Source organism: Hydrogenophaga sp. Root209, from assembly GCF_001428625.1.
GTDB lineage: Bacteria > Pseudomonadota > Gammaproteobacteria > Burkholderiales > Burkholderiaceae_C > Hydrogenophaga.
Map to the genome: position 1 here is coordinate 233,743 of NZ_LMIE01000012.1, position 56,374 is coordinate 290,116.

The following is a 56,374-nucleotide window of genomic DNA, read 5'->3' on the forward strand; positions in this document are numbered from 1 at the left end:
ACCCCAGTTGGCGCTGTGTTCCGCGGTTTGGCGTTGCAGCAAGGTCAGCGCTTCGAAGAGGCGCTGGGATTCCGGGGTTTGATCTTCGGATGCGCCACGCACTGCATTGCCGAGCAGTCCGCCAAGCAGGTTGGCCACGGGGGTGGCTTCACTGGTCGCGGCGACGTCGTCATCGTCTTCCTCGTAGTCTGGCGGCTTGTTGTAGTCGTATTCGACGTTGAATTTGCCGTCGGGGTACAGGGTGAAGGTCAGGCCCCAGATGCGTCGGCCTGTGGTTTGGAGGATGTAGTCTCGGAGGGAAAGTATGGCGCGCGAGGCGAAACTTGCGGTTTCCAGCGATGGAAATCTATCGTTCTCAACAGAACCAGTTTTCGACTGACGCAAGTAACTCGTCGTGGTCATTCGGTTGTAGATTGAAGTGCGAGAGCAAGCAGACACCCAAGCGTCCTCAGACACAAACTCTAGTAGCTCATCTGCAATTGACCGGAATGCTTCTTCGACTGTCTGCATGCCCATCTCCTATTGGTTAAAAATCTTCGGTGCTTGAGCTCGTCCGTTGATGACAGAAATCACTCGAAATACGCTGGGGCGCTCACCACCACCCGCTGGATATCCCACCTCGATCTTCATACTCACCGTCTTCCCTTCTTTGAGCGCCTGAGCAAACTCGCGCTCCATCGCTCTCCAGTCACCCCGGTTCAGCGTGGAAGCCTGAGGCACGATATTGATCCTATCGCCCGCACCGCCCAATGCCGCCGCGATCAGGTGCCCGCCCTCGTCACCCGCTTCCCCGCACTTGCCCACGCAGCCCTGTTGATAGCCGTTGCGGTCCATCTTGGCCCCGTTGCGCTCCGCCCCCACCTCCTTCACCCGTCCGTTGGTATCGGTCAGGTAGGTGTGACCGTTGTCCAGCAGGTACGCGGTCTTGGGCTCCAGTTGTCCGTTGGCGGTCTTGTCCCAGTTGTTCTTGCTGCCCACGGGCAAGGAGACGACTTTGTCCACGTCGGCGCGCTTGGCCACCTCATCGGCCTTCTTCGCCAGCGTGATCTCGTCGAGCACCTTGAGCGCGCTCTGTGCTTTTCTGGTGGGGTCTGGCGTGAAGTTGGCCGCGAGTGAGCCCAGCAATGCGCCCACCGCAGCCTCGTCTCCCGAGGCAATGGCGGCTGCCAGATCGTCCCGCAGCCGCTGTTCGGCCTTCGCAACGATCTCGTCGTACTTCTCCGGGTTCTGCGCCGCCCACTCCACGGCTTCCTTGATTTGCTGGGCCTCTTGCTGGAGCTGCGCTGCTGCACCCGCTGGATCCTTGGCCGCATCCACCAGGGTGTCGAGCAGATCCCCATACCCCTGCGCAATGGAGACCACGGTACCTTTGCCGGTCTCGATCAACAACCGGCCTCTGTCCAAGGTGTCCACGGCCTGGCCCAGCGTGTGTTTACCGTCGACGCTCAAGATCACGTCCACCGCGCCCACTTTTACCAGCTCAGCCGCGAAGTCACGTACCTCCTGCTGCTTGCTTTGGCAGGCGTTGGAGCTGGGCACCTGACAGACCGCTGCCAATTCCCGGTCGCGCCTCTGGTCGAGCTCGTCCAGTGCCTTGATGGCTCAAGCCGAAGCCCGAGCTTTGCTGATCGCTGGTGAAGGTGCTGGTGTCCTGGCGGCTCTCGATGTTCAAACTGCCACCCACCTCGGCCTGCACCGTCTTGCCCGTGACGCTGGCCCCGGCCAGCGTGGTGTCGGCGCCCGATTCGATGCGCGCGGTGTTGCCGGCCACGATGTGCGTGTTGCGCTGGATGGCGTCCTGCCCGTCGGCGTTGCCCCGGGCCTTGTTGGCCGAGGCGTTGAAGGTGATGCCGTTGGAAGCACCAAAGCTCACCCCCACGCCGATGCTCGCGCCACTGCTGTTGTTCGTGCTGTGCAGGGTGGTGCGGTCCTGGCTGGATTCGAGTCGCACATCGCCGTCGGCCTTGAGCGTGGCGTCCTGGCCCGCGCTCACGTCGCTGCCGCGGATGAGGATGTCGCTGTCGGTGCCCGCGCCCTTGGCCACGATGCGCACGTCGCCTGCGGCGGCCACCGTGCTGCCGCGCCCGCTGTTCACCGTCTCGGTGCTTTCGCTGCGGCTCTTGTTGCTGCCCAGATTGAAGTCGATGGTGATGCTGGCGATCTTCTCTGGGGCAGCCACCAGCTCGGCCACCTGGTTGGCCGTGTTGTAGGCGCTGAGCGCCGTGGCGGCGGCTCCCAGGGCCTGCACCCGGCTGTTGCCGGTCTGCGCCGTGGCCTGGGCCGTGTCGAGCGTGGTCTTGGCACCCTTGATGGCGTCGACCAGCGCGTTGCGTGGCGTGGCGCCGAGCACGGTGCTTTTGCTGCTCTGCTGGCTGGTGCTGCTGCGGGTTTCTCTGGCCTCGGTGATGTCGACTTCTCGGGCCTGGATGTCGATGTCACCGGTCAGTGCCAGCACGTCGCTGCCGGTCAGGTTCCACGCCTGGACGTAGTCCAGGCCCGAGTCCATCAGGGCCTGGAACTGGGATTCACCGCTTGCCAAGCAGTCGGGACCAGAGGCCGGGGCGGGGCGCAGGCGCGATCGGTGATTTGCTTTGCGCAGCTTGAGGTTGGGTTTCCGTGTCGCGCAAAAGGTGCGTGCTCGGTCCGCTGGGCCTCAGCAGGTCGCCGGGATAGTGTTCGTGCCCAAGGCACACGCTGTCATCCAACCCGAAGGCTTTGACCACCGCCACGGCTTCGATACACCAGCGGCCAAAGTAGCCGCTGTCATGTAGGCCCTTGTTGCCATAGGTGTACCAGTAGGGTCGGTCGTACATGGCCGTCATCTCGGATAGACCGGGTTTGGGCGGACGGTTGAGTTCTTCGTACCAATGCCGTACAAAGTCAGCCAACAACCTGGGCTGTTGATCTGGAGCGGCATTGATGGTATCGAGCAGTCGCTGATACGGCTTAGGGTGGCAGAGTTTGATGCCGATACGTCGTCCCGGGCAGCGGCTGGCAATGATCCGATCGAGCAGTTCGTCTTCCCCCTCGTTGCCGATGAGTGCCAGCAGGCGTTGCCAATACTCATCCGAAATCTCCAGCGCTAGCGCCAAGCCTATCCTTGTCGATACTCGGCTTTGAGCACGTCGCAGCTGTTCGTGCTTTGGCAGTTCAGCAACTCGATGTCATTGGCAAGGCTCGTGCGGTAGGCCTCGTCGAACGCTTGATCGCGACAGGCTGTGTTGTCACCACATGCCTTGAGTTTTTCTTCAAGCTTCTGGACATCAGTGTGCTTCAAGTAGTTGTTGACGGTGGCGGTATGCGCGATGTGTGCCGCATCGAATGCCGCGCCAAGCAGCGCCGAACCCGCTTCCATCAAAGCCTTGAACTCCGCCTTGGTCTTGGGGTCGGTCGCCGTGATGCCCTGGCTATTGAGGTATTCCTCCAGCACCGGCAACATCTGCTCGTTGAGCATGGCCGCAACCATGGCCTTGGCCGGGTCCACGTTGCCTCCGGCTTCAATGCCGAGCTTGGCGCCGTTGGTGTTGCCCACCCGCATGGTCCCCACGCCGGCCAACTCCGTGCGGCTCTGGTTGACGTACTGCCCGCTGAAGCTGGTGGTGTGGGTGGGGCTGCTGATGGTGACGTTGCGCCCGGCTGACGCCAGCAGTTCGCTGCGCGCCTGCATCAGCCCGCCGATGTTGCTGAGGTCGCGCCCGGCCTGGGCCACGACCACGCCGCCTTCGATGCGCCCACCGGCGTTGACCAGGTCTTCGGCGATCTGCAACGAGACGCTGTTGCCCGCCAGCAGCGCGCCACTGGCCTCAAAGTCGCCCTGGGGCACCTGGCGCACATACACCTGCGGCACCAGGGCTTTGGTCTTGCTGCCATCGGGCAGCACCACTTCTCGCTCCACCAGCCAGACCAGGTCGGTGGTGAGCAGGGCCATCTGCTCGGCGGAGAGCGCCACGCCAGGCACGAGTTGGTGCGCCTGGGCGTAGGCAATGCCGGCGTCCATGAGGGCCTGGAACTGCGCCTCGTCGCTGGCATGGCCTTCAAGAAAGCGCCGACCGGTGAGCTGGCCCACCTGCTCGCGGACGAGCTTTTGCTCGTAGAAGCCGTCGCCCAGGCGTTTCTGGAGCGCGTTGGGGTCGCTGCCCAGAGCGGCGAACATGTAGTCGCTGCCCAGCCATTGGCGGTAGTCGGTGAAGCGGGGGTCGCTCTCGATCAGGTAGTTGCTGCCCGGGCTGGCCGGCTGGAACAGCGCGTTGTTGGGCACGGTGAACGGCGCGGTGGCGCTGGGCAACGAGACGCCCAGGAAACCCAGGCCAGAGGTGGGCAGCCCGGTGCTGCGCGCCAGATCGGTGTTGCTCAGGCTCTGGGCGGTGATGCTGAGTTGCTGCGCGCCCGAGAGCGTGCCCCCCACCTGGCCGATGACTTCGTTGATGTCCGGGTTGGTCCAGTCGTACGAGCCCAGCTGCCAGGTGTGCGTGGTGTTCAGAAAGCGGTGGGTGCGCTTGAGGGTCTGGCCCACGTTGACCACAGCAGCGCCAGCGGCCTGCATGTCCAGCACGGCGCCCGCCTGGATGTCGGCGTACCGGTTGGTCAGTGCGCTGGTGATTTCCAGCCGCATGTTGGCGCCGGAGCGGATCGACGCGGGGGCGCCTGCGCCTGGGTTGAGCCGGTCTTCAAAGACGCTCTGGCGGGCGGTGCGGGTGAGCTCGATGCCTTCGTGAGTTCCGTTCAGATTGCGGTGCGTTGCGCGCACGATGGTGCTCTGGGGATCGTTGTAGCCGGGCTCCACGACCAGCATCGTGCAGTTGGTGGTGCAGCGGCCGTAGGCGCCGGAGTAGCTCAGCGTGTCGCGCTGCCAGGAGGTGACACTGGTTGTGTAGCCGGCAAAGGGGTCGACCGTGCCGGCGACCTGGTCGGGGTTGGCCACGCCGTCCTGCCGCACCCGGGCGTACAGCACCACGGTGGTGGGGCTGCCCACGGTGACGCGCTCGCGCACACCGTAGTTCGCGGCATAGCCACCTGCTGCTGCGTGGTAGATCGAATCCGTGGGATCCAGCGTGACTTCGATTCGGCGCACAACGGTGCCGTCCGGCGTCACCAGTTGCGTGTCGCTCAGGATGCTGGCGGGATTGACCAGGTAGAACTGATGGGGGGTGTAGTTGGAAGTGGTCTCGATCGGCGTGTCGAAGAATCGGTTGTGGCCATTCACCCACCACGAGGGCATGCCCAGTTCGGCGGTTTGCTCGGACACCTTGACCTGGCTCACGGACACGTTGCGCCGTTCGTTGGTGAGTGTCTGGGTGGCGATGCGCAGGTCGTCCACGGCTTCGATGTCTGCGCTCAGGTTGTTGATCGTCTGGGCTTGGCCCGCGGCCGCGAGCGCGGCGTCCAGGCTGCCTGCGATGGCCATGTCGCCGCCGCTGTAAATGAGCGCACCGTCTTCGTTGTTCAGGGTCTGCACGCCGAGGTCGATCTGTTGGCGGGCGGCAATGACCGGGGCGGTGGTGCCGCCTGCCTCGGGTCGGTTGTTCAGGGTGGTGGCGGCCATCGCGATCTTGTCGCCGAAGATGGCACCGGCCCCTGTGTTGTTGAGCGTGGTCGCCTGGATGTGGACGAGGCTGGGGGCGGCGGGACCAGATGTTTCGTTGGCATTCACAAGGCCCCGGTTGTTGAAGGTGTGGGCGCCGATGGCGATGCTGTCTGAGGCGGTGATGCTGGCGCCTGCGGCGTTGGTGAAGCTGTCGGTGGCCTCCAGCGTCTGGTGGGTCGCCTCCAGGGTGCCGGTGTTGCCGATGTCCCTGGCGGTGAGGGTCAGGCTCTGGTTGGCGATGAGTTGGCCGGCGTTGCTGAGCAAGGCGGTGGTGGTGATCCGCAGATCACCGCTGGCCTCCATGCTGGCGCCGATCGCGTTGGTGATGTCAGCGGTGGTGTCCAGGCTGATGTTGCTGCCAGAGAGCACACCCGCGTTGGTGAAGCTGGTGGCCGAGATGTTCGCGCTTTGCGCGGACCAGATGTTGGACTGGGTGGCACCGTCGGCCCCATTGGTGGTGGCGCCTGCATGGATGGTGAGGTCGCCGTTGCTGCCGATCAGACCCGCCCGGGCGGCCTGCGCATCGTTGACGAGCTCGCCCGTGTTCAGCGTGAGGTTGGCCTGCGAGGCGATGCGCCCGGCCGTGTTGTCCAGCCTGGCGCCCTGGGTGTCGATGGTGCTGCTGCCCACGGCTTGCAGGCGGCCGCGCACATTGGCCAGCGTGCCCTGGGTGGTCAGATCCAGTGTGCCCGCGCTGAGGATTTCGCCATCGGTGTTGTTGGTCTGGCCCACGGTGGCCAGCAGTGCCCCAACGGAGCCGATGGAGCCGGCGGTGTTGTGCAGGTCGCCCGTGGTGAGCGTGAGCGCACCGCCGGCATGGATCAATCCCCTGTCGTTGTTCAGCGCGGCGCTGGTGACCGTGGCACTCTGGCTGGCGGCCAGCGTGCCTGTTGTGTTGTCCAGCGCGCCGCCTGCGCTCACGGTGAGCGTGCCGCTGGCGGCGATTTCGGCTTGAGCGGTGTTGGAGACGGTGGTGCCGGCGGCGATGCTGGCATGGCCCTGGCTGCTGATGAGGGCACTTGCAGGAGAACCATCGCCCGTGTTGCTGATGGCGCCCAGGGTCTGGATGGACAGGTCGCCTTTGGCCTGGACCTTGCCGGTGTTCACGAGCGATCCATCGGTCTTGAGCACCCAGGTGCCTTCGTGGGCGATCAGCGATCCCCGGTTGTTCACGCCCAGGCCCGCCTCGGTGCCGACCAGGTGAATCTTGCCGGCGTACATGCCGCCCAGCGCGCCCACGTCGAGCATGAAGATGGGCGCCGCACCTGTTCCTGCGATGGCGGCGGCCTGTGCGTCAGCGCCAGTGGCCAGCGCGGTGACTTGGTTGTGGCCCGTGACAACCGTGAGGTCCTTGGCCCACACACCGGCATTGACCTGCATGGCCCGCGTGAGAATCGTGGTGTAGTCGGCGGTGCTGGCGTCCAGACCCAGGCCTTCGATGTGGACCGTGCCGCCCTGCACGCGGAAGGCGTCGAGGTGGCCGCTGTTCATCACGGCAGTGCCTGTGGTCAGCGTCACGCCCGAGGCGTTGATGAACCCGCCGCCGTTGACCTGGATGCCCGCCGGGTTGGCGACCAAGACACCCATTCCAGGGTGGCCAGCTCCACCGATTCCTTGGTCTTCCAAGGCGATGTGACCACCGAGCTGCGTGCTCGCGTTGGTGCGGCTGTTGTTGAGGATGGCCCCGAAGGACTGAACGTCGAAGCGGCTGTAGGTGTTTCGTGAAACGCCTGCGGCGGAGGGTGTCTGGATGTTGACCTGCGGCAAGCCGTTGGCGGTCTGCAGGATGGTGGGGCGCTGGTTGCTCGGGGCGCTCGGGTCGGCGACGATCTGTGGGTACGCGGGGGAGCACAGCAACAGAACCGCCAAAGCCGTCAGCGAACGCGCGATGGCGGCATCTGCAAACGGCGACCTGGTGGAGCCGGACGCGGCCTCGCCCGCAGCAGCCCCGCCGTGGGCACCGGCCGTTTCCGCCGCCACCATGCGATGGCCCCGTGCGGCGTTGAAGATGATGCGGTGACGGTTCTTGTTCATGGGAATCCCTGGCGTCAGAAAGAAGCAGAAAGACTGAAGCCCGCCGTGACAGTGGCGGCGCGGAAAGAGATGGGCTGGCTGATGGGCTTGCCGATGAAGACGTCGTAGCTCATGCGCTGGAGATGGCCGCGCACACCCAGCACCGCGCCGGCCAGGCTGCGCCCCACCAGAAACTGGGCTGAGGGGCCACTCACCGAGCCGCAGTCCACACCCAGGTAGGCTTCCAGGCCCCATTCGCCCACGTCCCCACCCAAGGTCCAGCCCAGGTCGTTGCGCAGCGTCCAACCCCGCTCGGCTGACAGGCTGGACTCACCATCAAAGCCCCGCACCGTGTAGCGCCCGCCGATGGCGAAGCGGTCTTGTGGTGTGAGCGGCGTGCCGTTGCGCTGAACCCTCAACGTGCCGCCATAACGCAGCTTCTGGCTGGCCAGCGCGAACGGCGCGCTGAAGCTCACATCGAGCGTGGTGATGCGCATGCGCGAGGTGCCTTCGTCAAAGGCCTCCTCGGGTGCTGTGATCGCACCGAATGCGCCGGTGCCGCGCTTGTGCGTCAGGTTCACATCCAGCGTGGCCCTGCCGATGAATTCCCTGTGGCCCAGGCCCAGCTCCCAGCCACCGGTGGCACGGCGCTGGGTGTGCACCTCGGTGTCGTCAATGAAGTTCTTCGAGTGGCGCAACCAGCCCTTGAGGCTGGCGGTGGTCTTGCGACTGGCATCGCGGTAGACGAGCCGGGAGAGCTTCAGGTCAGCGCTGTCGTTCTGGCCGCTGTACACATAGTCCTGGCTCAGCCCGGCCACGCTCTGGTGGTAGCGGCTGGCGGATTGGGTGAAGCCCAGCAGCCAGTAGTCCCACGGAAGGGAATAGTGGACCGTGTGTCCTTGTGTACCGCGATCGCCTGCGTTGCCGCCTCCCAGGTCCCGGTTCACGGTGACGTAGAACAGGTCGTTGAGCGTCCACCAGTGGTCGTAGCTGAGGGTGGCGCTGCCCTGGTACCTGCCGGTGGCCTTGGAGCCACCGTCGTCGAGCGTGACATTCAGGCGCAAGGGCAGCGACTGGCGCCAGGAGATGACCAGGTCGCTGTGGTCGGGCACGTCGGCGGGTTCGATCTGGATATCGGCCTCGGCCGTGGGCACGCGCTTGAAGTTCTCCAGTGCTTGTTCCACATCACGCAGGTTCAGGATGTCGCCAGGGCCGGCAGGCACCGCGTTCAACGCATGGGCGCGGGCATCGGGTTGCTTGAAGCGGATGGCCCGGATGCGTCCTGGCACCAGGGTCAGGGTCAGGCGCCCACTGGAGAGGTTCTGCGCCTCGAGCACGATGCGCGAGGTCACAAACCCGCGTGTTATCAAGGCTTGCTGCGCGCGTTCAGCGGCGACATTGACGCCGCCCACCCCCAGGCAGCGGCCGATGGCTGGATCGGGGCCCGTCATCAGCGGCTCCAAGACCCATTGAAAGGATTCACTCGAATCACCAGCCAGCCCGACTTCACGGATCGGCAGGCACGGCGATTCAAGCTCGGGCCAGGGCTTGAGTTGCTCGGGTGTGCGTGGGGTCGGCGCTGGGGGTGCAGGCTGGAGAAGGCCGCGTTGGGCGTCTTCGCGCTCTCGCTGCAAACGCTCCTGTTGTTCGCCTTGCTGGCGGACGTCGGGTGGCGGGGTCGTTGGCGCCTGCGCGTGCACCTTGCCCGCCGCCACAAAACAGGGCAGCGCGAACAAGCACCAACGGTACGCCACGGCGCACCTGGCCACAGCCACAAAAATGCCACGCGCGGCGCTCAACGCCACCCGGTGGTGGTTGCGGTTCATACGAGAACTCCCTGTTCTTTTCTTTTGGTTTTGTCTATAGCCAGTCGCTCAGGCACTGGCGAACGTGATCACATCAAGAGAGGGGTGGGATTGCAATAACCCGCCGGTACTAAACGCGCAGGGCGAGTGCCAACTCCGTCACGAAAATTACGGACACCATGAGCAGGTGCGGGCGCCGGCGGCCCTGTCGGCGCGCGGTGTACGCGCCGGTGACCGCGTCGCCCTGCTCGCCCCCAACCACGACCTGCTGGTGCGCGCGATCTTTGCCTGCTGGTGGATCGGTGCCACGGCCTGCCCGCTCAGCGAGCGCCGCGGACAGTCACTGCAAGGGCACGGAAGTCGATTCGAACGATCCTCCACCATGGACAACCTCGCATCACCTTTCATCCACACCGGAAGAGAGGGTGATCCAGTGAGCCCCAGCCACAGCGCCATCAACACCATGGACAGCGATGGTGGACGGTGACCGCTCATCGCGGCGCGTCTGCGCGCCTGTCGAAACCGCGTGGGCCCGTTCGTCGTCAGTGGGTCAGTCTCTCTTTCATCCCTTTCAGGAGATCCCATGTCGATTCAACTCTGTGCCTACATGTCCTACGACGGCGACTGCGCCGACGCCATGAAGTTCTACGCCCAGGTGCTGGGCGCCAAACTTGAAGCGCTGATCACCTACGGCGACATGCCCGGCGAAATGCCGGTGCCGGCCGAGCATGCCAACCGCGTCATGCACGCCTACCTGGTCCACTCCGATTTCGCGCTCATGGCTGGCGACGCGCCGCCCGGCGTGCCCTTCGCCGGCATCCAGGGCTGCATGCTGGCCATCACCTACCCCGCGGTCGCTGAAGCCACGCGCGTCTTCAACGCCCTGGCCGACGGCGGCAAGGTGACCATGCCGCTGGCCGAGACGTTCTGGGCCGACACCTTCGGCATGGTGACCGACCGCTTCGGCACGCCCTGGGGCGTCAACGGCGGACCCCGGGAGATGGCTCAGAAGTAGCCCACGCTACCGCGTCACCGGTGCGTGATGCGCGCCAGAAAAACACCCACGACCACGCCCGCCAACACGGCGGTCAACGGATTGGCCCGTGTGTGCGCGCGCACGCTGTCGGCCGCATGCCGACCTGCATCACGCAACTGCCGCGCCCGCCTCTGTCGGCTGGAATGGGCATCGGACCCGCCATGCCTGGCCAACGGGTCTGCCTCGTCGGTCATGCGCTCGACCCGGTCGTTGGCTTCTTGCAGCAGGTGTTTGGTGATCTCGGTGCCGTGCTCGGCCATGCCCGTGTGGCCCGGCTCGCGCACGACTTCGGTGCTGGGGATGCCGGTGTAAGGGAAAGCGTTGTCGGTGTCGGTGTTGCTGGACATGTGCGTCTCCAACAGGCCCGCCAAGTGAGGCCCGTAACGCAACGGTAGGGACGGCCGGGGGTGGGGTCTGTTCGGTGCCGCACGGCGCCGAACACTTCGGCCAGGGTGCCGCCCTGCCTTCGCTCAGAGCTGCCCTTCGGTCAGCGTGTCGAGCTGGAAACGCCCGCTGCGGTCCCACAGCCACGTGTCGACATACTGGACCCGCCCGAAGCCGGGTGGCGACGGGAATGGCGCGGCCTGGCGCACGAGGCGCTCGATCTCGGCCATGACCTCCGGCGCATGGCTCGGCCCCCGCAGCCAGCGCGTGGAGCCCACCCGCCCGCCCTGGCTCACCTCGACCTCAAGCACGCCAATGGCGTAGAGCATGGCGGGCAGTTGCCCTCGGTAGATGCGGTCCGGGTACTTGCGGTAGAGGTGGGTCGCGGCCTCGCGGCGGTAGGCTGCGCTTGCGGGCGCCTGGCCGGGCAGCGGCGAGCGGGTACCGCAGCCAGCCACCAAGGCGGCAACGCCGCTGGCAGCGGCCAGCGCCATGAACTGGCGCCTTTCTTCCTGGGGGGTTTTGAGCATGAGTGCCGTGAGTGGATTGAAAAATTCATTAGAGCAGCGCACCCCCACCGGCACAACAGGCCGCAACACCCGCTTACCGCTGTCGCAGCGTCCGGCTCAGCAGGATCACCGGCACCAGCCCCACCAGCACCAACGTCAAGGCGGGCAACGCCGCCTCACCCAGGCGCTCGTCGCGCGCCAGCTGGTAGGTCACCACCGCCAGGGTGTCGCTGTTGAACGGCCGCAGCACCAGGGTGGCGGGCAGCTCCTTCATCACGTCCACGAACACCAGCAGCGCGGCGGCGGCGGTGGAGCGTTTGAGCAGCGGCCAGTGCACGCGCGCGGCCAGGCCCAGGCCGGTGGTGCCGAGCATGCGGGCCGAATCGTCCAGGCTGCCGGGGATGCGGGCATAACCGCTTTGCACCGACTGCAGGGCCACGGCGGTGAAGCGCACCATGTAGGCCCACACGATGCCCAGCGCCGTGGCGGTGACGAAGTAGCCCACGCTGGTGTCGGGCTTGACCGCCTGCAGCCAGCCCACCGGCAGCAGCAGGCCCACCACGATCACGGCGCCGGGCACGGCGTAGCCCAGGCTGGCCAGTTGCACCACGCCGCGCGTGACCTTGCCGGGCCGGGCCCGCAGGGCGAACGCGAGCGCCAGCGCGATGGCCGTGGCCAGGGAGGCCGACAGTCCGGCGAGCCACACGCTGTTGCGCGACCACTGCACAAACGACGTCCAGGGCAACTCGTCCCAGCCACCGATGAGCGGGCGCAGCATGAACAGCACCGGCAGCACGAAGCCGAAGGCGATGGGCAGGGCACACAGCGCGATGGCGAGGCCGGCGCGGGCACCGCGGAGTTGGCTGGGCTGGGCTTCGTTGCTGCCGGCGCGCTGGCCGCGCAGGGTGGAAAAGCGCATGCGGTGCTGCGCGCGGTGCTCCAGCCACAGCAGCAGCGCCACCACGGCCAGCAGCATGGTGGCGAGCTGCGCGGCGGCCAGGCGGTTGTCCATGGCCAGCCAGGCCTTGTAGATGCCGGCGGTGAAGGTCTGCACGCCGAAGTAGCTCACCACGCCGAAATCGGCCAGCGTTTCCATGAGCGCCAGCGCCACGCCCGCGGCCACGGCCGGGCGCGCCAGCGGCAGCGCCACCTCGCGGATTCGCCGGCCCAGCGGCGCGCCCAGCAGGCGCGCGGCTTCCATCAGCTGCGAGGCGCGCTCGGCCAGCGCGGTGCGGGCCAGCAGGTACACATAGGGATAGAGCGAAAACGTGAACACCCAGACCGCGCCGGGCGTGTTGCGGATCTCGGGGAACACACGGCCACTGAGGCCGAAGCTCTCACGCATCCACACCTGCAGCGGGCCGCTGAACTGCAGGAAATCGGTGTAGGCGTAGGCCACCACATAGGCCGGCATGGCCAGGGGCAGCAGCAGCGCCCATTCAAAGAAGCGCCGACCGGGGAATTCGAACAAGGTCACGGCGCTGGCGGTGAGCATGCCCACCACCGCCACGCCCACCGCCACTGACACGCACAGCGCCACGGTGGTGAGCGCGTACTCGGGCAGCACGGTCTGCGCCATCTGGCCCAGCACGTCGCGTGCCGCGGCGTCGAACTGGAACCACGAGCCGCCGAGCGAAAGCACGGGCAACGTGAGCACGCACGCGAGCAGGATCAACGGGGCGAGGGCCAACCAACGCAGCATGAAGAGAGGGAGGTGGGGGAAGAGACAGAGGACCGAGCGGGATGATGGCACGCAAACCTGCCGCGTTCGGCGAGGGGCTTTTGATGCACATCAATGCAAATGAGAATTGTAGTTATCTACAATGACCCACCCACAAGAACCGCCATGTTCCTCAACGTCTCCCAACTCAGCGTGCACTACCCCGGCCTGTCCCAGGCCGCGGTGGACGGCGTCTCGCTCGGGCTGCGCGCTGGCGACATCGGTGTGCTGATCGGCCCTTCAGGCTGCGGCAAGACGACCTTGCTGCGCGCGGTGGCGGGCCTGGAGCGCGCCAGCGGCGGCAGCATCACGCTCGAAGGCGAGAAGGTCAGCGACGGCGCGCACCACATGCCGGCCGAGCAGCGCCGCATCGGCATGGTGTTCCAGGACTACGCCCTCTTCCCCCACCTCGACGTGGGCAAGAACATCGCCTTCGGCATTGACCGCCTGCCGCGCGCCGAGCGCGACGCGCGGGTGGCCGAGGTGCTCAAGCTGGTGGGCCTGGACGGCATGCAGAAGCGCTTTCCGCACGAGCTCTCGGGCGGGCAGCAACAGCGTGTGGCGCTGGCCCGCGCTCTGGCACCGCGCCCGCGCCTGCTGCTGCTGGACGAACCCTTCTCCAACCTCGACGTGGACCTGCGCGAGCGACTGGCCCACGAGGTGCGCGGCATCCTCAAGGCCGCTGGCGCCACGGCGCTGTTCGTCACGCACGACCAGTTGGAGGCCTTTGCCATCGGCGACGTGATCGGCGTGATGCACGAAGGCCACCTGCACCAGTGGGAAGACGCCTATGCGCTCTACCACCGCCCGGCCACCCGCTTCGTGGCCGAGTTCATCGGGCACGGCGTGTTCGCGCCGGCGCAGATCCGCATGAACGGCAACGAGGTCTCGGTGCAGACGCCGCTGGGCGCGCTGCAGGATGTGGACGAATGCCCGCTGCCCACGGCTTATGCCTCGGGCCTGTGCGACGTGCTGCTGCGCGCCGACGACATCGTGCACGACGACAACGCGCCGGTGAAGGCGCAGATCTTGCGCAAGGCGTTTCGCGGCTCGGAATTTCTCTACACGCTGCGCCTGGCCAGCGGCGAGGTGCTGATGACGCACGTGCCCTCGCACCACAACCACGCGGTGGGCGAGTGGATCGGCATCCGCGCCGAGGTGGACCACGTGGTCACCTTCGAGCGCGGATCGGGTGCGTCGAGCCCGCCTGCGCCGGGCGTGGCGCGGGTGCCGTCGAACTGACTTGCCTACCGGTTGCTCCTGAAGCGGCATTGTTGGTCAACGTGCCCTCACCCTCCTTCGACAGGCTCAGGACAGGCCAAGCCTCTCCCGGAGGGAGAGGGAGCAAGACACAAGCCAGTCGAGCAGCAACACCGCGAGCAACACGGCGCCACTGAGCGGAAACGCCAACGCCACCCCGCACATCACCAGAGCGCCGCCTTTCCACAGCGGCAGCTTGTGCGGCACGGGTGGCGCCACCAGCCGCCAGCTGCGCGCCGGCCGTCGCTTCCACCACATCACGATGCCACTGACGCAGAGGAACATGGTTGCCGCGCAGAACAGCAGGTTGAGCGCCGCGTTCCACACACCCAGGTCGCCCTGGTGCAGCGCGATGCCCACCGCCATGCCTCTGGCCACCAGCGCGTAGTCGGCGAACGCCGCCTCGGCGATCACGCGCCCCGTGTAGCGGTCCACGTGCACCGTGCGGTCCTGCGTGGGGTTTTTCAGGTCACCACTCATGGTGTCGGCCGAGATCGTGAACACACCGGTGTCGCTTTGCGGCAGCTGGATGTGGTGCTGACCCTGGAAACCGAGCTGCTTCGCGAGTGCGGCCACGGTGTCCAGGTTCACAGGCTGGCCTTCGGGCACACCCACCACCCCGGCGGCCGAGCCGGATGCGGGCAACGGCGTCTGCTCCAGACCCCAGGGCACCTCTTTCTGGCCAGCGGTGTTCAACGTGGCGTGGGTCGCATCCGACTGCGGCACCGCGTCCCACTTGGCGGCGGGAAACGTGCCCCAGGGCTGTGCGAACTGCGCGCCCCACACCCCCGTCCATGACAGGCCGGTGAGCAGGAACACGAACAGCACCGCGCTGAGCCAGAAGCCCACGCTGGCGTGCAGCGAGCGCCACCACAGGCGGCCCTTGAGCCGCAGGTCGGGCATCAGCACCTGGGCCCAGCGTGTGCCACCGCGCGGCCACCAGAGGTAAAGGCCGGTGACGATCATCACGATGGCGAAGCCGGCGGCGATCTCGATCAGCCGGTCGCCCACATCGCCGATGAGCAGCGTGCCGTGGATGCGCTCGGCCCAGGCGAACACGGTGTTCTCCTTGTCCACCAGCTGCAGCACCTGCGCGGTGTGCGGGTCCACCGCCACCGCTTCGGTGAGGCCGTCGCGCTGCACCACGAACCAGCTCGCCTGGTCGGGCGCGCGCGGTGCGATGTATTCGATCAACTGGCCTTGCGAACGCAGTTCCAGCACGGCCTTCGCCTGCGCGCTGACCGGCAGCACAACGGCCTGCGGCACCACAGGCACCGTGAAGCCAAGCCGGGTCTGGAACCCGGTGAAGAACACCATGACGGCGCCGGTGAGCGCCAGCATGAGCAGAAAAGGCACAACGTAGAGGCCGGCGTAGAAGTGCCAGCGCCAGGCCACGGCGTGAAATCGGGACGGCCTTGTCCCCGCGTCCGCGGTGGACGCGCGTTGAGCGGTGCTCACCGCCTCAGTGTTTGTGTTGGCCGTGGTCGTCGCCAGCCGCAGCGGGCGCCGCGGCGGCGTTGCCCAACGGACGCGCCGTGGCCTTCACGTCCAGCGTCGAGCGCTGCCCGTCCTTGCCCTCGAACACCAGCGTCACGGGCACCACGTCGCCCGCCTTCACCGGGCCTTTGAGGTCCATCAGCATCACGTGGTAACCGCCGGGCTTGAGCTCGACCGCCTGGCCCGCGGGCAAGGCCAGACCCGTTTTGACGGGGCGCATCCGCATCACGTCCTTGTCCATCGCCATTTCGTGCAGTTCGACCACGCCGGCGATGGGCGAGCTGACCTCGACCAGGCGCGTGTCGGCCTTGGCATTGAGTTGCATGAAGGCGCCGGTGGACTTTTGTTGCGCCACGGTGGCACGCACCCAGGCGTCTTTCACGTCGACGTTGGCGGGCGCTTGTGCCCAGGCGCTGGCGGTGAGGGTCAGCAGGGTGGAGATGATCAGGTGTTTCATGGATGTATCCGGCAAAGGCCATTGAACGGGATCGGCCGTCTCACGCCAGAACATGGCGGGCGGCTCGGTGAAGAAAACCGTGTGCGCAGCGTGCGCAGCAGCCCGATGAGGGCCGGCGCGTCAGGCCAGCGGGGGTGCGCGCGAAGGCGCGGCCGGCCAGAAGGTGGCGGGCGTGAGCCCGAGGGGCTGTGTGCGGGGCGGTCCGGCCTGCGGTGCCAGTGCCAGTGGCCGCAACGACGCAGGCGGCAGGCCGGCGGCGCCGTGGAGATGGCACCAGGGGCAGTGGCGCGAGGCATCGGCCATGGATTCGCCATCGGTCGCATCGGCCGCGTCGGCCTGCACCCAGACCATGCCGCTCGCGCTGCACACCTGCACCCAGTCGGCGTCCCCTTGCGAGGCCACCACCGCCTGCGCCACCGTGGGCGCGAGCGCGCCGCACACCATGGCGAGCAGGGCCAGCCAGGCAGCAAATCGACGGTGGAATGGGCGGGCCAACATGGGAGCGAAGTTTATCAGCCGGGGTCAACTGCGAGACGTGTGCAGCGCGCATTCACCCACTACCATCGCGCCACCACAACCACCTGGAGACATGTCCATGCTCACTCTGTGCGGCTTTGCAGCCAGCAACTACTACAACAAGGTCAAGCTCGCGCTGCTCGAAAAAGGTGTGGCCTTTGAAGAAGAACTGGCCTGGCTCGGCCAGACCGACAAGGCCGCCAGCCCGCTGGGCAAGGTGCCTTACCTCAAGACCGACGCGGGTCCCTTGTCCGAGTCCACCGTGCTGCTCGAGTACATCGAAGACGCCTACCCCGCGCGCCCGCTGCTGCCAGCCGACGCGTACCAGAAAGGCAAGGTGCGCGAGATCGTGCGATACATCGAGCTGCACCTGGAGCTGGTGGCGCGCAACCTCTACGGCGAGGCGTTCTTTGGCGGCAAGGTGAGCGACGCGGCCAAGGAAAAAACCGGCGAGCAACTCACCAAGAATGTGGCGGCCTTCGCCCAGCTGGTGAAGTTCTCGCCCTTCATCGCGGGCGACACCTTCACCCTGGCCGACTGCGCGGCCGCCGTGCACCTGCCGCTGGTGAGCAGCGCCACCAAGATCATCTACGGGCGTGACTACCTCGCCGATCTACCGGTGCGCGAGTATTTGAAGCTGCTGGCCGAGCGCCCCGCGGTGCAGACGGTGAACGCGGACCGCAAGACCAACACCGAGGTGATGCTCAAGCGCGCGAAAGGCTGAACACGCCGGCGCGGCGCGCATGAAAAAGCCGGGCAGATGCCCGGCTTTTTTTGTGGCTCATCGCCCTTCAATTCTTGGGTCTGATCGCATCGGCGGTTCCCTGAATGAACGCCTTGATTTTTTGCACGTCATCCATGCTGAGCTTGCCCGTGAAGTCCGGCATGCCGCGTTCGGTGGCCGGACCCTTGAACACGAACTTGTCCAGATTCTCGATGAACGATGCGTCCAAGTAACCCAGGTTGGGGATGTTGCCACCCCGATCCACACCCGGCACGCCGTGGCAGAACACGCAGTTGCTCACATACAGCGCGGTGCCGGTGGGCACGTGGGTCGGGTCGTACTTCACCCCGGCCACCAGCTTGTCCAGTTGGTACTTCACGAAGGCCGGCGGCTGCGCCTTGCCACCCACGGCGAAGGTATAGACCGTGCCGGGGCCCTCGCGGTCGGTGGCACGCTGGGCCAAACCGTACACGCCGCCCCAGCCGACCGCGATCGACACGTACTGCTTGCCGTCGACCAGGTAGGTGCTGGGCGCTGCGATCACGCCGGTGCCGGTGGGCGTTTCCCATAGCTGCTCGCCGGTGGTGGCGTTGTAGGCGATGAAGCGCCCGTCGGCCGTGCCCTGGAACACCAGGTTGCCCGCCGTGGTGAGCGTGCCGCCGTTCCACGGCGAGATCTGCTCCTTGGTCCAGGCGGCCTGCTGCTTCACAGGGTCCCAAGCCACCAGGCGGCCATAGGGCTTGCTGGTGGGCGGCTCCACGTTGGCGAAATTGGCCGTGTTCCAGCCCATGCCACTGTGAGGTTCGCCCGGGCGCACGCCGTTGAACTTCCAGTCCTTGTTGTCCATGAGCGTGAGCGGCACGCCCTGCACCGGCATGTAGACCAGCCCGGTGGCCGGGTTGTACGACATGGAGTGCCAGTTGCGCGCGCCGAACGCGCTCGGGATGATTTCGCGCGGTCGATCGCCGGTGCGCGCCAGCGCGGTCTCGATCGGGCGGCCGTTCTTGTCGTACCCGGTGGCCCAGTTCACGTCGACGAAATTCTTTGCCGAGATGAACTTGCCGTTGACGCGGTCGATCACGAAGAAGAAGCCGTTCTTCGGCGCGTGCAGGATCACCTTGCGCGGCTTGTTGTCGACCTTGATGTCGGCCAGGATCATGGGCTGCGTGGAGGTGTAGTCCCAGTTGTCCCCGGGGGTTTCCTGGTAGTGCCACACATACTTGCCGGTGTCCGGATTGAGCGCAACGATGGAGGCCAGATACAGGTTGTCGCCACCCGCGGGGCTGCGCTTGTCACGCTGCCAGGGCGAGCCGTTGCCGGTGCCGATGTACATCAGGTTGAGTTCGGGATCGAAGGCCATCGCGTCCCAGGCGGTGCCGCCGCCACCGGCTTCCCACCATTTGCCGGCCGGATCCCAGGTCTTGGCCGCCTTGGCCATGGACTCGTCCTCGAACGGCTTGCTCGGGTCGCCCGGCACGGTGAACCAGCGCCATTTCTGGTCGCCGGTCTTTGCGTCGTAGGCGGTGATGTAGCCGCGCACACCGTACTCGGCGCCGCCATTGCCGATGATCACCTTGCCCTTGAACACGCGCGGCGCGCCGGTGATGGTGTAGCTGAACTTGCGGTCGATGATGGTGTCCTTCTCCCACACCTGCCGGCCGGTGGCGGCGTCCAGCGCGATCAGGCGGCCGTCGTACGCGGCCACAAAGACCTTGCCCTCGTGCAGCGCCACGCCGCGGTTGACCACATCGCAGCAACCCTTGTAGCCGGCTTCGCGCGGCACCTTCGGATCAAAGGTCCAGATCTGCTTGCCGGTGCGCACGTCCACCGCGTGCACCACGCTCCACGAGGCGGTGACGTACATGATGCCGTCGACCACCAGCGGGGTGGACTCCACGCCGCGTTTGGATTCGAGGTTGTACGACCACACCAGGCCCAGGTCCTTCACGTTGGACGTGCTGATCTGGTTCAGCTTCGAATGGCGCGTCTCGGCGTAGTCCAGTCCGTAGCTCGGCCAGTCGGGTGTCTTGCGGGCGTTGCTCTTCATGAACGCGGCGTTGACCTTGTTGACCGCGGCGGTGATGTGCGCGGCCGAACCTTTGGCGGGGGCCTGGGCGAACGCCGTTGCACTCAGGGCCCATGCGGCCAGCATGCCTGCCGCCGCCCAGCACCCGAGGCGGGCCAGTGGTGTGTTTTTCATCGTGTCTCCTGGTGCAACCCGCTGCGAGCAGGCTTGTTGTGGGGCGTCCGCCCGTTCGCGAGCCGGGCACGCGCACAAGAGCAGACACCGGCATGTTCCTCCTGTGTCTGTCCGGTTTCATCCTCGGGATTTCCCTGAACCAGAAGTGTTCCGGGGTGGAACACCAGCACCCCGGCAAGCCATGTCAGTCGGCGCTGTCGGTGCCCGCGCCCTGCAGTTGCTGCACCGCCGCACGCAGGTCGTGCGACCAGGTCCGGCGGTCGCGCCCGCGCGGGTGTTGGGCCTCGCCATAGCGCACCTGCGCCTGCACACCGTCGGCGCACAGCGTGGTCCAGATCGAGGCCACCAACGTGGTGTCGCCAACGAACACGGGTGCGTCGTGCCGGCCACCGTGCACGCGGTCGACGAAGCCCAACGCCACCGGCAGCACCGGCACATTGGCCGTGATGGCCGCCTGAAGCAGGTTGGCGTGAAACGGCAGCAGTTCACGGCCGTCGCCCGTGGTGCCTTCGGGGAACACGGTGAGGGTGTCGCCCTCGCGCAAGCGTTCGGCCATGTGGTGCACCACGCGCATGGCGTCGCGCCGGCTTTCGCGTTCGATGTAGAGCGTGCCCGCGCCGGTGATGAGCGAGCCCAGCAGCGGCCAGCTCTTCACGTCGGCCTTGGAAACAAAGCGGCTCGGGTGCGCCGCGTTGAGCACCAGGATGTCGAGCCACGAGATGTGGTTGGACACCATGAGCAACGGGCCGTGTGCGGGCGGCGTGCCGTGCACGACCAGCTCCACCCCCAGGATGGTCAGCATCTGGCGCGACCACTCGCGCGCCAGCAGTTGGGTTTGCGGCGGCGTGAGCCGGCCGAATTCGCTGCGGATGATCCACAGGCCGCGCAGCACGTGGCCAATGGCACGCAAGGCGCGCCAGGCAGCGCGCAAACGGTTCACGCGGTGGCGTCCACGGCCTGGTGCGCCACCTGCCCGCCCACCAGCGTGGCGCGCACGCGCGCGGGCAGCTCGTGGCCACCAAACGGCGTGTGTTTGCCCTGGCTGCGCAGCGCATCGGCTTGCACCGTCCAGCTCGCGTTGGGGTCGAAAATGCAGAGGTCGGCCACGCCGCCCACTGCGATGCGCCCCACGCTGGCCTGCAGCGTGCCCAGGCTGGCGCCCAGCACCGACTGCGGTCCGCTGGTGATCACGGTCAGCGCCTGCATCAGGCCCAGACCGTCCTGCTGCGCCCAGGTGCAGGCCAGGCCGAGCAGCAACTCGACCGCGGTGGCACCGGGTTCGGCCTCGGCGAAGGGCAGCGTCTTGGCGTCGCTGTCCACCGGGTTGTGGTCGGACACCAGCGCGTCGATGGTGCCGTCGGCCAGACCGGCGCGCAGCGCGTCGCGGTCGCGCTGCTGGCGCACGGGAGGCTGCAGGCGCAGGCGGCTGTCGTAGTAGCCGATGTCGATGTCGGTCAGGTGCAGGTTGTGCACGCTCACGTCACAGGTGACCGGCAGGCCCTCGGCCTTGGCCTGGCGCACCAGTGCGAGGCCGGCGGCGCTGCTGAGGCGGCACAGGTGCACGCGCGCGTTGGGGCTGCCGGGCGTTTTGCCCTGGGTGGCGCGCATGAGTTCGAACAGCGTGTGCAGCGCGATGGTTTCCGCCGCTGCCGGGATGCCGGCCAGGCCCAGGCGCGTGGCCAGCGGACCGCTGGCGGCCACGCCCTTGCCCAGCCAGAAATCCTGCGGGCGCAGCCACACGGTGTAGCCGAAGGTGGCGGCGTATTGCAGCGCGCGCTGCAGCACCTGCACGTTGACGATGGGCACCTCGGCCTGGCCAAAGCCGATGCAGCCGGACTCGGTGAGCTCGGCCATTTCGGTGAGCACCTCGCCCTGCAGGCCACGCGTGAGCGCGCCCAGCGGAAACACGCGCGCCAGGTGCAGCTTCTCGGCGCGGAACTTGAGCATGTCCACCAGGCCGGGCTCGTCGAGCACCGGGTCGGTGTCGGGCGGGCAGACCAGCGAGGTCACACCGCCAGCCACCGCCGCGGCCATCTCGCTCTCGAGCATGCGGGCGTGTTCCTGGCCGGGTTCGCGCAAGCGCACGGCCAGGTCCACCAGGCCCGGTGCCACCACGCAGCCGGTGGCGTCGATGGTGCGTGCGGCGTGGAAGTCGGGCGCCACATTGCCGATGGCGATGATGCGGCCGGCGGCGATCGCCACGTCGGCCATCTCGTCGCGGCCGGTGGCCGGGTCCATCACACGGCCGTTTTGGATCAATATCTTCACGTTAGGTCCTCATAGGTTTCGCCGCCGGGCCGCCCCAAGGCGAAACGCACCCCCTCGGGGGGCAGCGACCCGCGAAGCGGCGGAGCGTGGGGGCCACATTCATGCCTCGTTCCCCGCGACGATGCCCATGACCGCCATGCGCACCGCGATGCCATAAGTGACCTGCGGCAGGATCACACTCTGCGGCCCGTCCACCACGGACGAGTCGATCTCCACGCCGCGGTTGATCGGGCCCGGGTGCATCACGATCGCATCGTCCTTCGCCCAGCGCAGGCGCTCGGGCGTGAGGCCGAAGCTCTTGAAGTATTCCTGGCTCGAAGGCAGCAGCGCGCCGCTCATGCGTTCGTTCTGCAGGCGCAGCGTGATCACCACGTCGCAGTCCTTGATGCCCTCTTCCAGCGTGTGGCACACGCGCACGCCCATCTGCGAGAGGTCGCTCGGCACCAGCGTGCGCGGGCCGACCACGCGCACGTCAGGACAGCCCAGCGTGGTCAGGGCGTGGATGTCGGAGCGCGCCACGCGCGAGTGCAGCACGTCGCCCACGATGGCCACCGAGAGCCTGGTGAAGTCCTGCTTGTAGTGGCGGATGGTGTACATGTCGAGCAGCCCCTGCGTGGGGTGCGCATGGCGCCCGTCGCCGGCGTTGATCACGTGCACATGCGGGGCCACATGCTGCGCGATCAGGTAGGGCGCGCCCGATTCGCTGTGGCGCACGACAAAGATGTCGGCCGCCATGGCGCTGAGGTTGGCGATGGTGTCGAGCAGCGACTCGCCCTTGGCGGTGGAGCTGCGCGCGATGTCCAGGTTGATCACGTCGGCACTCAGGCGCGTGGCCGCGATCTCGAAGGTGGTGCGGGTGCGCGTGCTGTTCTCGAAGAACAGGTTGAACACGCTTTTTCCCCGCAGCAGCGGCACCTTCTTCACTTCGCGGTTGCTCACGCTCACGAAGTTGGCCGCGGTGTCCAGGATCTGCGTGAGGATGTCGCGCGAGAGGCCCTCGGTGGAGAGCAGGTGAATGAGTTCACCGTTCTTGTTGAGCTGGGGGTTCTTGCTTGGCACGGTCAGGCTTCCTTGGTTTCCAGCACAAAGCTCATGCGGCCGCTGTCGTCGCGCGCGAGTTCAAGCGACTGACCCGCAGGCATCTCGACACGGGCGGCGCACACATTGGCCTCGATCGGCAGTTCGCGCCCACCCCGGTCCACCAGCACCGCCAGGCGCACGCTGGCCGGGCGGCCGTAGTCGAAGAGTTCGTTGATCACGGCGCGCAGCGTGCGACCGGTGTAGAGCACGTCGTCGATCAGCAACACATGGGCGCCGTTCACGTCGAAGGGCAGGACGGTCTGCGCGCTGGATGCCAGGCCGCGCTGCGCGAAATCGTCGCGGTGCATGCTGGACGAGATCACGCCGGCATTGCCTGGCAGGCCCAGGTCGCGCTGCAGGCGTTCGGCCAGCCAGGCGCCGCCGGAGGTGATGCCGGCAAGCACCACAGGACCGGGCGATTCGGCGATCAACGCCTTCACGGCGGGCAGGAGTTCGGCGTAGAGCGCCTCTGCATTCAGAGGCAAGGACTCGGTCAAGGCAGGCTCCTCAAGAATTGTTCCAGGATGATGCAGGCCGACGCCGCGTCGGCGTCTTTCGCGCCCAGGCTGTGGGCTTCGGTGGTGCTGTAACGCTCATCCACTTCAAACACCGGCAGGCCGTGGCGGCCGCGCAGCTGGCGCGCAAACTTCAGGGCACGTGCGGTGTTCTCATGGGCCGCGCCGTCGGGGTGGTAGGGCACACCGACCACCAGGGCATCGGGTTGCCACTCTTTCAGGCGCTGTGCAATCAAAGCAAAGCGCGCGTCGCCCTCGGCCGCGATGGTGGCCTGCGGTGTGGCGCTGCGGGTGATGCGGTTGCCAGTGGCCACGCCGGTGCGTTTGAGCCCAAAGTCGAATGCAAGAAACATCTGGCAATCAGCCGGAACGGCCGTGGCCAGGTTGCTCATGCGTGCCCCGCATCAGGAGACAGCATCCAGGGCTGCAAGCCCAACAGTGCCATGGCGCGTTCATAGCGCTCGGCCACCGGCGCATCAAAAATCAAGGCAGGGTCGGCCTCCACCGTCAGCCAGCTGTTCTCGGTGATTTCCGATTCGAGCTGGCCCTGGCCCCACGAGGCGTAGCCGAGCGACACGAACACCCGGCGCGGGCCGGCGCCCGAGGCCATGGCCTCCAGCACGTCTTTCGAGGTGGTCATCTCAAGACCGCCGGGAATCGACAAGGTGGAGGCGTAAACCGATTCGCCCTCGCCCGACACCGCCTCGTGCAACACGAAGCCGCGCTCGGTCTGCACCGGGCCGCCCTGGAACACGGGCAGCTCCAGCAAGTCATCGCGGCCCATGGGCAGGTCGACCTTTTCGAACAGGCGGGGCAGCAGGATGTCGCTGGGCTTGTTGATCACCAGACCGAGCGCTCCGCGTTCGCTGTGCTCGCACATGAACACCACGCTGCGGCCGAATAGCTCATCGCTGAGGCCGGGCATCGCAATCAGAAAATGATTGGTGAGGTTGATGGGGGCAAAATCAGCAGGCATCGGCCGATTTTAAGCCGCTTGCCTTACCCCCCAGAGGTGGCTGCTGCCACCGCCCCAGCACCAGCCGCCCGGACCCATGAACACCTACGACAAAGGCCTGATGTGGTTCCGGCGCGATCTGCGCGCACAAGACAACGCCGCGCTGTACCACGCGCTCAAGGTCTGTCGCCAGGTCTGGTGCGTGTTCGTCTTCGACACCGAGATCCTCGACCCCCTCCCCCGGGCGGATCGGCGCGTGGAGTTCATCCGCGAATCCTTGGTGGAGCTCGACTCATCCTTGCGCGAGCTCGGCCGCGTCAACGGCGTGGGCGGTGTGGGCCTGATCGTGATGCACGGTGCAGCCGCCAAGGCCGTGCCGGCACTGGCACAGCAGTTGGCAGTTCAAGCGGTGTTTGCCAACCACGACGACGAGCCCGCCGCGCTGACGCGCGATGCCCAGGTGTTCGGCGCCCTGGCGCACGCCGGCATCCTGCTGCACAGCCACAAGGACCACGTGATCTTCGAGCGGCGCGAGGTGCTCACGCAGGCGGGTCACGCCTTTGGTGTGTTCACGCCCTACAAGAACGCCTGGCTCAAGGCGCTCACGCCCTTCCATCTCAAGGCCTACCCGGTGGCGCAGTACGCCCGCACCCTGGCGTCGATGCCGGCGGCCTGGGCGAAGCCGGTGCCCACGCTGGCCGACATCGGCTTCGAGCCCACCAACCTGGCGCAACTGCCGCTGCCCACCGGCGCCAGCGGCGCGCACCGCCTGTTTGAAGACTTCGTGGAGCGCATCGACCGCTACGACGAGACGCGCAACTTCCCCGCCGTGAAAGGCCCGAGCTACCTCAGCGTGCACCTGCGCTTCGGCACCATCTCGATCCGCCACCTCGCCTCGGTGGCGTACCAGATGCACCTGCAGGGTCTGGTGGGCGCGAGCACCTGGCTCTCAGAGTTGATCTGGCGCGACTTCTACCACCAGGTGCTGGCCAACTTTCCGCACGTGGTGGACAAGGCATTCAAGCCCGAGTACGACCACATCAAGTTCGAGCATGGAAGACACGGCAAGGAACTGTTTGCCGCCTGGTGCGAGGGCCGCACCGGCTACCCGCTGGTGGACGCGGCCATGCACCAGATCAACCAGACCGGCTACATGCACAACCGCCTGCGCATGGTGGTGGCCAGTTTCCTGGTCAAGGACTTGGGGCTCCACTGGCAGTGGGGCGAGCGTTACTTTGCAGAGAAGCTGATCGACTTCGACCTGGCCGCCAACAACGGCGGCTGGCAGTGGGCCAGCTCCAGCGGCTGTGATGCCCAGCCCTGGTTTCGCATCTTCAACCCGGTGAGTCAGAGCGAGAAGTTCGACCCGCAGGCCAGGTTCATCCGGCGCTACCTGCCCGAACTCGCGGGCCTGCCCGATGCGGCCATTCACGCGCCCTGGAAGGCGCTGGAGATCGAACTGGCCGGCGCCGGTGTGGAACTGGGCAAGACCTACCCGCGCCCGGTGGTCGACCACGCGGTCGCCAGAGAGCAGACCCTGCTGCGCTACGCGGTCGTGAAAAAGCCGGGAAAGATCCCGGCTTCTGGCGCTTCTTCAGCAGATTAAGCCGTACCGCCGACCGTCAAACCATCGATGCGCAAGGTGGGCTGACCCACGCCCACCGGCACGCTCTGGCCTTCCTTGCCGCAGGTGCCCACACCGCTGTCGAGCTTCATGTCGTTGCCGATCATGCTCACGCGGGTGAGCGAATCGGGACCGTTGCCCACCAGCGTGGCGCCCTTCACCGGGTACTGGATCTGGCCGTTTTCCACCCAGTAGGCCTGGCTCGCGGAAAACACGAACTTGCCCGAGGTGATGTCGACCTGCCCACCGCCGAAGTTGGTGGCGTAGAGGCCCTTCTTGATGCTGGCCACGATTTCCTCGGGCGCCTTGTCGCCACCCAGCATGTAGGTGTTGGTCATGCGCGGCATGGGCACGTGGGCGTAGCTCTCGCGCCGGCCGTTGCCGGTGGGTTTCACGCCCATCAGGCGCGCGTTCATCGAGTCCTGGATGTAGCCGCGCAAGATGCCGTCTTCGATCAGCACGTTCTTCTGCGAGGTGTGGCCTTCGTCGTCCACGTTGAGCGAGCCGCGCCGGTCGGCGATGGTGCCGTCGTCGAGCACGGTCACGCCCTTGGCGGCCACGCGCTGGCCGATGCGCCCGGCAAAGGCGCTGCTGCCCTTGCGGTTGAAGTCGCCTTCAAGCCCGTGGCCCACCGCTTCGTGCAACAGGATGCCCGGCCAGCCCGAGCCCAGCACCACCACCATCTCGCCGGCCGGCGCGGGCCGGGCGTCAAGGTTGGTCAGTGCATAGGACACTGCTTCATCCACATAGGACTGCACCATCGCATCGTCAAAATAGGCCAGACCAAAGCGGCCACCGCCACCCGACGAACCCACCTCGCGGCGGCCGGCCTGCTCGGCGATCACGGTGACCGACAGGCGGATCAGCGGTCGCACGTCGGCGGCCAGCGTGCCGTCGGCGCGCGCCACCAGCACCACATCGTGCTCGGCGGCCAGACCGGCCATCACCTGCACCACGCGTGGGTCCTTGGCCTTGGCCATTGTTTCCACTTTCTCCAGCAACGCCACCTTGGCGGTACTGTCGAGCGTGCCGATCGGGTCCACGCCGCCATAGAGCGAACGCGACTTGGCCACCTTGGAGGCCGGCGTCTTCACCTTCTTCGACTGACCCTGGCCGGAGATGCTGCGCACGGTGTGCGCGGCGTCCAGCAGCGAGTCCCAGGAGAGGTCGTCGGAATAGGCAAACGCGGTCTTTTCACCACTCACCGCGCGCACGCCCACGCCCTGGTCGATGCTGAAGCTGCCGGTCTTGACGATGCCCTCTTCCAGGCTCCAGCCTTCGCTGCGGGTGGTCTGGAAATACAGGTCGGCATCGTCCACGCCGTGCGACATGATCTCGCCGAGCGCGCGCTGCAGATGCACGGGCGTGAGGCCAAACGGTTCGAGGAGCAGGCTTTGGGCGGTGGCCAGACGGGCCAGGGTGGGTTCGCGTGAAATCATGGGGCCATTGTAAGAACGACCCGCCCCGCGCGCTGGCGTCAGGGTCTTGGGGTGTTCTGGCGCAGGTACGAGAGCAAGGCGGCGTCGTCCAGCCCCGCCATGCCCGCTTCGGCAGCCTGCGCGAACACGCGGGCCGCGCTCGCACCCAGCGGGCCTTCAAAGCCCACGCCGCGCGCCGCCGCCACCGCCAGCCGGGTGTCTTTTTCCAGCAGGGTCACGTGGGCACGCGGCGCCAGGTCGCCGTCGATCGCGCGGCGCATGCGGTCCGAGCCGATCCAGCTCTGGCCACTGGAGCGCTCGATCACGTCGAGCGTGGTGGACAGGTTCAGCCCCATGCGCTCGGCCAGGGCCAGCACCTCGGCCGCGCCCACCAGGTTGATGCCGGCGAGCAGGTTGTTGACCAGCTTGGTGCGCGCGCCGTCACCGACGCGCTCGCTGATGCGCATCACGTTCAGCGACAAGGCGGCCAGCAAGTCAGCGTGGCGCTCCAGCACCGCCGGTGGGCCGGCCACCATCAGGCTCATGCGCCCGTCGCGCGCCCGCTGCGGGCCGCCCGACATGGGCGCGTCGATACAGGCAATGCCCTGCTGCGCCAGCCGCTCGGCGATGGCGGTGGTGTCTTCGGGCGCGATGGTCGGGCACAGCACCACGGTCTGCCCGGGCCGCAGGCCGCCGACCGCACCCTGCTCGCCCCACAGCACCTCGCGACACTGGTCGGCGTCCACCACCACGATCACCAGCGCGTCCTGCGGCCCAAGTTGTGCCACCGCGGTCAGCGGTGTGTCGGCCAGGCTGGCACCGGCGGCCAGGGCCTGCTGCTGGCGCAGCGGATCGGTGTCGCACACCGTCACGGCCCAATGCGCCTCGCACAGGCGCTCCACCAGCGCACCTCCCATGTTGCCCGCCCCGACGAACGCGACCGTCATGACTGCATGAAACGCCGGGACTTGGCGATCGACATCAACATGCCCAGGCCCACGCCCATGGTGACCATGGCGGTGCCGCCGTAGCTCACGAACGGCAGCGGCACGCCCACCACCGGCAGGATGCCGCTGACCATGCCCATGTTGACGAAGGCGTACACGAAGATGTTGAGCGTGAGGGCGCCGGCCAGCAGACGCGAGAACAGCGTGGGCGCCTCCATGGCGATGACCAGGCCACGCACGATCAGAAAGATGAACCCGACCATGAGCGCCAGCGTGCCGACCAGGCCGAACTCTTCGGAGAACGCGGCGTAGATGAAGTCGGTGGTTCGCTCGGGGATGAACTCCAGGTGCGTCTGCGTGCCTTGCATGAAGCCCTTGCCCCACACGCCCCCGGAGCCGATGGCGATCATGCCCTGGATGATGTGGAAGCCCTTGCCCAGCGGGTCCTTGGACGGATCGAGCAGCGTGCACACGCGCTGGCGCTGGTATTCGCGCAGCACCTGCCAGTCCACGTCGGGCGCGCACAGTTGCCCCTCAAAAGCGATCAGCAGCGCGATGCCCACGGCGCCCACGAGCACCGGCGGGAGGATGAGTTTCCAGCTGAGACCCGCGAAGAAGATGACGAACAGGCCCGACGAGAGCACCAGCAGCGAGGTTCCCAGGTCGGGCTGCTTGAGGACCAGTGCCACCGGCATGAGCAGCAAGAGACCCGCGGCGGCGAAGTCCAGTGGTTTGAGCTGGCCCTCGCGGCGGTGAAACCACCAGGCCAGCATCAGGGGCATGGCGATCTTCATGAGTTCGCTGGGCTGGATCACCATGCCCACATCGAGCCAGCGTTGCGAGCCCTTGCGCGATATGCCGAAGAACTCCACGCCCAGCAACAGCATCACGCCCAGCGCATAGGCGGGCAGCGCCAGGGTCATGAGCCGGTGCGGTGGGATCTGGGAAACGAGAAACAGCACGCCGGCGGCGATCAGCATGTTGCGGCCGTGGGACTCGAATCGCGTGCCGTGGTCGAAGCCGACCGAGTACATGGTCAGCAGCCCGGCACCCGCCATGATCAGGATGGCCAACAGCAGCGGCAGATCAAAGCCCAGAAAGACCGGGGCAATGCGCTGCAGCAGGGAGGGTTTGTCGAACGCGGCGGACATGGCCCCGGATTATCCTTCGGCGATGCGCTCTGCCACCACCCACCTGCTCTATCTCCACGGTTTTCGCTCGTCGCCGCAGTCGATGAAGGCGCGCAAGGTGGCCACCCGGGTGCGGGCCGAGCACCCGGACCTGACCTGGTGGTGCCCCCAGTTGCCGCCCTCGCCTGCCGAGGCGATGGACCTGGTGATGCAGGGCACAGCGAGCTGGCCTCGCGAGACCGTGGCGGTGGTGGGCTCCTCGCTGGGTGGCTTCTACGCGCGGTGGTTCTCGCTGCAGACCGGCTACCCCGCGGTGTTGCTCAACCCGGCCCCGTTTCCAGCACGCGACCTTTCGGCGTACATCGGGGAGCAGGCCGCGTGGCACGCACCCGAGGAGCGCTTCGTGTTCCAGCCCGGCTTCGTGGACGAGCTCAAGGCACAACAGGCCGACATCGAACGGCTGGCAGCCCGGCAGCCGCCCACGCCCGAGCGCCTGTTCGCGATCCTGTCCAAAGGCGATGAAGTGCTGGACTGGCGAGAAATGCAGGCTTTCTGCGCCGGTGGGACGATCCGGCTCTTGCCCGGCAGCGACCACGCGATCAGCGACTTCGACGACCACATCGATGAAGTCTTTGCCTTCATGGGTCTGTAGCCGCCCCATGGGACAATCCCGCCCATGCACATTCTGTTTGATGAAGCCGGCAAGTTGTTGACCGGCCGCCTCCTGTCCGAGGCTGAAAGTTCCCTGCAAGTCGAGCTCGAATCCGGCAAGCGCGTCAAGGTCAAGGCGGTCAACGCCCTGTTGCGGTTCGAAAAACCCGCCCCCGGCCCCTTGATGAGCGCCGCCACCGAGCTGTCCAATGACATGGACCTGGCCCTGGCCTACGAATTCGCGCCCGAGGACGAGTTCGGTTTCGCCGATCTGGCGCGCGAGTACTTCAACAGCAGCGCCAGCACCGCCGAGCAGGTGGCCGCGCTCCTGTGCCTGCAGGGCGCGCCGCACTATTTCCGACGCGCCGGCAAAGGCCGCTACAAGAAGGCGCCGGCCGACATCCTGGCCCAGGCGCTGGCCGGCATCGAAAAAAAGAAGCAGCTGCAGGTGCAGATCGAAGCCTGGGCGGCCGAGCTGGCCGGCGGCACCTGCCCCGAGCCGGTGTGCCAGCAGCTCTACAAGATCCTGTTCAAGCCCGACAAGAACGCACCCGAGTACAAGGCCGTGGTCGAGGCCGCGCGCAGCAGCCACACCGCGCCACTCACCTTGCTGCAGAACGCCGGGGCCATCAGCAGCGCCTACCAGTTCCACTGGCAGCGTTTCCTGTTTGACCAGTTCCCCAAAGGCACCGGGTTCCCGGCGCTGCAGGCGCCGGTGATCACCGACGAGCTGCCGCTGGCTGCGGTGCAGGCGTTTTCCATCGACGACTCGCACACCACCGAGATCGACGATGCGCTGTCACTGCAGGGATTGGGCAGCGGCACCGTCACGCTGGGCATCCACATCGCAGCACCCGGTCTGGCCATCGCACCCGAGAGTGCCATCGACCAGGTCGCGCGCCACCGCCTGTCCACCGTCTACATGCCGGGCCACAAGATCACCATGCTGCCCGACGAGGTGGTGCAGGCCTACACGCTGATGGCCGGTCGCGACTGCCCCGCCGTCTCGCTGTATGTGACCTTCAATGAGGCCACGCTGGCCATCACCGACACCCGAACGGCGCTGGAGCGCGTGCCGATCGCGTTGAACCTGCGCCACGACCAGCTCGACACCGTGATCACCGAAGCCTGGCTCGCGGGCGAGGCCCCGGCCGACAACGCCGCGCCCGAGATCGCCGCGCTGCAGCCCACGCTGGCCTTCATCTTCACGCTGGCGCGGCATCTCAAGGCCCAGCGCGAGGTGGTGCGCGGCAAACCCGAAAACTTCACGCGACCCGACTACACCTTCCGCCTCGAAGGCAAGTCCGGCGACGAACCGGTGGGTGACGAGTTGGTGGTGATCGGCACCCGCCAGCGCGGCGCCCCGCTGGATTTGATGGTGGCCGAGGCCATGATCCTGGCCAACAGCACCTGGGGCAACTGGCTCAACGACTGCGGCGTGCCCGGCATCTACCGCAGCCAGGCCAGCATGGCCCCCGGCGTGAAGGTGCGCATGGGCACCAAGGCCCAGCCGCATGCCGGCATTGGCGTGAAAAGCTACGCCTGGAGCACCTCGCCCCTGCGCCGCTATGTGGACATGGTCAACCAGTGGCAGATCATTGCCTGTGCGCGCCACGGCAAGACCGCGGCACTCGCCGCCCCCTTCAAGCCCAAAGACGCCAACCTGTTCTCCATCATCAGCGCGTTCGATGCCGCCTACACCGCCTACAACGGTTTCCAGAACGGCATGGAACGCTACTGGACGCTCAAGCACCTGCGGCAAAGCGGCACCACCGAACTCACCGCCACCCTGGTGAAAGACAACCTGGTGCGCGCCGACGCGCTGCCCCTGGTGCTGCCGGTGATGGGTGCCGACGGTCTGCCGCGCGGCGCGCACGTGCGCATCAGACTGGGTGAGATCGACGACATCACGCTCGACGTGCACGGTACCGTCATCGAGCGCCTGGATCTGCCGGTCGATGAGACTGCGGACGACACTGCCGGCGAAGACGGCGAGGACGAGGAGCTGTCCGCGCCGCTGGCCCTGGCCATCGACGTGAACGAGGCAGATGGCGCCGAGCCCGCCGCCCAGCCGCCGGGGACCACCGACCCGGCGGGTCATTCGGCCTGACAGGCCGGGGCACACCGATAATCGCCGCGTGAAACCCGCCCTCGCGTTCCTGAAAACCCTGACCACACTGCAGCTGGCGCTGGGGTTGTCGATCGCAGTGCATGCGGCGGTGCTCACGGTTCGATTCGTGAACCCCGCCGGCTTCAACCGGGTGTTCCAGGACACGCCGCTGGAGGTGATCCTGGTCAATGCGCGCAGCAACGAACGGCCCGAGAAGGCCACCGCGATCGCGCAGGCCTCACTGGCCGGCGGCGGCGACGCGGTGCGCGGGCGCTCCACCTCACCCCTGCCACCCACCACCGTGGCACGCGTGGGCGACACGCCCGAAGAAGACGAACGCAGGATCGAAGCGCTCAAGGAGCAGCAGAACCAGCTGCTCGCCCAGGTGCGCCGGGAACTCGCGAAGATGCCGCCACCCGACACGCAGTCGGTCAACCCCAGCCGCGAGGCGGTGGAGCGCGAAGAGAAGCGCAAGGCGCTGGTGAAGATCCTGGCCGAGATCGAGCGGCGTATCAACGAAGAGAGCGCCCGGCCCAAGAAGCGCTACATCAGCCCGGCCACGCGCGAGGCGGTGTATGCCATCTACTACGATGAACTTCGCCGCAAGATCGAAGACCGTGGCACCACCAACTTCCCCGAAGCCGCCGGCCGCAAGCTCTATGGCGAGCTCACCATGATCATCACGGTCAACCACAACGGTGCGGTGCTCGACACCGAGATCGTGCAGACATCGGGCAACAACCTGCTCGACCGCCGCGCCCAGGCCATCGTGCGCAGCCTGTCCTTCGGCAAGTTCAACGACCCCATGCGCCGCCAGGCCGACCAGATCGTGGTGGTCTCGCGTTTCCGCTTCACGCGCGACGAGACGCTGCAAACGCAGTTGTCGGGCCAGTAGATGCGGGCACTCGGGCGCTGGGTGTTGTGGATGGTCCTGGCCGGAGTGGCGCTGCAGGTGTTCTTTGCGCTGCGCATCGCGGCCATGGTGGTGATCGACCCGACCAGCACCGCCTTCATGCGTTCGGAAGCCTGGCGCGTCGGCCAGGAGGCCCTGACCACCGACAAGACCTGGCGCTGGTCACACCAATGGGTGGCCGGTGACCAGATCAGCCCGAACCTCAAGCGCGCCGTGATCGCCTCGGAAGACGCCGGCTTTCTGGAGCATGGCGGGGTGGACTGGGAAGCGATCGAGACCGCGTGGCAGAAAAACGAGAAGCGCCTGCAGCAGGCCGAAAAACGCGCGGCGGCCCAACCCAACAAGCCGGTGCGCGAACCCAAGGTGGTGGGCGGCTCCACCATCACGCAGCAACTGGCCAAGAACCTGCTGCTCTCAGGCGAGCGCCAGTTCCTGCGCAAAGGCCAGGAACTCGTGCTGGCGGTGGCGCTGGAGACGCTGCTGAGCAAGGAGCGCATTCTGGAGATCTACCTCAACAGCGTGGAATGGGGCGAAGGCGTGTTTGGTGCCGAGGCCGCCGCACAGCGTTACTTCAAGAAGCCGGCCAGCAAGCTCAGCGCTTCGGAAGCGGCGCGGCTGGCGGTGATGCTGCCCTCGCCCAAATTCTTCGAGACGCGCCCGGGTTCGGCTTACCTCGCCAGGCGCACCGGCACCATCGTCGCCCGCATGTCTGAAGTCAGGCTGCCATGAAGCTGCGCGCCACCGCCATGAGCGTGTTCCTGCTGGGCCTGGTGCGCCTGCTCACCGGCGCGCAGGCGCGCTGGCATGGCTGCCCGCCCAAGGCCGAGCAGCGCATCTACTTCGCCAACCACCAGAGCCATGCCGATCTGGTGCTGATCTGGGCGGCACTCCCGCACGAGCTGCGCAGCATCACGCGCCCGATCGCCGCCAAGGACTACTGGACCGCATCGAACTTCAAGCGCTGGATCACCACCGAGGTGTTCAACGCGGTGTATGTCGAACGCGAGAGGAAAGGCGAAGAAGATCCTTTGCAGCCACTCATCAACGCGCTGGAAAGCGGCGACTCGCTGATCCTGTTTCCCGAAGGCACGCGCGGGCATGAGGAAGACCCGCAGCCGTTCAAGTCGGGCCTGTACAACCTGGCCAAGCGCTTCCCCGGCGTGGTGCTGGTGCCGGCCTGGATCCACAACGTGCAGCGCGTGATGCCCAAGGGCGAGGTGGTACCTGTGCCGGTGCTGTGCTCGGTCACATTTGGTGAGCCTGTCGCATTGGGCATGGAGGAGCCACGCGCAGACTTCTTGAAGCGCGCGCGCGAGGCGGTGATCGCCCTGCGGGAGGTCTGAACCGATGGGATCCTTTCTGCGCAGCCTCACCCCCGAACAACAGGTCAGCCTGTTGTTCGTGCTGGTGTTCGGCCTGTTGTTCATCGCCAGCGGCGTGAGCGTGTTGCTCTCGGTGCGCGAGCGTCGAGCCGGTGAAGACGAATCCGGCGAGCGCGAACTGCTGCTGCGCGACAACCAGATGCTGCTGCGCAGCTCCTGGATGATGGCGGTGGTGTTCTGGATCGGCTGGGCCTTGGGTGAGGGTGTGGCCATCGTGCTGTTCGGCTTCGTCTCGTTCTTCATCCTGCGCGAGTTCATCAGCCTCTCGCCCACTCGGCGCGGTGACCACCGCAGTCTGGTGCTGGCCTTCTTCGTTGTGTTGCCGCTGCAATACGCCCTGGTGTGGACCGAGCGCTTCAACCTCTTCACCGTGTTCATCCCGGTGTATGTGTTTCTAGCGATCCCCGTGGTGAGCGCCCTGGGCAACGACCCGCAGCGCTTCCTGGAGCGCAACGCCAAGCTGCAGTGGGGCATCATGGTCTGCGTCTACGGCATGAGCCACGTGCCAGCACTGCTGCTGCTGAACTTCCCCGGCTTCGTGGGCAAGACTGCGTTTCTCGTGTTCTTCCTGGTGCTGGTGGTGCAGACCTGCATGCTGGTGCAGCATCTGGCTGCACGCAAGCTGGGCAACCCGGTGGCCCCGGCCATCAGCGACAGTTTTCACTGGCGCAGCTGGGCCATGGGGCTGGCCGCCGGCGGCCTGCTCGGCGCCCTGCTCGCCGGTCTCACACCCTTCAAGCCGCTGCCGGCACTGGCGATGGCCTTGGTGGCCTGCGTGGCCGGCAGCTTCGGCCACCTGGTCATGAAAGCCATCAAGCGCGACCGCGGCGTGACCCATTGGGGTCTGGCCGGACGCTCGGTCACTGGCGCCAGCGGCCTGCTCGACCGCGTGGACGCGCTGTGTTTTGCCGCGCCGGTGTTTTTCCATTCGGTGCGCTGGACCTTCGACCTATGAGAATCCTAGGCATCGACCCCGGCCTGCAGTGCACCGGCTTCGGCGTGATCGACACCGATGGCCCCCATCTGCACTACGTGGCCAGCGGCACCATCCAGACCAGCCCGAAAGACGGCGCGCTGCTGCCCGCGCGACTCAAGATCTTGTTCGACGGCATCACCGAAGTGGTCGCGCGTTACCAGCCCGAGGTCTCGGCCTGCGAAATCGTGTTCGTCAACGTCAACCCCCAGGCCACGCTGCTGCTGGGCCAGGCGCGCGGAGCCTGCCTCACCGCCCTGGTGGCCAATCACCTGCCGGTGGCCGAGTACACCGCGCTGCAACTCAAGAAGGCGGTGGTGGGCTACGGCAAGGCGGCCAAGCCGCAGGTGCAGGAGATGGTCAAACGCTTGCTGAAGCTTCCCGGTCTGCCGGGCAAGGACGCGGCCGATGCGCTGGGCCTGGCCATCACGCACGCTCAGGTGAGCCGCACGCTGCAGGCGATCAACAAGGTCTCTCCACTGCAGGCGCGCTCCAGTGCGTCGTACAAAGCCGGCAGGATCTACTGAGCGTGGTCAATCTTTTGCAACACCGCCTCAGCCTGGGCGCATGGCTCGCACTCGCGTTCACACTGCTGTCTTTGCTGCTCACGGTCATGCTCACCGTGTTCAGCGACCGCACCGCCAGCTTCCAGGTGCGCCGCAGCATCGGCATCAACCTCGCCGAGTTGGCCAACCAGACCACCAGCCGCCTGGACCAAGCCATGTTCGAGCGTTACCGCGAGGTGCGACTGATCGCCAACCGGCTGAACGGCCCGCTGGATCTGGCCCAGGTGCGCAGCGAAATCGATGCGCTGCAGCAGAGCTATCCCACCTACGCCTGGATCGGCGTGACCGACCCCGCCGGCACGGTGCTGGCCGCCACCCGCAACCTGCTCGAAGGCGTCGACGTGTCGCAGCGTCCGTGGTTTCAGAATGCGCTCAAGGGCCAGGCCATGGGCGACGTGCACGAAGCCCTGCTGCTCGCCCAGCTCATGGGCAGCCCGGGCGGTGAGCCCATGCGCTTCGTCGACATCGCCTTCCCGCTCAAGGACGACAGCGGCCAGATCACCGGCGTGCTGGGCGTGCACCTGTCCTGGAAGTGGGCACGCGAGATCGAGCAGGCGATCTTCGTGCCAGTGGGACGCAGCCGCACCATCGACCCGCTGATCATCTCCAGCACCGGCGCGGTGTTGCTCGGGCCGCCCGAGGTAGAAGGCACGGTGCTCAAGCTGCGCAGTGCCGATGCCGCCCTGCAGGGAAAGCAGGGTTTTGAGCGGGAGACCTGGCCCGATGGCGAGGACTATCTGGTGGGCTTCAGCAGAGACCGGGGTTTCGAGGACTATCCCGGGCTGGGGTGGCGCGTGCTGGTGCGCCAGGATCTGGATGAAGCCTACGCTCCGGTGAACCAGATGCACCGGCGCATGCTGCAAGGCGGCCTGTTGGCGGCGTTGCTGTTCTCGCTGCTGGGCTGGGGCCTGGCGCGCTGGATCACGCGTCCCCTGCTGGGTCTGGCCGATGTGGCGCGCGGCCTGGAAGCCGGCTATGCGGTGAAGGCGCCAGCGTCCAACGCCTACGAAGAAGTGGCCATTCTCGGTGGCGCCTTCAACGCCATGGTGAAAACCCTTCAACACAACGAAGAAGAACTGCGCCACCTCAATGTGTCGCTGGAACGGCGTGTGCATGAGCGCACCGCGGAGCTGCAGGACAGCTTCGAGCGCATGGACGACAACGAAGCCCGCACCCGGGCCATGATCGACATGGCACAGGAGCCGTTCATCGGCATGGACTTCGAGGGTTGCGTCACCGACTGGAACACCCAGGCCGAGAAGCTCTTCGGATGGAGCCGCGAGGAAGCGGTGGGGGAATCGCTGGCCCACCTGGTGGTGCCGGTGCGCTATCAGGTGGCGTTCATCGAAGCCCTGGCTCAGTTTCACCAAACGGGCGACGCACCCTTTGTGGGGCAGCGCATGAGCCGCATTCTGGTGGACCGCAGCGGCCACGAATTCCCGGTGGAAATGAAGATCGGGCTGATCAACACCGACCGGCTCAAGCTCTTCAGCTCCTTCATCAGGGACTTGCGCGAGCAGCCCTGACCTCGCCACGAGGCTGGCTCACAAGAGCCGTTCGAGCACCAGCACCGCAAAGAAGCCCAACGCGGCGATCACCGTCCATTTGAGGATGATCACGCCCCAGTTGCGAAAACGGATCTGGCCGGTGCCCACGTAAAACGCAAAGCACACGCCTGCGGCAATCAACAACAGCAGGACGGTCCAGCGAAACAGCAGCATGTCTGCGTGCTTACCAGGCCGGCGCCAGCTGCGCAAACCCCTGCGGCGCTTCGCGATCCTGCTCGAAGCTCACGGTCTCCCAGGCGTCGGTACGCGCCAGCAGGGCGCGCAACAGCTGGTTGTTCATGGCGTGGCCGCTGCGAAACGCGCTGTAGGCGGCCAGCAAGGGCTTGCCCACGATGTAGAGGTCGCCCATGGCGTCCAGGATCTTGTGCTTGACGAATTCGTCCTGATAACGCAAGCCGTCGGCGTTGAGCACCTTCACGTCGTCCATCACGATGGCGTTGTCCAGCCCGCCGCCGAGCGCCAGGCCGTGCGAGCGCATGGACTCCACGTCTTTCGTGAACCCGAAGGTGCGGGCGCGCGCGATCTCACGGGCGTACTGGCCGCTGCCGAAATCGAACTCCACGCGCTGCCCGGTGGAGTTGACGGCCGGGTGGTCGAATTCGATCTCGAAGGCAAGCTTGTAGCCGTGGTACGGGTCGAGCCGGGCCCACTTCACGTTCTTGCCCTCGCCTTCGCGCACTTCCACGGGTTTGGTGACGCGGATGAAACGTTTGGGCGCCTTCTGCATCACGATGCCGGCACTTTGCAGCAGGTACACGAAAGAGGCCGAGGAGCCGTCGAGGATGGGCACTTCTTCGGCGGTGATGTCCACGTAGAGATTGTCCAGCCCCAGGCCGGCGCAAGCGCTCATAAGGTGCTCGATGGTGTGCACCTTCACGTTGCCGTTGGAAATGGTGGAGGCCAGGCGCGTATCGGTCACCGCCGTGGCGTTGACCGCGATCTCCACCGGCTCGGGCAGGTCCACGCGCCGGAACACGATGCCGGTGTCGGGCGGGGCCGGGCGCAGGGTCAACTCCACGCGCTGACCACTGTGCAGGCCGACGCCCACCGCTTTGGTCAGGGACTTGAGGGTGCGTTGCGCAAGCATGGGGTGGATTTTAAGTTTTTGCGTCGGTCTTGCGCGGTGAGGATTCGTTATTGCCTCGATAGGTCGGGGCTGTCTTGCCTGGATGTCTTCTCCGGATGGACCAGTCCTCGGCAACCACGGGGCACGGCTCCGCGGCTGTCCCCCGCCCAAGGCTTCGCCCTGGGCTCCTCCTTGATGCCGCTGCGCCGCGCCCCATGGCCGCCGATGACCTCGTTGTCACTCGTCAAGGTTCAATCCAACGCCACTTCAGCTCGTGAGCGCATGGCGCTCTGCGCAGCGAAATCAAGGAGGAGGCGGCACCAGCCGCCGGGGGACATTCGCGGAGCAGAGCGCCGTGCGCTCATGAGCCCGCGAAGGTGCGGGCACACAATGCCCCCGCACCCAGACCAAGACCCCAAATCCCCGATCAATCCGCCTGTTTGCGCAAGAAGGCCGGGATCTCGAAATCGTCCATGCCACCCGAAGCCAACGCGTCCACCTTGGCCGCAGCCTGGGTGCGGTTGGTGCGCCACACACTCGGCACGGCCATGGAGTTGTAGTCGGGCTGGGTCGCGCCCGGGCCACCCACGGCAGAGTGCACGGTCGGCACGTTGAAAGGCACGTTGTCGGTGCCGGTGCGCAGCACCTGCAGCGGAGGCGCCGTGCGGCGCACACCCTGGCGCGACAGGCCGGTGGCCACCACCGTCACCCGCATCTCGTCGCCCAGGCTGTCGTCGTAAGCCGCACCGTAGATCACGTGCGCTTCCGAGGACGCGTAGGCACGGATGGTGTTCATCGCCAGCTTCGATTCGGACAGCTTGAGCGAACCCTTGGCCGCGGTGACCAGCACCAGCACACCCTTGGCGCCCGAGAGATCGATGCCCTCCAACAGCGGGCAGGCCACGGCCTGCTCGGCTGCAATGCGCGCGCGGTCCGGGCCTGCGGCCACGGCCGTGCCCATCATGGCCTTGCCGGGTTCACCCATCACGGTGCGCACGTCTTCAAAGTCGACGTTCACGTTGCCGTACTCGTTGATGATCTCGGCGATGCCGCCCACGGCGTTCTTCAGCACGTCGTTGGCGTGGGCAAAGGCCTCGTCCTGCGTCACGTCGTCACCCAGCACTTCGAGCAGCTTCTCGTTGAGCACCACGATCAGCGAGTCCACGTTGGCCTCGAGTTCGGCCAGACCCTGGTCGGCGTTGGTCATGCGGCGGCCGCCTTCCCAGTCGAACGGCTTGGTGACCACACCCACGGTCAGGATGCCCATTTCTTTCGCCACGCGGGCGATCACGGGTGCTGCGCCCGTGCCGGTGCCGCCGCCCATGCCGGCGGTGATGAAGAGCATGTGCGCGCCAGCAATGGCTTCGCGGATCGAGTCCACGGCCACTTCGGCGGCATCGCGGCCCTTGTCGGGCTTGCTGCCGGCGCCCAGGCCGGTGGTGCCGAGCTGGATGGTCTTGTGCGCGGCACTGCGCGAGAGCGACTGCGCATCGGTGTTGGCGCAGATGAACTCCACGCCCTGCACGCTGCGCGCGATCATGTGCTCGACAGCGTTGCCGCCGCCACCGCCCACGCCGATGACCTTGATCTGGGTGCCCAGGTTGAATTCTTCGACTTCAATCATTTCGATGCTCATGGTGTGCTCCTTGTGTGCCGTTTGATGGGCGCTTGTGATTCAAAAAAGACGTTTCGGATTCGGGTCGAGGTCGGGGTTATCCAGGCGGTCCGGTGTGTTCGGCACACCGTCCTCGTCGTCGCCTTCGAACGCCAGGGTCCAGTCCAGAGGCACCGAGGAACCGGCTTTGCCGGGCCTCAGGTGCCGCCCCCTTCAGGGGGTCACGCGCAGCGTGGCGGGGGTGTTTCATTAAAAGGTCCCCACAAACCAGTTTTTCATGCGTTCGAGCGCGCCTTGCACGGAACCCGCTTTTTGCGACACCTTGTGCCCGCGAACGCGCGCCAGGCGCGCTTCTTCGAGCAGGCCCATCACCGTGGCCGCGCGGGTCTGCGCCACCATGTCGGACAGTGCGCTCGCGTAGTTCGGGATGCCGCGACGCACGGGCTTCAGAAAGATGTCTTCACCGAGTTCGACCATGCCGGGCATGACGGCGCTGCCGCCGGTGAGCACGATGCCCGATGACAACATTTCCTCGTGGCCCGAATCGCGCAGCACCTGCTGCACCAGCGAAAAGATCTCTTCCACGCGCGGCTCGATCACGCCGGCCAGCGCCTGGCGGCTGAGCATGCGCGGGGCGCGGTCGCCCAGACCGGGCACTTCCACCTGCGTGTCCGGGTCGGCCAACAGCTGCTTCGCACAGCCGCTTTCCACCTTGATGTCTTCGGCGTCTTTCGTGGGCGTGCGCAGTGCCATGGCGATGTCGCTGGTGATCAGGTCGCCCGCGATCGGAATCACCGCGGTGTGGCGGATCGCACCGCCCGAGAAGATCGCCACGTCGGTGGTGCCGGCACCGATGTCGACCAACGCCACGCCGAGTTCCTTTTCGTCGTCGGTCAGCACAGCCTGGCTGGAAGCCAGCGGGTTGAGCATGAGCTGGTCCACTTCCAGGCCACAGCGGCGCACGCACTTGATGATGTTTTCCGCCGCGCTTTGCGCGCCGGTGACGATGTGGACCTTGGCTTCCAGACGGATGCCGCTCATGCCAATCGGCTCCTTCACCTCCTGCCCGTCGATCACGAACTCCTGCGGCTCCACCAGCAGCAGGCGCTGGTCGGTGGAGATGTTGATCGCCTTGGCGGTCTCGATCACGCGCGCCACGTCGGTGGCGGTGACTTCACGGTCCTTGATCGCCACCATGCCGCTGGAGTTGATGCCGCGGATGTGGCTGCCGGTGATGCCGGTGTAGACACGCGCGATGCGGCAGTCGGCCATCAGCTCGGCCTCTTTCAAGGCCTGCTGGATGCTTTGCACGGTGGCGTCGATGTTGACCACCACGCCACGTTTCAAACCGTGGCTGGCAGCCACGCCCAGGCCCGCGAGCTTGAGTTCGCCGTTGGGCTGGACCTCGGCGACCACCACCATGATCTTGGCGGTTCCGATGTCGAGTCCGACCACCAAATCCTTGTATTCCTTGGCCATGATTGCTTCTTGATTACCGTGTGGGTTGCGTTGCGTTGGGGGCGATATCGGTGACGGTGGTCACGCCGCGCAGGCGCAGGGCGTAACCGTTGGGGTAGCGCAGATCGACCGACTGCAGCGCACCGGCGTAGCGCTCGGTGAGCTGGGACAGCGTGGCGCTGAAGCGGCGCGTGCGCGCCAGAAGTTCGTCCGGCGTTCCCCGGCCCAGCTCCACCTGCGCACCGTTGTCCAGCCGTGCGCGCCAGCCACCGCGCTCGGTGAGTTCCAGGCGGTCGAGCCCGAGTTCAAGTGGTGCGAGTTCGGCTTGCAGCCGCTGGTACAGCGCCCACACCTGGGCCGACTGTTCGGCGGGGCCGGCGAGTTCGGGCAAGTTGTCGCTGTCGTCCGGGCTGGCTTCAAACACTTCACCGAGCGCGCTGACCAGCCGGCCCGAGCCCGACTCGCCCCACCAGGCCACGGCCTGGTGCTCCTGCAGCGTCACGCGCAGGCGGTTGGGAAACTCCCGCTGCACCACGGCCTGGCGCACCCAGGGCACGGCTTCGAAGAGCTCGCGCACCTGCTGCAGGTCGACCGTGAGGAAGCTGCTTGAGAGGCGCGTCTTCATTTGCGTGGCCAGTTGGGCGCGAAAGCTCACCGCGTTCTGGTGTGCCACGTCACCCTGCACCGTGATGGCCTTCACCGTCCACACCGGGTGGCGCACCAGCCAGGTGCCTAAAGCGCCCAGGCACAGCACGGCAAACAGCACGACCAGCGCTTGCGTGAGCGCGGTCATGAGCTTGACGTCCAGGGGCATGGGTGTGGTGGCCATGGGGTGGTGCGGTGATCAGGCCGGATTGTCCAGGGCTGCGGTGGCCAGCACAGCCACGCACAGGTCTTCGTACGACATGCCGGTGGCGCGGGCCGACATCGGCACCAGCGAATGACCGGTCATGCCGGGCGAGGTGTTGATCTCCAGCAGGTACGGCTTGCGCGTGGTCGCGTCGATCATCACGTCGGCGCGCGCCCAACCGCGGCAGTCCAGCGTGCGGAAAGCTTGCAGCACCAGCGCCTGGATCACCGCCTCCTCCCCGTCGGGCAGACCGCAGGGCACGAGGTACTTGGTGTCGTCGGTGAAGTACTTGTTCTGGTAGTCGTAGTTGCCTTCGGGGGCAACGATGCGGATCACCGGCAAGGCCTGCGCGGTGTCGCCCGTGCCCAGCACCGGGCAGGTGACTTCATCCCCGTCGATGAACTGCTCGCACATGACCAGCGGGTCCTGCTTCGCGGCCAGCTCGTAAGCGGCGGCGCATTGCGCTTCGCTGGTGACCTTGGTCAGGCCGATGGTCGAACCCTCGCGCACGGGCTTGACGATCATGGGTGAGCCCAGTGCGCGGTAGGCCGCCACGGTTTGCTCGACGCTGTGCACCTGGCGCCAGGCCGGCGTGGCCAGGCCCTCGGCCAGCCAGATGCGCTTGGTCATGAGCTTGTCCATCGCCACGCTTGATGCCATCACGCCGGGTCCGGTGTAGGGGATGCCCAGCAATTCCAGCGCGCCCTGCACCGTGCCGTCTTCGCCGAAGCGGCCATGCAGCGCAATGAAGCAACGGCTGAAACCTTCGCGCTGGAGTTCGTCCATGTTGCGCTCGGCCGGGTCGAAGGCGTGGGCGTCAACGCCCTTGGACTTCAGAGCGGCCAGCACGCCGGTGCCCGACATCAGCGAGACCTCGCGTTCGGCCGAGCGCCCGCCCATCAAGACCGCCACCTTGCCCAGCGCCTTCACATCGATCACCGTGTTGTCCTTTGTGTTCATGCTGCGGCTCCATCCGCCAGTTCCATCACGCGACCGGCCACCGCGCCCACCGTGCCCGCGCCCATGCACAGGATCACGTCACCGTCCTGCGCGTTGTCCAGCACCGCCTGGGGCATGGCGTTGATGTCGTCCACGAAGACCGGTTCCAGCTTGCCGGCCACGCGCAGCGCGCGCGCCAGCGAACGGCCATCAGCCGCCACGATCGGGCTCTCGCCCGCGGCGTAGACCTCGGCCAGCAGCACCGCGTCGGCGTGGTTGATCACCTTCACGAAGTCTTCAAAGCAGTCGCGCGTGCGGGTGTAGCGGTGCGGCTGGAAGGCCAGCACCAGGCGGCGACCGGGATAAGCACCGCGCGCCGCCGCCAAGGTGGCGGCCATCTCCACCGGGTGGTGGCCGTAGTCGTCCACCACCGTGCAGTGACCGCCTTGAGGCAGCGCGGCTTCGCCGTAGCGCTGGAAGCGCCGGCCCACGCCCTTGAAATCGGCCAGCGCCTTGAGCACGGCGGCGTCGTCCACACCGAGCTCCACCGCGATGCCGATGGCGGCCAGCGAGTTGAGCACGTTGTGCTCGCCCGGCAGGTTGAGCACGATGTCCAGATCGGGCAACTCCACGCCGTTGCGCCGCTGCACGGTGAAGTGCATCTGCGTGCCCACCGCGCGCACGTTGATGGCGCGCACCTGCGCGTCTTCGGAAAAGCCGTAGCTGGTGATGGGCCGGGCGATCAGCGGCAGGATCTCGCGAATCGCCGCGTCGTCGACACAGACCACGGCCGCGCCGTAGAACGGCATCTTGTGCAGGAACTCGACGAACGCGGCCTTGAGCTTGCCGAAGTCGTGGCCGTAGGTATCCATGTGGTCGGCGTCGATGTTGGTGACGACCGAGAGCACCGGCAGCAGGTTGAGGAAAGAGGCGTCGGACTCGTCGGCCTCGACCACGATGTACTCGCCCGAGCCCAGCGCGGCATTGACGCCCGCGCTGTTCAGTCGACCACCGATCACGTAGGTCGGGTCCAGTTCGGCGGCGGCCAACACGCTGGCCACCAGGCTGGTGGTGGTGGTCTTGCCGTGCGTGCCGGCAATCGCCACGCCCTTCTTCATGCGCATGAGCTCGGCCAGCATCACGGCGCGCGGCACCACCGGCACCAGCTTGGCGTGGGCGGCCACCACCTCGGGGTTGTCTTCTTTCACTGCGGTGGACGTGACGATGGCATCAGCCCCTTCGATGTTCGCAGCGTCGTGGCCGATGAACACCTCGGCACCCAGGGCCACCAGCCGACGCGTGACCGTGCTCTCACCCAGGTCGCTGCCGGAGATGCGGTAACCCTGGTTCAGCAGCACCTCGGCAATGCCGTTCATGCCGGCGCCGCCGATGCCGACGAAGTGGATGTGTCGAATGGCGTGTTTCATGTTGTCTGGACTTTCGCGAGTTGCTCGCAGGCGGACACCACGGCCGCCACGGCTTCTGTTTTCTGCATCTGTTTGGCCTTCTCGGCCATCGCCACCAGTTGTTCGCGCTGCACGCTTTGCAACCGGAGCGCGAGTTGCTGGGGGCTGAGTTCGGTTTGTGGCACCAGCCAGGCCGCTCCCGCGTCCACGAGGAAGCGCGCATTGGTGGTCTGGTGGTCGTCCACCGCCGACGGGAACGGAACGAACAGCGCTGCGGCGCCCACGGCGGCGATCTCGGTCACGGTGCTGGCGCCACTGCGGCAAACAATGAGATCGGCATCCGCGAAGGCCTGGGCCGTGTTGTCGATGAAGGGGGTGAGTTCGGCGTGCACGCCGGCGGCGATGTAGTTGGCGCGCAGGGCGTCGATCTGCTTCTCACCGCTCTGGTGGACCACGGTGGGGCGTTGCGGCTCGGGGATCAGCGCCAGCGCCTGCGGCACCACGTCGTTGAGCGCCCTGGCGCCCAGGCTGCCACCCACCACCAGCAGGCGCAGCGGACCGCTGCGGCCGGTGAAGCGGTCGGCAGGTGGAGGCTGATGCAGGAACGGCGCGCGCAGCGGGTTGCCCACCCACTGGGCTTTCTTGAACACGTTCGGGAAGGCGGTGAACACGCGGTCGGCCACCCCGGCCAGCACCTTGTTGGCCATGCCGGCCACCGAGTTCTGTTCGTGCAGCACCAGCGGTTTGCCGGCCAGCACGCCCATCATGCCGCCCGGGAAACTGATGTAGCCACCCAGGCCCACGACCACATCGGGCTTCACGCGGCGCACCACTTGCAGCGCTTGCCAGAAGGCGCGCAACAGGCGCAGTGGCAGCAGGGCCATCGTGACCAGACCCTTGCCGCGCACACCACCGAAATCGATGGTCTCCAGCGCAAAGCCGCGCGGGGGCACCAGCCGGCTTTCCATGCTGGCCGGTGCGCCCAGCCAGTGAACACGCCAGCCACGCTCGCGCAGGGCTTCGGCCACGGCCAGGCCGGGGAAGATGTGACCGCCAGTACCGCCAGCCATGATCAACGCGCAGGGGGTCATGACCGGCCCCCCTTCATCATCTGGCGGTTCTCGTAGTCGACCCTGAGAACAAGGGCAATCGCAACCAGATTGAGCAAGATGGCTGAGCCACCATAGCTCATCAACGGCAGCGTGAGGCCCTTGGTGGGCAGCGCTCCCAGGTTCACCCCGATGTTGATGAACGCCTGGAAGCCCATCCACAGACCCACGCCCTGCGCCACCAGGCCGGCAAACACCTGGTCAAGCGCGATGGCCTGGCGACCGATGTGCATGATGCGGCGCGTGAGCCACAGGAACAGGGCAATCAACACCACCACGCCGAGCAGGCCGAACTCCTCTCCGATCACCGCCAGCAGGAAGTCGGTGTGGGCCTCGGGCAGCCAATGTAGCTTTTCCACGCTGCCGCCCAAACCCACGCCAAAGATCTCGCCGCGCCCGAACGCGATCAAGGAGTGCGAGAGCTGGTAGCCCTTGCCCAGCGCGTGCTCCACGCTCCAGGGGTCGAGGTAGGCAAACACACGCTGGCGTCGGAACTCGCTGGTCATGACCATGAGCGCGAACGCGCCCACGACCACCAGCGCCATGAGGAAGAACATGCGCGCGTTCACGCCCCCCAGGAACAGGATGCCCATGGCGATCACCACGATCACCATGAAGGCACCCATGTCGGGCTCCGCCAGCAGCAGCATGCCGACCACGGCCACGGCCACGGCCATCGGCGCCACGGCCTGGAAGAAGCGCTGCTTCACGTCCATCTTGCGCACCATGTAGTCGGCGGCGTAGATCAGCACGGCCAGCTTGGCCAGCTCGGAGGGCTGGAAGTTCATGATGCCCAGCGAGATCCAGCGCCGGGCGCCATTCACACCCTTGCCAATGAAGGGCAGCAACACCAGCGCCAGCAACACCAGCGCGATGGCAAACAGGAAGGGCGCCATCTTTTCCCAGCTGCGCAAGGGGAACTGGAACGCCACCACGCCGGCCACCAGCCCGATGGCCATCGAGATTGCGTGGCGCAGCACGAAATGGGTGTGGGCGTAGTTGGCAAAGCGCGGGTTGTCGGGCAGCGCGATCGAGGCCGAATACACCATCACCAGACCCCAGGCGAGCAAGGCCACCACCACCCACAGCAGAGGCTGGTCGAAGCCGAGCTCGCGCACGGCCACGTTGCGCGTGCCGGCGTAGGTGCGGTTGGACAAGCGCACCGGCAGGCCGTCGCGCGACGAGCCGCCCGCGAGCGCGCCCGCCAGGTCGCGACCCAACAAGCGCGGATTGAGCGCGGCCAGTCCTTCGCGCAGACGCTGCGACCAGGTCAGGGTGGGCACGGTTCTCTTTTTCACAGGCCACCCTCCAGGCTCATGCCCTGCTCCGCCGCCAGGGCCGCGACGGCGTCCACAAACACGCGTGCGCGGTGCTCATAGTTGTCGAACATGTCCAGGCTGGCGCAGGCGGGTGACATCAGCACGGCGTCGCCTGAGCGGGCCTGTTGCGCGGCGACCGTGACGGCCTCTGGCAGCGTGGTGGCGTCGAGCTGAGGCACATGGGCTTCGTCCAGCGCATCGCCCACCGCTGCGCGGATGCGCGCGGCATCGCGGCCGATGTAGACCACGGCGCGCGCATGACGCGCCAGCGGATCGGCCAGCGGCGCGAAGTCCTGCCCCTTGCCGTCGCCACCCAGGATGACAACCAGCCGGCGCTCGGCGCCCAGACCGTTCACCGCCGCCAGCGTGGCGCCCACGTTGGTGCCCTTGCTGTCGTCGAAGTACTCGACCTCGTCGATGATGGCCACGGGTTCGACGCGGTGCGGTTCACCCCGGTACTCGCGCAGGCCGTGCAGCATGGGGCCGAGGGCGGCACCGGTGGACGTGGCCAGGGCGAGCGCGGCGAGTGCGTTGGCCGCGTTGTGGCGGCCGCGGATGCGCAGCGCGTCGACCGGCATCAATCGCTGGAAATACACCTCTTCATCTTCGTCCGTGGTGCGGCCACGCTTGCGCGTTTCGTCCAGCGCCAGGGCACGCACAAGCCAGGCCATGCCGTTGAGCGATTCAATGCCCCAGTCGCCGGCGCGCTTGGGCGCGTCCAGCCCGAAGCTGGTCCAGGGCCGCGCGCTCTGCTGGCGGTTGCGGTTGCCCACCTTCACCGTCACCAGCCCGGGCTGCAACGCCATGACATGCGGATCGTCGCGGTTGAGCAGCATGAGGGCCTGGGTGCCGAACACGGCGGCCTTGGCCTGCGTGTAGGCGGCCATGCTGCCGTGCCAGTCCAGGTGGTCTTCGGTGATGTTGAGCACACTGGCGGCGGTGGGCACTCGGTCCCAGTCGGTTCCGGCCGTATCGTCGAGCTGGAAGCTGGAGAGCTCCAGCACCCAGACACGGGGCAGGTGCGCCGGCTGGGGTGGCTCGATGGGGGGCGGCACGAGCATGACCGGGCCTTCTTCGTCGGCTTCGGCAGCAGGCATGGGTGCTTGGTCTTCAACGGGTTCGATTTCGTCGACCGTCTCGGTCTCTGTGTCAACTGGCGGAGCCACCACCACCGGTGCCTCGACCAAGACCTCGGCGGCAGCGCGCTCGTCGTCGGCTTGCTGGGCCACGGCCTCGGCATCGAGTGCGGCGGACAGCACGTCCATCAAGGCAGGACCGATGTTGCCGGCCACGGCCACGTGCACGCCAGCGCGCTGCAGCAGCAAGGTGGTGAGCGAGGTCACGGTGGTCTTGCCGTTGGTGCCGGTGATGGCGAGCACCTTGGGCTTGTAGGGCAGGCGCTCGCGTTCGGCGAGGGTCTTCAAGGCGCGGGCAAACAGGCCCAGTTCGCCGAGCACCGCCACGTTGTGCGTCTGCGCCCAGCCAAACACCTGCTGCAGCGCGGCCGGCGCCAGGCCTGGGCTGCGCGCGATCAGGGTCCAGTCCTGGCGCGTCAGGAGCGAATCGTCGAAGGCGCCACTCACGAAGGTGGCCCCCGGGCAATCGGTGCGCAGAGCGGCCAGCTGCGGCGGCTGTTCGCGTGTGTCGGCCACGGTCACGTGCGCACCCTGGCGCACGCACCAGCGCGCCATGGCCAGGCCGGAGGCGCCCAGGCCGAGGATAAGAACAGCCTGCCCCTTCATACTCGAGTGCCCTCATTCAGGGGCATCCAGGGTCCGGCTTTGCCGGCCCGAGATGCCGCCCCCCTCCCGCCGCAGGCGAGAGAGGGGGGAGACGCGAAGCGGCGCGGGGGGTGTTTCATCTCAGTTTCAGCGTGGAAAGACCCACCAGGCACAACAGCATGGTGATGATCCAGAAGCGCACCACGACCTGCGTTTCCTTCCAGCCCTTTTTCTCGAAGTGGTGGTGCAGCGGCGCCATCTGGAACAGCCGGCGGCCGGTGCCGTAGCGGCGCTTGGTGTACTTGAACCAGGCCACCTGCAGCATCACCGAGAGCGCTTCCACCACGAAGATGCCACCCATGATGGCCAGCACGATTTCCTGCCGCACGATGACGGCGATGGTGCCCAGCGCGCCACCGAGCGCGAGCGCGCCCACGTCACCCATGAACACCTGGGCCGGGTGGGTGTTGAACCACAGGAAGGCCAGACCCGCACCGGCCATGGCCGCGCAGAAGATCAACAGCTCGCCCGCGCCCGGGATGTGCGGCAGCAGCAGGTATTTCGCGAACACCACGTTGCCGGTGACGTAGGCGAACACGCCCAGGGCCGAGCCCACCATCACCACCGGCATGATGGCCAGGCCGTCAAGCCCGTCGGTGAGGTTCACCGCGTTGCTCGATCCGACGATGACGAGGTACGTCATGACCACGAAGCCGAACACGCCCAGCGGGTAACTGATCTCTTTGAAGAAGGGCACGAGCAGACCGGCCTGCGGCGGCAGGTCGAGCGTGAAGCCGGAAGACACCCAGGCAAAGAACAGCTGCAGCACACGCAGGTTGCTGGTCTCCGACACGCTGAACACCAGGTAGAACGCGGCGACCAGACCGATGATGGACTGCCACATGTACTTCTCGCGCGATCGCATGCCTTCGGGGTCCTTGTGCACCACCTTGCGCCAGTCGTCGACCCAGCCGATGGCGCCAAAGCCCAGCGTGACCAGCAACACGATCCACACGAAACGGTTGGACAGATCGAACCAGAGGATGGTGGACAACGCGATGGAGAACAGGATCAGCACCCCGCCCATGGTCGGGGTGCCGCCCTTGCTGATGTGGGTCTGCATCGCGTACTCGCGGATCGGCTGGCCGATCTTGAGCGCGGCGAGGCGACGGATGAAGAAAGGGCCCGCGCCCAGGCCGACCAGCAGTGCGGTCATGGCGGCCATGACCGCACGGAACGTGAGGTACTGAAACACCCGCAGGAAGCCGAAATCGGGCGACAGGCTTTGCAGCCACAGGGCCAGGCTAGGCAGCATGGGCGTTGTCCTTCTTGTTGTTGTGTTGTGTGGGATCGAGCGCCAGCAAGGCCTGCACCACGCGCTCGGTGCGCATGAAGCGCGAACCCTTGACCAGCACGCTCTGGTACACAGGGCGGTCGTCGCTCACGGCGGCGCACACCGCACCGGCCATGGCGGGCACTTCGTTCCAGTGCGTGACGGCGGGCCACACCTTGGCTGCCTGGCCCATCCAGTCACCGGCCACGTGCACCGCCTCGATGCCGCGTTGGCGCGCGTGGCGCAGCACCTCTTCGTGGAACGCGAGGCCTTGCTCACCCACCTCCCCCATGTCACCCAGCACCAGCAGGCGCGGCGCGGGCAGTTCGGCCAGCACGTCGATGGCCGCGCGCACCGAGTCCGGGTTCGCGTTGTAGGTGTCGTCGATCAAGGTGAGGGTGCGGCCGTCCAGATGCAGCGCCAGAGCGCGCGAGCGTCCGCCCACCGGCTCGAAGGCGTCGAGTCCGCGCACCACAGCGTCCAGCGTCACACCCGCTGCCAGCGCGCAGGCGGTGGCCGCCAGGGCGTTGCGCACGTTGTGCCGGCCGGCAATCTTCAGATGCACCGTGCCCTTGCCCGCGGGCGAGGTGAAACACAGCGTCCAGGCGCCGTCCTGCCATTCGGTCTTGAGCGCCATCACATCGGCAGCGGGGTCGGTGTCGCTGAAGGTCATCACGCGGCGGCCCGCGGCGAGACCACGCCACAACGGTGTGTACGTGTCGTCGGACGGGAACACGGCCACGCCTTCGCTCGCCAGCGACTGGATGACCTGACCGTTTTCAAGCGCCACGGCTTCCACCGTGGCCATGAATTCCTGGTGCTCGCGCTGTGCGTTGTTCACCAGGGCCACCGTGGGCAGCGCAATGGCGGCCAGTTCGGCGATTTCACCGGGATGGTTCATGCCCAACTCCACCACCGAGAGCTTGTGCGCCGCGCACAGGCGCAGCAGCGTGAGCGGCACACCGATGTCGTTGTTGAAATTGCCCTGCGTGGCGTGAGCAGCATCGCCCACCGCCGCACGCAGGATGAACGCGATCATCTGCGTCACGGTGGTCTTGCCGTTGCTGCCGGTCACGGCGATCAGCGGCAGATGGAACTGGCTGCGCCACAACCGGGCGAGCTCGCCGAGGGCGCGGCGCGTGTCGGGCACTTCCACACCGGGCAGGCCCGCCTGAGCCAGGCCACTGTGCGCGATGGCAGCCACGGCGCCCTGCGCTGCCGCCTGCGGCAGGAAGTCGTGCGCATCGAAACGCTCACCCTTGAGCGCGACGAACAGGTCGCCCGGCTGCAGGCTGCGCGTGTCGGTGTGCACGCGGGTGAACGTCACGTCGGGCTGGCCCACCACTCGGGCACCGGTGAGCTGAGGAAGCAACTGGCCGAGCGTCTTCATGCGTGTGCTCCCTGCGCTGCGCGCCGGGCCAGCGCCTGGCGTGCCTGAACGAGGTCGGAAAAGGGCGTCTTCACCCCCATCACGTCCTGATAATCCTCGTGGCCTTTGCCGGCGATCAGCACCACGTCGGATGCCTGGGCGCGCGCCACCGCCGTGGCGATGGCCGCGGCACGGTCGGGCTCGACCAGGGCAGCGCCGGCGTGGGAGAGGCCCGCGACCATCTGGCCCAGGATGCGGATCGGGTCTTCGCTGCGCGGGTTGTCACTGGTGAGCACGGCGTGGACGGCTTCGCGCTCGGCCACGGCGGCCATGAGCGGGCGCTTGCCGGCATCGCGGTCGCCACCGCAGCCCACCACCACCCACAGTGCACCGCCCCGTTGGGCCGCCAGGGGCTGGACGGCTTGCAATGCTTTTTCCAGCGCATCGGGCGTGTGCGCGTAGTCCACCAGCACCAGCGGCTGATCGATGGCGGCGGCCTCGGCCTGCTCCATGCGCCCGGGCACCGGTGTGAGCGCTCCGCAGGCCTTCACGGCTTGCTGCAGCGAGATGCCCACGCTGCGGGCTGCCGCGATCACGCACAGCAGGTTGGACACGTTGTAGCGGCCCACCAAAGGCACTTGCAAGGTGTGGCGCTCCACTTCGACACCCTGCAGGTCCCGCTCAACCACGCCGAAGGACATGCCGGCGCGGGTGAAGGTGATGTCTACGGCGTTCAGCCGGGCCGTTGAATCGATGCCCACGGTCCACAGGTCCAGCCCGCGTCCGTTCGCGCGAGCCGCCAGTTGCCCACCCCGGCCATCATCGGTGTTGACCACCGCTGCACCCAGACCAGGCCAGTCGAACAGCGCCGCCTTGGCCTCCCAGTAGGCGTCCATGCTGCCGTGGAAGTCGAGGTGGTCCTGGGTGAAATTGGTGAACACGGCCACGCGCACCTGGGTGGCGTTCAGGCGTCCTTCGATCAGGCCGATGGACGAGGCTTCAATCGCACAGGCCTTCACACCTTCGTCCACATACTGGCGCAACTGCTGCTGCAGCATCACCGGGTCGGGCGTGGTGAGACCTGTGGGCACTAAGGCCGAGCCCGGCTGACCCATGCCCAGGGTACCGACCACGGCGCAGGGCCGCGCGCAGACCGAGAGCAGCTGCGCGACCCACCAGGCGCACGAGGTCTTGCCGTTGGTGCCGGTGATGGCCAGCACGTCGAGCGCGGCGCTCGGGTGATCGCAAAACCCGCTGGCAATGGCGCCGGCCTGCGCTTTGAGGCCACGCACAGCCAGCACACGTTCATCCTCCAGCGCAAAAGCCTCGATACCATCCCGCTCGACCACAGCCGCCACGGCGCCAGACGCCAGGGCGCTGTGCACGAAGCGACGCCCGTCGGTGGCCGCACCGGGCCAGGCGACGAAACCATCACCCGGCTGCAAACGCCGGCTGTCGCAGTGCAGCGCGCCAGTCACGGTCGCGCGCAACCATGCAGCGACGTCCTGGGGCTGGTCCAGCGTCTTCATCAAAACGACTCCTCGACCACTTCGGTGACGATCTGCGGCTTCACGCTCATGTCCGGCTGCACGCCGAGGATGCGCAAGGTCTGCTGCACCGTTTCGCTGAACACGGGCGCTGCCACCAGACCACCGTAGTACTGACCGTTGGTGGGTTCGTCGACCATCACGGCCACCACAATGCGCGGGGCCTCCACCGGCGCCAGTCCCACGAAGAAGCTGCGGTACTTCTTGTCGGCGTAGCCCTTGCCTTCCTGTTTGCGCGCGGTGCCCGACTTGCCGCCCACCGAGTAGCCCATGGTCTGCGCACGCGAGCCGGTGCCGCCCGGGCCCGCCGCAAGCTGCAGCATGGCGCGCACGGCCACCGCGTTCTTCTCGCTGAACACGCGCACACCACCCACCGGCTCCTCGGCCTTCTGCAGCGTCACCGGTATCAGCTCGCCGTCGCGCGCGAAGATGGTGTAGGCCTGTGCCAGCTGGAACAAGGAGGCCGAGAGGCCGTAGCCGTAGCTCATGGTGGCCTGCTCGATCGGACGCCAGGACTTGTAGGGGCGCAGGCGGCCGGTCACGGCACCGGGAAATGGCACCTGGGGCTTCTGGCCGAAGCCGGCCTGGGCGTAGGTCTCCCACATTTCGCGCGGGCTCATCTGCATCGCCAGCTTGACCGTGCCCACGTTGCTCGACTTCTGGATGATCTGGGACACGGTCAGCACATCGTTGGGATGCGAATCGCTGATGGTGGAGCCGCCGATCGTGATGCGGCCGGGTGCCGTGTTGATCGGCGTGGTGGGCTTGACCAGCCCCTTGTCCAGCGCGAGTGCGGTGATGAACGGCTTCATGGTCGAACCGGGCTCGAAGCTGTCGGTGAGCACGCGGTTGCGCAACTGCTCGCCGCTGAGGTTCGTGCGCCGGTTGGGGTTGTAGCTGGGGTAGTTGGCCAGGGCGAGTACCTCGCCAGTCTGGGTGTCGAGCACCACCACGCTGCCCGCGCGCGCCTTGTGGGTCAGCACCGCTTCCTTGAGCTTCTGGTACGCGAAGTACTGCACCTTGCTGTCGATCGAGAGCTGCAGGTCGGGGCCGTCCACCGGCGGCACCACGGCGCGCACGTCTTCGACCACGCGACCCAGGCGGTCCTTGATGACGCGGCGCGAACCGTTCTTGCCCGAGAGTTGCTGGTTGAACGCCAGCTCCACGCCCTCCTGGCCCCGGTCTTCCACGTTGGTGAAGCCAACCACGTGCGCGGCCGCTTCACCCTCGGGGTATTGGCGCTTGTACTCACGGCGCTGGTAGACGCCCTTGATGCCCAGCGCGGCGATCTCCTTGGCCACCGGCTCGTCCACCTGGCGCTTGACCCACACGAAGGTCTTGTCGTCCACCAGCAGGCGCTTGCGCAGCTCGGCCAAAGGCATCTCCAGCAGCTTGGCCAGCTGGCGCAGCTTGGGATCGGCGCGGTCCACATCTTCAGGGATGGCCCAGATGCTTTGCGCGACCACGCTGGAGGCGAGGATCAAACCGTTGCGATCGAGCACGCGGCCCCGGTTGGCCGGCAGCTCCAGCGTGCGGGCAAAGCGGACCTCGCCCTGGCGCTGGAAAAAGTCGTTGCCAAACACCTGCACATACGCCGCACGGCCGCCAAGGCCTGCGAACGCCACCGCCAGCGCGGCGACGATGAACTTGCTGCGCCACACCGGCGTCTTGCTGGCCAGCAGCGGGCTGGCGCTGTAGTTGATGCTGCGGCTCATTTCGCGACCTCCGCAGGTGCTGCGGGCTCGAACACCGTCACGTACTGCGTGATCCCCGGCGTGACCGGGCGCATCTGCAGCTGGCGCGTGGCGAGCTGCTGCACCCGCGCCGGCGTGGCCTGAGCGCGCTTTTGCACCTGCAGTTGCTCGTGCTCGGCATCGAGCTTGCGCGACTGCGCCTGCGCCTTGTCGAGCGCGGCGTACAGACGGCGCGACTCGTACTGGGTGTGCACCAGGTAAAAGGCGCTGGCCACCACGGCCAGCAGCAGCACGAGGTTCAGCCTGATCATGCTGCGGCCTCGGTTCTTTCAGCCACGCGCATCACTGCGCTGCGCGAACGGGCATTGGCCTTCACCTCCTCGTCCGACGGCATCACACGCTTGAGACCGCGCAGCGCCATGGGCGCGGGTTCGGCAAACGGCACGCGGCGGTCCACCACGGCGCGCGAATGGCGCGCCATGAACTGCTTGACCATGCGGTCTTCGAGCGAGTGGAAGCTGATCACCACCAGATGTCCTCCGGGACGCAAGACGTGCAGGCTGGCCTCTAGCGCTTGTTGCAGCTCTTCAAGCTCGGCGTTGATGAAAATCCGAAAAGCCTGAAATGTGCGCGTTGCAGGGTCCTTGCCCGGCTCGCGGGTTTTGACCGCGCCAGCCACGACTTCGGCCAACTCGCGGGTGGTTCGAAAAGGGCCCCGTTCCTGTCGGCGACGATCAATCGCCTTTGCAATCGGTTGAGCAAACCGTTCTTCGCCATATTCACGGATGACCTCCGACAGGGTTGAAACATCGGCTGTTTCCAGCCACTGAGCCACGCTCTGGCCGCGCGTGGTGTCCATGCGCATGTCCAGAGGACCATCGTGGCGAAAAGAAAAACCCCTCTCGGGGTCGTCGATCTGCGGCGAACTCACGCCGAGGTCCATGAGCACACCGTCCACGCTGGCCGCCCCCAGTTCGCCCAGGTGCGAAAAACCCTCGTGGCGGATGTCCAGGCGCACATCGCTGGCAGCCAGCGCCTGCGCAGCCGCCACGGCTTGGGGATCCTTGTCGAAGACGGTCAGCCGCCCTTGACGGGACAGCTGCTCGAGAATCAATCGGGAGTGGCCGCCGCGTCCGAAGGTGG

Annotated in this window: 51 protein-coding genes (2 of these 51 running past the window's edge); 13 read left to right on the forward strand and 38 right to left on the reverse strand. The window is 66.7% G+C overall.

Translation table 11 applies throughout. The features are described from left to right. The 6 genes in view from ASE11_RS09905 to ASE11_RS09935 are tightly spaced (at most 14 nt apart) and all read right to left on the reverse strand, a layout consistent with a single transcriptional unit that may run on beyond the window. Nucleotides 1–510, reverse strand: the 5' portion of a protein-coding gene (locus ASE11_RS09905; RefSeq protein WP_156406292.1) for a DUF6882 domain-containing protein. Its footprint begins 399 nt before the window's first position; the window shows 510 of its 909 coding nt (coding positions 1–510); its start codon is at nucleotides 508–510; its stop codon lies beyond the left edge, outside the window. Between the two features lie 9 nt (nucleotides 511–519). Further along, nucleotides 520–1,557, reverse strand: a complete 1,038-nt coding sequence (locus ASE11_RS26270) for a DNA/RNA non-specific endonuclease (protein ID WP_414842439.1) — start codon at nucleotides 1,555–1,557, stop codon at nucleotides 520–522. Then, on the reverse strand, nucleotides 1,493–2,539 hold the full coding sequence (locus ASE11_RS09915; RefSeq protein WP_156406293.1) for a hemagglutinin repeat-containing protein: 1,047 nt from the start codon (nucleotides 2,537–2,539) through the stop codon (nucleotides 1,493–1,495). Before ASE11_RS09915 ends, ASE11_RS26270 begins: the two co-directional genes overlap by 65 nt. Beyond that, a complete protein-coding gene (locus tag ASE11_RS25305; RefSeq protein WP_235501243.1) occupies nucleotides 2,526–3,092 on the reverse strand; it encodes a DUF1911 domain-containing protein in 567 nt (188 codons plus the stop codon). Before ASE11_RS25305 ends, ASE11_RS09915 begins: the two co-directional genes overlap by 14 nt. Nucleotides 3,093–3,094: 2 nt before the next feature. Beyond that, on the reverse strand, nucleotides 3,095–7,618 hold the full coding sequence (locus tag ASE11_RS09930) for an ESPR-type extended signal peptide-containing protein (protein ID WP_056269926.1): 4,524 nt from the start codon (nucleotides 7,616–7,618) through the stop codon (nucleotides 3,095–3,097). Between the two features lie 14 nt (nucleotides 7,619–7,632). After that, the gene (locus ASE11_RS09935; RefSeq protein WP_082585651.1) at nucleotides 7,633–9,423 is read right to left on the reverse strand and encodes a ShlB/FhaC/HecB family hemolysin secretion/activation protein; all 1,791 of its coding nucleotides are present in this window, start codon (nucleotides 9,421–9,423) and stop codon (nucleotides 7,633–7,635) included. Nucleotides 9,424–9,589: 166 nt separating this feature from the next. Between ASE11_RS09935 and ASE11_RS26550 the strand changes: the two genes are divergently transcribed. Together ASE11_RS26550 and ASE11_RS09945 are read left to right on the forward strand one after the other, a co-directional pair. Further along, entirely contained in the window at nucleotides 9,590–9,889 is a 300-nt protein-coding gene (locus ASE11_RS26550; protein ID WP_056269929.1) for an AMP-binding protein, read from the forward strand. A 96-nt stretch (nucleotides 9,890–9,985) separates the two neighbouring features. Beyond that, nucleotides 9,986–10,417, forward strand: a complete 432-nt coding sequence (locus tag ASE11_RS09945; protein ID WP_056269933.1) for a VOC family protein — start codon at nucleotides 9,986–9,988, stop codon at nucleotides 10,415–10,417. Nucleotides 10,418–10,431: 14 nt separating this feature from the next. Here the strand turns inward: ASE11_RS09945 and ASE11_RS09950 are convergent, their stop codons facing one another. The 3 genes from ASE11_RS09950 to ASE11_RS09960 all read right to left on the reverse strand — a co-directional run bounded on the left by ASE11_RS09950 (nucleotide 10,432) and on the right by ASE11_RS09960 (nucleotide 13,033). Further along, on the reverse strand, nucleotides 10,432–10,785 hold the full coding sequence (locus ASE11_RS09950; RefSeq protein ID WP_056269936.1) for a hypothetical protein: 354 nt from the start codon (nucleotides 10,783–10,785) through the stop codon (nucleotides 10,432–10,434). A gap of 123 nt (nucleotides 10,786–10,908) precedes the next feature. Further along, nucleotides 10,909–11,352, reverse strand: a complete 444-nt coding sequence (locus tag ASE11_RS09955) for a twin-arginine translocation signal domain-containing protein (RefSeq protein WP_056269941.1) — start codon at nucleotides 11,350–11,352, stop codon at nucleotides 10,909–10,911. A 73-nt stretch (nucleotides 11,353–11,425) separates the two neighbouring features. Further along, on the reverse strand, nucleotides 11,426–13,033 hold the full coding sequence (locus ASE11_RS09960; protein WP_056269946.1) for an ABC transporter permease: 1,608 nt from the start codon (nucleotides 13,031–13,033) through the stop codon (nucleotides 11,426–11,428). Between the two features lie 144 nt (nucleotides 13,034–13,177). On the opposite strand from ASE11_RS09960, the gene ASE11_RS09965 reads away from it, so the two are divergent. Further along, nucleotides 13,178–14,293 carry an ABC transporter ATP-binding protein gene (locus tag ASE11_RS09965; protein WP_056269950.1) on the forward strand — a complete coding sequence of 372 codons (1,116 nt, stop codon included), beginning with the start codon at nucleotides 13,178–13,180 and terminating at the stop codon, nucleotides 14,291–14,293. A gap of 66 nt (nucleotides 14,294–14,359) precedes the next feature. Here ASE11_RS09965 and ASE11_RS09970 read toward each other — a convergent pair whose 3' ends face one another. The 3 genes from ASE11_RS09970 to ASE11_RS09980 all read right to left on the reverse strand — a co-directional run bounded on the left by ASE11_RS09970 (nucleotide 14,360) and on the right by ASE11_RS09980 (nucleotide 16,763). Further along, entirely contained in the window at nucleotides 14,360–15,769 is a 1,410-nt protein-coding gene (locus tag ASE11_RS09970) for a PepSY-associated TM helix domain-containing protein (protein ID WP_056269953.1), read from the reverse strand. Nucleotides 15,770–15,773: 4 nt separating this feature from the next. Next, the gene (locus ASE11_RS09975; RefSeq protein ID WP_056269957.1) at nucleotides 15,774–16,265 is read right to left on the reverse strand and encodes a copper chaperone PCu(A)C; all 492 of its coding nucleotides are present in this window, start codon (nucleotides 16,263–16,265) and stop codon (nucleotides 15,774–15,776) included. Between the two features lie 120 nt (nucleotides 16,266–16,385). Next, on the reverse strand, nucleotides 16,386–16,763 hold the full coding sequence (locus ASE11_RS09980) for a DUF2946 domain-containing protein (protein WP_056269961.1): 378 nt from the start codon (nucleotides 16,761–16,763) through the stop codon (nucleotides 16,386–16,388). Nucleotides 16,764–16,860: 97 nt separating this feature from the next. Here ASE11_RS09980 and ASE11_RS09985 point away from each other — a divergent pair, with 97 nt between their 5' ends. Continuing rightward, on the forward strand, nucleotides 16,861–17,505 hold the full coding sequence (locus ASE11_RS09985) for a glutathione S-transferase (RefSeq protein ID WP_056270680.1): 645 nt from the start codon (nucleotides 16,861–16,863) through the stop codon (nucleotides 17,503–17,505). Between the two features lie 67 nt (nucleotides 17,506–17,572). Here the strand turns inward: ASE11_RS09985 and ASE11_RS09990 are convergent, their stop codons facing one another. The 7 genes from ASE11_RS09990 to ASE11_RS10020 form a co-directional block, all read right to left on the reverse strand. Beyond that, nucleotides 17,573–19,705, reverse strand: a complete 2,133-nt coding sequence (locus ASE11_RS09990; RefSeq protein ID WP_056269965.1) for a PQQ-dependent dehydrogenase, methanol/ethanol family — start codon at nucleotides 19,703–19,705, stop codon at nucleotides 17,573–17,575. A 184-nt stretch (nucleotides 19,706–19,889) separates the two neighbouring features. After that, nucleotides 19,890–20,645 carry a lysophospholipid acyltransferase family protein gene (locus ASE11_RS09995; RefSeq protein WP_056269969.1) on the reverse strand — a complete coding sequence of 252 codons (756 nt, stop codon included), beginning with the start codon at nucleotides 20,643–20,645 and terminating at the stop codon, nucleotides 19,890–19,892. Next, nucleotides 20,642–21,973, reverse strand: coding sequence for a dihydroorotase (locus ASE11_RS10000; RefSeq protein ID WP_056269972.1), 1,332 nt, complete (start codon nucleotides 21,971–21,973; stop codon nucleotides 20,642–20,644). Before ASE11_RS10000 ends, ASE11_RS09995 begins: the two co-directional genes overlap by 4 nt. Nucleotides 21,974–22,072: 99 nt before the next feature. After that, nucleotides 22,073–23,032, reverse strand: coding sequence for an aspartate carbamoyltransferase catalytic subunit (locus tag ASE11_RS10005; RefSeq protein WP_056269974.1), 960 nt, complete (start codon nucleotides 23,030–23,032; stop codon nucleotides 22,073–22,075). Between the two features lie 2 nt (nucleotides 23,033–23,034). Further along, nucleotides 23,035–23,550, reverse strand: a complete 516-nt coding sequence (gene pyrR / locus ASE11_RS10010; protein ID WP_235501244.1) for a bifunctional pyr operon transcriptional regulator/uracil phosphoribosyltransferase PyrR — start codon at nucleotides 23,548–23,550, stop codon at nucleotides 23,035–23,037. Continuing rightward, nucleotides 23,547–23,960 (reverse strand): Holliday junction resolvase RuvX, encoded by a 414-nt coding sequence (gene ruvX / locus ASE11_RS10015; protein ID WP_056269979.1) that lies wholly within the window; start codon nucleotides 23,958–23,960, stop codon nucleotides 23,547–23,549. Before ruvX ends, pyrR begins: the two co-directional genes overlap by 4 nt. Continuing rightward, the gene (locus tag ASE11_RS10020; RefSeq protein ID WP_056269984.1) at nucleotides 23,957–24,544 is read right to left on the reverse strand and encodes a YqgE/AlgH family protein; all 588 of its coding nucleotides are present in this window, start codon (nucleotides 24,542–24,544) and stop codon (nucleotides 23,957–23,959) included. The genes ruvX and ASE11_RS10020 overlap by 4 nt, the downstream gene beginning before the upstream one ends. Nucleotides 24,545–24,620: 76 nt before the next feature. On the opposite strand from ASE11_RS10020, the gene ASE11_RS10025 reads away from it, so the two are divergent. Then, nucleotides 24,621–26,129 carry a cryptochrome/photolyase family protein gene (locus tag ASE11_RS10025; RefSeq protein WP_056269987.1) on the forward strand — a complete coding sequence of 503 codons (1,509 nt, stop codon included), beginning with the start codon at nucleotides 24,621–24,623 and terminating at the stop codon, nucleotides 26,127–26,129. On the opposite strand, the gene tldD is transcribed toward ASE11_RS10025, so the two are convergent. Genes tldD through rodA form a run of 3 tightly spaced genes read right to left on the reverse strand, consistent with a single transcriptional unit; the run spans nucleotide 26,126 to nucleotide 29,663 of the window. After that, a complete protein-coding gene (gene tldD, locus ASE11_RS10030) occupies nucleotides 26,126–27,586 on the reverse strand; it encodes a metalloprotease TldD (protein WP_056269991.1) in 1,461 nt (486 codons plus the stop codon). The genes ASE11_RS10025 and tldD overlap by 4 nt on opposite strands. Nucleotides 27,587–27,624: 38 nt before the next feature. Continuing rightward, the gene (locus ASE11_RS10035; protein WP_056269993.1) at nucleotides 27,625–28,512 is read right to left on the reverse strand and encodes an NAD(P)-dependent oxidoreductase; all 888 of its coding nucleotides are present in this window, start codon (nucleotides 28,510–28,512) and stop codon (nucleotides 27,625–27,627) included. Then, complete coding sequence (gene rodA, locus ASE11_RS10040; RefSeq protein ID WP_056269996.1) at nucleotides 28,509–29,663, reverse strand: rod shape-determining protein RodA; 1,155 nt, start codon at nucleotides 29,661–29,663, stop codon at nucleotides 28,509–28,511. Before rodA ends, ASE11_RS10035 begins: the two co-directional genes overlap by 4 nt. Before the next feature lie 22 nt (nucleotides 29,664–29,685). Here rodA and ASE11_RS10045 point away from each other — a divergent pair, with 22 nt between their 5' ends. From ASE11_RS10045 to ASE11_RS10080, 8 genes are read left to right on the forward strand one after another with little or no spacing between them, the layout of a single operon-like run. Beyond that, nucleotides 29,686–30,294 (forward strand): YqiA/YcfP family alpha/beta fold hydrolase, encoded by a 609-nt coding sequence (locus ASE11_RS10045; RefSeq protein WP_056270684.1) that lies wholly within the window; start codon nucleotides 29,686–29,688, stop codon nucleotides 30,292–30,294. 24 nt (nucleotides 30,295–30,318) lie between these two features. Beyond that, a complete protein-coding gene (locus tag ASE11_RS10050; RefSeq protein ID WP_056269999.1) occupies nucleotides 30,319–32,403 on the forward strand; it encodes a ribonuclease catalytic domain-containing protein in 2,085 nt (694 codons plus the stop codon). 28 nt (nucleotides 32,404–32,431) lie between these two features. Beyond that, nucleotides 32,432–33,298: an energy transducer TonB gene (locus ASE11_RS10055; protein ID WP_235501245.1), complete on the forward strand. Its 867-nt coding sequence runs from the start codon at nucleotides 32,432–32,434 to the stop codon at nucleotides 33,296–33,298. After that, nucleotides 33,299–34,045, forward strand: coding sequence for a monofunctional biosynthetic peptidoglycan transglycosylase (mtgA, locus tag ASE11_RS10060; RefSeq protein WP_056270002.1), 747 nt, complete (start codon nucleotides 33,299–33,301; stop codon nucleotides 34,043–34,045). It abuts the gene before it with no gap. Next, nucleotides 34,042–34,659, forward strand: coding sequence for a lysophospholipid acyltransferase family protein (locus ASE11_RS10065; protein WP_056270006.1), 618 nt, complete (start codon nucleotides 34,042–34,044; stop codon nucleotides 34,657–34,659). Before mtgA ends, ASE11_RS10065 begins: the two co-directional genes overlap by 4 nt. 4 nt (nucleotides 34,660–34,663) lie before the next feature. Further along, nucleotides 34,664–35,653 (forward strand): phosphatidate cytidylyltransferase, encoded by a 990-nt coding sequence (locus ASE11_RS10070; protein ID WP_056270009.1) that lies wholly within the window; start codon nucleotides 34,664–34,666, stop codon nucleotides 35,651–35,653. Beyond that, nucleotides 35,650–36,198, forward strand: coding sequence for a crossover junction endodeoxyribonuclease RuvC (gene ruvC, locus ASE11_RS10075; protein ID WP_056270013.1), 549 nt, complete (start codon nucleotides 35,650–35,652; stop codon nucleotides 36,196–36,198). Before ASE11_RS10070 ends, ruvC begins: the two co-directional genes overlap by 4 nt. A 2-nt stretch (nucleotides 36,199–36,200) precedes the next feature. Next, nucleotides 36,201–37,763 (forward strand): cache domain-containing protein, encoded by a 1,563-nt coding sequence (locus ASE11_RS10080; protein WP_156406295.1) that lies wholly within the window; start codon nucleotides 36,201–36,203, stop codon nucleotides 37,761–37,763. A gap of 18 nt (nucleotides 37,764–37,781) precedes the next feature. On the opposite strand, the gene ASE11_RS26215 is transcribed toward ASE11_RS10080, so the two are convergent. The 16 genes from ASE11_RS26215 to rsmH form a co-directional block, all read right to left on the reverse strand. Beyond that, complete coding sequence (locus ASE11_RS26215) at nucleotides 37,782–37,958, reverse strand: hypothetical protein (RefSeq protein WP_164474140.1); 177 nt, start codon at nucleotides 37,956–37,958, stop codon at nucleotides 37,782–37,784. A 10-nt stretch (nucleotides 37,959–37,968) separates the two neighbouring features. Then, the gene (gene lpxC, locus ASE11_RS10085; RefSeq protein ID WP_056270018.1) at nucleotides 37,969–38,892 is read right to left on the reverse strand and encodes a UDP-3-O-acyl-N-acetylglucosamine deacetylase; all 924 of its coding nucleotides are present in this window, start codon (nucleotides 38,890–38,892) and stop codon (nucleotides 37,969–37,971) included. 406 nt (nucleotides 38,893–39,298) lie between these two features. After that, entirely contained in the window at nucleotides 39,299–40,507 is a 1,209-nt protein-coding gene (gene ftsZ, locus ASE11_RS10090; protein ID WP_056270020.1) for a cell division protein FtsZ, read from the reverse strand. 228 nt (nucleotides 40,508–40,735) lie between these two features. After that, nucleotides 40,736–41,965, reverse strand: a complete 1,230-nt coding sequence (gene ftsA, locus ASE11_RS10095) for a cell division protein FtsA (protein ID WP_056270025.1) — start codon at nucleotides 41,963–41,965, stop codon at nucleotides 40,736–40,738. A 13-nt stretch (nucleotides 41,966–41,978) separates the two neighbouring features. Beyond that, a complete protein-coding gene (locus tag ASE11_RS10100; protein WP_056270027.1) occupies nucleotides 41,979–42,773 on the reverse strand; it encodes a cell division protein FtsQ/DivIB in 795 nt (264 codons plus the stop codon). 15 nt (nucleotides 42,774–42,788) lie between these two features. After that, the gene (locus tag ASE11_RS10105) at nucleotides 42,789–43,754 is read right to left on the reverse strand and encodes a D-alanine--D-alanine ligase (protein WP_056270031.1); all 966 of its coding nucleotides are present in this window, start codon (nucleotides 43,752–43,754) and stop codon (nucleotides 42,789–42,791) included. Then, on the reverse strand, nucleotides 43,751–45,160 hold the full coding sequence (gene murC, locus ASE11_RS10110) for a UDP-N-acetylmuramate--L-alanine ligase (protein WP_056270034.1): 1,410 nt from the start codon (nucleotides 45,158–45,160) through the stop codon (nucleotides 43,751–43,753). Before murC ends, ASE11_RS10105 begins: the two co-directional genes overlap by 4 nt. Beyond that, nucleotides 45,157–46,230 (reverse strand): undecaprenyldiphospho-muramoylpentapeptide beta-N-acetylglucosaminyltransferase, encoded by a 1,074-nt coding sequence (murG, locus tag ASE11_RS10115; RefSeq protein ID WP_056270038.1) that lies wholly within the window; start codon nucleotides 46,228–46,230, stop codon nucleotides 45,157–45,159. The genes murC and murG overlap by 4 nt, the downstream gene beginning before the upstream one ends. Next, on the reverse strand, nucleotides 46,227–47,471 hold the full coding sequence (gene ftsW / locus ASE11_RS10120) for a putative lipid II flippase FtsW (protein WP_414842444.1): 1,245 nt from the start codon (nucleotides 47,469–47,471) through the stop codon (nucleotides 46,227–46,229). Before ftsW ends, murG begins: the two co-directional genes overlap by 4 nt. Before the next feature lie 71 nt (nucleotides 47,472–47,542). Continuing rightward, nucleotides 47,543–49,309, reverse strand: a complete 1,767-nt coding sequence (murD, locus tag ASE11_RS10125) for a UDP-N-acetylmuramoyl-L-alanine--D-glutamate ligase (RefSeq protein WP_056270040.1) — start codon at nucleotides 49,307–49,309, stop codon at nucleotides 47,543–47,545. 115 nt (nucleotides 49,310–49,424) lie between these two features. Beyond that, complete coding sequence (gene mraY, locus ASE11_RS10130) at nucleotides 49,425–50,603, reverse strand: phospho-N-acetylmuramoyl-pentapeptide-transferase (protein WP_056270042.1); 1,179 nt, start codon at nucleotides 50,601–50,603, stop codon at nucleotides 49,425–49,427. After that, on the reverse strand, nucleotides 50,593–52,011 hold the full coding sequence (locus ASE11_RS10135) for a UDP-N-acetylmuramoyl-tripeptide--D-alanyl-D-alanine ligase (RefSeq protein ID WP_056270044.1): 1,419 nt from the start codon (nucleotides 52,009–52,011) through the stop codon (nucleotides 50,593–50,595). The genes mraY and ASE11_RS10135 overlap by 11 nt, the downstream gene beginning before the upstream one ends. Continuing rightward, nucleotides 52,008–53,519: a UDP-N-acetylmuramoyl-L-alanyl-D-glutamate--2,6-diaminopimelate ligase gene (locus ASE11_RS10140; RefSeq protein WP_056270047.1), complete on the reverse strand. Its 1,512-nt coding sequence runs from the start codon at nucleotides 53,517–53,519 to the stop codon at nucleotides 52,008–52,010. The genes ASE11_RS10135 and ASE11_RS10140 overlap by 4 nt, the downstream gene beginning before the upstream one ends. Continuing rightward, nucleotides 53,519–55,252: a peptidoglycan D,D-transpeptidase FtsI family protein gene (locus ASE11_RS10145; protein WP_056270051.1), complete on the reverse strand. Its 1,734-nt coding sequence runs from the start codon at nucleotides 55,250–55,252 to the stop codon at nucleotides 53,519–53,521. Before ASE11_RS10145 ends, ASE11_RS10140 begins: the two co-directional genes overlap by 1 nt. Beyond that, entirely contained in the window at nucleotides 55,249–55,542 is a 294-nt protein-coding gene (ftsL, locus tag ASE11_RS10150) for a cell division protein FtsL (RefSeq protein ID WP_056270054.1), read from the reverse strand. Before ftsL ends, ASE11_RS10145 begins: the two co-directional genes overlap by 4 nt. Next, nucleotides 55,539–56,374, reverse strand: partial view of a 16S rRNA (cytosine(1402)-N(4))-methyltransferase RsmH gene (rsmH, locus tag ASE11_RS10155; RefSeq protein WP_056270058.1) — the 3' portion only. It continues 91 nt past the right edge of the window; the window shows 836 of its 927 coding nt (coding positions 92–927); its start codon lies off the right edge, out of view — the gene reads right to left on this strand; its stop codon occupies nucleotides 55,539–55,541. Before rsmH ends, ftsL begins: the two co-directional genes overlap by 4 nt.

What these genes read in the sequence shown, in the direction of transcription:
- ASE11_RS09935 (WP_082585651.1), bottom strand. Translation starts at nt 9,423, where the DNA reads ATGAACCGCAACCACCACCGGGTGGCGTTGAGCGCCGCGCGTGGCATT.
- ASE11_RS26215 (WP_164474140.1), bottom strand. Translation starts at nt 37,958, where the DNA reads ATGCTGCTGTTTCGCTGGACCGTCCTGCTGTTGTTGATTGCCGCAGGC.
- ASE11_RS09975 (WP_056269957.1), bottom strand. Translation starts at nt 16,265, where the DNA reads ATGAAACACCTGATCATCTCCACCCTGCTGACCCTCACCGCCAGCGCC.
- mraY (WP_056270042.1), bottom strand. Translation starts at nt 50,603, where the DNA reads ATGCTGCCTAGCCTGGCCCTGTGGCTGCAAAGCCTGTCGCCCGATTTC.
- ASE11_RS09965 (WP_056269950.1), top strand. Translation starts at nt 13,178, where the DNA reads ATGTTCCTCAACGTCTCCCAACTCAGCGTGCACTACCCCGGCCTGTCC.
- mtgA (WP_056270002.1), top strand. Translation starts at nt 33,299, where the DNA reads ATGCGGGCACTCGGGCGCTGGGTGTTGTGGATGGTCCTGGCCGGAGTG.
- ASE11_RS09980 (WP_056269961.1), bottom strand. Translation starts at nt 16,763, where the DNA reads ATGTTGGCCCGCCCATTCCACCGTCGATTTGCTGCCTGGCTGGCCCTG.
- murC (WP_056270034.1), bottom strand. Translation starts at nt 45,160, where the DNA reads ATGAAACACGCCATTCGACACATCCACTTCGTCGGCATCGGCGGCGCC.
- ASE11_RS10070 (WP_056270009.1), top strand. Translation starts at nt 34,664, where the DNA reads ATGGGATCCTTTCTGCGCAGCCTCACCCCCGAACAACAGGTCAGCCTG.
- ASE11_RS10050 (WP_056269999.1), top strand. Translation starts at nt 30,319, where the DNA reads ATGCACATTCTGTTTGATGAAGCCGGCAAGTTGTTGACCGGCCGCCTC.
- ASE11_RS10045 (WP_056270684.1), top strand. Translation starts at nt 29,686, where the DNA reads ATGCGCTCTGCCACCACCCACCTGCTCTATCTCCACGGTTTTCGCTCG.
- ASE11_RS10145 (WP_056270051.1), bottom strand. Translation starts at nt 55,252, where the DNA reads ATGAGCCGCAGCATCAACTACAGCGCCAGCCCGCTGCTGGCCAGCAAG.
- ASE11_RS09985 (WP_056270680.1), top strand. Translation starts at nt 16,861, where the DNA reads ATGCTCACTCTGTGCGGCTTTGCAGCCAGCAACTACTACAACAAGGTC.
- ASE11_RS10025 (WP_056269987.1), top strand. Translation starts at nt 24,621, where the DNA reads ATGAACACCTACGACAAAGGCCTGATGTGGTTCCGGCGCGATCTGCGC.
- ASE11_RS10140 (WP_056270047.1), bottom strand. Translation starts at nt 53,519, where the DNA reads ATGAAGACGCTGGACCAGCCCCAGGACGTCGCTGCATGGTTGCGCGCG.
- ASE11_RS09945 (WP_056269933.1), top strand. Translation starts at nt 9,986, where the DNA reads ATGTCGATTCAACTCTGTGCCTACATGTCCTACGACGGCGACTGCGCC.
- ASE11_RS10135 (WP_056270044.1), bottom strand. Translation starts at nt 52,011, where the DNA reads ATGAAGACGCTCGGCCAGTTGCTTCCTCAGCTCACCGGTGCCCGAGTG.
- murD (WP_056270040.1), bottom strand. Translation starts at nt 49,309, where the DNA reads ATGAAGGGGCAGGCTGTTCTTATCCTCGGCCTGGGCGCCTCCGGCCTG.
- ASE11_RS10100 (WP_056270027.1), bottom strand. Translation starts at nt 42,773, where the DNA reads ATGGCCACCACACCCATGCCCCTGGACGTCAAGCTCATGACCGCGCTC.
- ASE11_RS10065 (WP_056270006.1), top strand. Translation starts at nt 34,042, where the DNA reads ATGAAGCTGCGCGCCACCGCCATGAGCGTGTTCCTGCTGGGCCTGGTG.
- ASE11_RS10035 (WP_056269993.1), bottom strand. Translation starts at nt 28,512, where the DNA reads ATGACGGTCGCGTTCGTCGGGGCGGGCAACATGGGAGGTGCGCTGGTG.
- ftsZ (WP_056270020.1), bottom strand. Translation starts at nt 40,507, where the DNA reads ATGAGCATCGAAATGATTGAAGTCGAAGAATTCAACCTGGGCACCCAG.
- ftsL (WP_056270054.1), bottom strand. Translation starts at nt 55,542, where the DNA reads ATGATCAGGCTGAACCTCGTGCTGCTGCTGGCCGTGGTGGCCAGCGCC.
- ruvC (WP_056270013.1), top strand. Translation starts at nt 35,650, where the DNA reads ATGAGAATCCTAGGCATCGACCCCGGCCTGCAGTGCACCGGCTTCGGC.
- murG (WP_056270038.1), bottom strand. Translation starts at nt 46,230, where the DNA reads ATGACCCCCTGCGCGTTGATCATGGCTGGCGGTACTGGCGGTCACATC.
- lpxC (WP_056270018.1), bottom strand. Translation starts at nt 38,892, where the DNA reads ATGCTTGCGCAACGCACCCTCAAGTCCCTGACCAAAGCGGTGGGCGTC.
- ASE11_RS09990 (WP_056269965.1), bottom strand. Translation starts at nt 19,705, where the DNA reads ATGAAAAACACACCACTGGCCCGCCTCGGGTGCTGGGCGGCGGCAGGC.
- ftsA (WP_056270025.1), bottom strand. Translation starts at nt 41,965, where the DNA reads ATGGCCAAGGAATACAAGGATTTGGTGGTCGGACTCGACATCGGAACC.
- ASE11_RS10020 (WP_056269984.1), bottom strand. Translation starts at nt 24,544, where the DNA reads ATGCCTGCTGATTTTGCCCCCATCAACCTCACCAATCATTTTCTGATT.
- rodA (WP_056269996.1), bottom strand. Translation starts at nt 29,663, where the DNA reads ATGTCCGCCGCGTTCGACAAACCCTCCCTGCTGCAGCGCATTGCCCCG.
- tldD (WP_056269991.1), bottom strand. Translation starts at nt 27,586, where the DNA reads ATGATTTCACGCGAACCCACCCTGGCCCGTCTGGCCACCGCCCAAAGC.
- ASE11_RS09960 (WP_056269946.1), bottom strand. Translation starts at nt 13,033, where the DNA reads ATGCTGCGTTGGTTGGCCCTCGCCCCGTTGATCCTGCTCGCGTGCGTG.
- ASE11_RS10105 (WP_056270031.1), bottom strand. Translation starts at nt 43,754, where the DNA reads ATGAACACAAAGGACAACACGGTGATCGATGTGAAGGCGCTGGGCAAG.
- ruvX (WP_056269979.1), bottom strand. Translation starts at nt 23,960, where the DNA reads ATGAGCAACCTGGCCACGGCCGTTCCGGCTGATTGCCAGATGTTTCTT.
- ASE11_RS09930 (WP_056269926.1), bottom strand. Translation starts at nt 7,618, where the DNA reads ATGAACAAGAACCGTCACCGCATCATCTTCAACGCCGCACGGGGCCAT.
- ASE11_RS09950 (WP_056269936.1), bottom strand. Translation starts at nt 10,785, where the DNA reads ATGTCCAGCAACACCGACACCGACAACGCTTTCCCTTACACCGGCATC.
- ASE11_RS09955 (WP_056269941.1), bottom strand. Translation starts at nt 11,352, where the DNA reads ATGCTCAAAACCCCCCAGGAAGAAAGGCGCCAGTTCATGGCGCTGGCC.